The sequence below is a fragment of the Streptomyces sp. NPDC058470 genome, assembly GCF_042721055.1.
In the GTDB taxonomy this organism is placed as follows: Bacteria; Actinomycetota; Actinomycetes; order Streptomycetales; family Streptomycetaceae; genus Streptomyces.
Window position 1 is genome coordinate 1 of record NZ_JBHXMF010000030.1, and the last position, 55,309, is coordinate 55,309.

65 protein-coding genes (1 of these 65 cut by a window edge) are annotated in these 55,309 nt (G+C 71.5%); 56 read left to right on the forward strand and 9 right to left on the reverse strand.

The window, feature by feature from the left end; genetic code table 11:
* Positions 1–92: 92 nt before the first annotated feature.
* Genes ACFWP7_RS22175 through ACFWP7_RS22185 form a run of 3 tightly spaced genes read right to left on the reverse strand, consistent with a single transcriptional unit; the run spans position 93 to position 1,647 of the window.
* On the reverse strand, positions 93–407 hold the full coding sequence (locus ACFWP7_RS22175) for a hypothetical protein (protein ID WP_384383409.1): 315 nt from the start codon (positions 405–407) through the stop codon (positions 93–95).
* Positions 408–464: 57 nt separating this feature from the next.
* Positions 465–1,193, reverse strand: a complete 729-nt coding sequence (locus ACFWP7_RS22180; RefSeq protein ID WP_384383412.1) for a hypothetical protein — start codon at positions 1,191–1,193, stop codon at positions 465–467.
* 52 nt (positions 1,194–1,245) lie between these two features.
* Positions 1,246–1,647, reverse strand: coding sequence for a hypothetical protein (locus ACFWP7_RS22185; RefSeq protein WP_384383415.1), 402 nt, complete (start codon positions 1,645–1,647; stop codon positions 1,246–1,248).
* 455 nt (positions 1,648–2,102) lie between these two features.
* On the opposite strand from ACFWP7_RS22185, the gene ACFWP7_RS22190 reads away from it, so the two are divergent.
* From ACFWP7_RS22190 to ACFWP7_RS22340, 31 genes are all read left to right on the forward strand, one after another.
* Positions 2,103–2,534 carry a hypothetical protein gene (locus ACFWP7_RS22190; protein ID WP_384383418.1) on the forward strand — a complete coding sequence of 144 codons (432 nt, stop codon included), beginning with the start codon at positions 2,103–2,105 and terminating at the stop codon, positions 2,532–2,534.
* Between the two features lie 876 nt (positions 2,535–3,410).
* The gene (locus ACFWP7_RS22195) at positions 3,411–3,716 is read left to right on the forward strand and encodes a hypothetical protein (RefSeq protein WP_384383420.1); all 306 of its coding nucleotides are present in this window, start codon (positions 3,411–3,413) and stop codon (positions 3,714–3,716) included.
* 476 nt (positions 3,717–4,192) lie between these two features.
* Entirely contained in the window at positions 4,193–4,426 is a 234-nt protein-coding gene (locus tag ACFWP7_RS22200; RefSeq protein WP_384383423.1) for a hypothetical protein, read from the forward strand.
* 262 nt (positions 4,427–4,688) lie between these two features.
* Entirely contained in the window at positions 4,689–4,949 is a 261-nt protein-coding gene (locus tag ACFWP7_RS22205) for a hypothetical protein (RefSeq protein ID WP_384383426.1), read from the forward strand.
* Positions 4,950–5,093: 144 nt separating this feature from the next.
* Entirely contained in the window at positions 5,094–5,369 is a 276-nt protein-coding gene (locus tag ACFWP7_RS22210) for a hypothetical protein (RefSeq protein ID WP_384383429.1), read from the forward strand.
* A 67-nt stretch (positions 5,370–5,436) separates the two neighbouring features.
* Positions 5,437–5,700 carry a hypothetical protein gene (locus tag ACFWP7_RS22215; RefSeq protein WP_384383432.1) on the forward strand — a complete coding sequence of 88 codons (264 nt, stop codon included), beginning with the start codon at positions 5,437–5,439 and terminating at the stop codon, positions 5,698–5,700.
* Between the two features lie 50 nt (positions 5,701–5,750).
* Entirely contained in the window at positions 5,751–6,320 is a 570-nt protein-coding gene (locus ACFWP7_RS22220) for an LPD29 domain-containing protein (protein ID WP_384383434.1), read from the forward strand.
* A 128-nt stretch (positions 6,321–6,448) separates the two neighbouring features.
* Positions 6,449–6,643 carry a hypothetical protein gene (locus ACFWP7_RS22225; protein ID WP_384383438.1) on the forward strand — a complete coding sequence of 65 codons (195 nt, stop codon included), beginning with the start codon at positions 6,449–6,451 and terminating at the stop codon, positions 6,641–6,643.
* Between the two features lie 73 nt (positions 6,644–6,716).
* Positions 6,717–6,926, forward strand: coding sequence for a hypothetical protein (locus ACFWP7_RS22230; RefSeq protein ID WP_384383441.1), 210 nt, complete (start codon positions 6,717–6,719; stop codon positions 6,924–6,926).
* A gap of 142 nt (positions 6,927–7,068) precedes the next feature.
* Positions 7,069–7,494, forward strand: coding sequence for a hypothetical protein (locus tag ACFWP7_RS22235; RefSeq protein WP_384383444.1), 426 nt, complete (start codon positions 7,069–7,071; stop codon positions 7,492–7,494).
* An 86-nt stretch (positions 7,495–7,580) separates the two neighbouring features.
* Positions 7,581–8,114, forward strand: coding sequence for a hypothetical protein (locus ACFWP7_RS22240; protein ID WP_384383447.1), 534 nt, complete (start codon positions 7,581–7,583; stop codon positions 8,112–8,114).
* A 364-nt stretch (positions 8,115–8,478) separates the two neighbouring features.
* Positions 8,479–8,775 carry a hypothetical protein gene (locus ACFWP7_RS22245; RefSeq protein ID WP_384383450.1) on the forward strand — a complete coding sequence of 99 codons (297 nt, stop codon included), beginning with the start codon at positions 8,479–8,481 and terminating at the stop codon, positions 8,773–8,775.
* A 53-nt stretch (positions 8,776–8,828) separates the two neighbouring features.
* A complete protein-coding gene (locus ACFWP7_RS22250; RefSeq protein ID WP_384383453.1) occupies positions 8,829–9,230 on the forward strand; it encodes a hypothetical protein in 402 nt (133 codons plus the stop codon).
* A 300-nt stretch (positions 9,231–9,530) separates the two neighbouring features.
* A complete protein-coding gene (locus ACFWP7_RS22255) occupies positions 9,531–10,058 on the forward strand; it encodes a hypothetical protein (RefSeq protein WP_384383455.1) in 528 nt (175 codons plus the stop codon).
* A 192-nt stretch (positions 10,059–10,250) separates the two neighbouring features.
* Complete coding sequence (locus tag ACFWP7_RS22260; RefSeq protein WP_384383458.1) at positions 10,251–10,664, forward strand: hypothetical protein; 414 nt, start codon at positions 10,251–10,253, stop codon at positions 10,662–10,664.
* Positions 10,665–10,844: 180 nt separating this feature from the next.
* Positions 10,845–11,438 (forward strand): LPD29 domain-containing protein, encoded by a 594-nt coding sequence (locus ACFWP7_RS22265; RefSeq protein ID WP_384383460.1) that lies wholly within the window; start codon positions 10,845–10,847, stop codon positions 11,436–11,438.
* Between the two features lie 55 nt (positions 11,439–11,493).
* The gene (locus ACFWP7_RS22270) at positions 11,494–11,847 is read left to right on the forward strand and encodes a hypothetical protein (RefSeq protein WP_384383463.1); all 354 of its coding nucleotides are present in this window, start codon (positions 11,494–11,496) and stop codon (positions 11,845–11,847) included.
* A gap of 866 nt (positions 11,848–12,713) precedes the next feature.
* The gene (locus ACFWP7_RS22275; protein WP_384383466.1) at positions 12,714–12,920 is read left to right on the forward strand and encodes a hypothetical protein; all 207 of its coding nucleotides are present in this window, start codon (positions 12,714–12,716) and stop codon (positions 12,918–12,920) included.
* Positions 12,921–13,011: 91 nt separating this feature from the next.
* The gene (locus ACFWP7_RS22280) at positions 13,012–13,932 is read left to right on the forward strand and encodes a hypothetical protein (RefSeq protein WP_384383469.1); all 921 of its coding nucleotides are present in this window, start codon (positions 13,012–13,014) and stop codon (positions 13,930–13,932) included.
* A gap of 476 nt (positions 13,933–14,408) precedes the next feature.
* The gene (locus tag ACFWP7_RS22285) at positions 14,409–14,795 is read left to right on the forward strand and encodes a hypothetical protein (RefSeq protein ID WP_384383472.1); all 387 of its coding nucleotides are present in this window, start codon (positions 14,409–14,411) and stop codon (positions 14,793–14,795) included.
* An 89-nt stretch (positions 14,796–14,884) separates the two neighbouring features.
* Positions 14,885–15,205, forward strand: a complete 321-nt coding sequence (locus ACFWP7_RS22290; RefSeq protein WP_384383475.1) for a hypothetical protein — start codon at positions 14,885–14,887, stop codon at positions 15,203–15,205.
* A 58-nt stretch (positions 15,206–15,263) separates the two neighbouring features.
* The gene (locus ACFWP7_RS22295; RefSeq protein WP_384383478.1) at positions 15,264–15,929 is read left to right on the forward strand and encodes a hypothetical protein; all 666 of its coding nucleotides are present in this window, start codon (positions 15,264–15,266) and stop codon (positions 15,927–15,929) included.
* A 67-nt stretch (positions 15,930–15,996) separates the two neighbouring features.
* On the forward strand, positions 15,997–17,193 hold the full coding sequence (locus tag ACFWP7_RS22300) for a hypothetical protein (protein ID WP_384383481.1): 1,197 nt from the start codon (positions 15,997–15,999) through the stop codon (positions 17,191–17,193).
* A gap of 141 nt (positions 17,194–17,334) precedes the next feature.
* The gene (locus tag ACFWP7_RS22305; RefSeq protein WP_384383483.1) at positions 17,335–17,886 is read left to right on the forward strand and encodes a hypothetical protein; all 552 of its coding nucleotides are present in this window, start codon (positions 17,335–17,337) and stop codon (positions 17,884–17,886) included.
* An 84-nt stretch (positions 17,887–17,970) separates the two neighbouring features.
* Positions 17,971–18,786, forward strand: coding sequence for a hypothetical protein (locus tag ACFWP7_RS22310; protein WP_384383486.1), 816 nt, complete (start codon positions 17,971–17,973; stop codon positions 18,784–18,786).
* Positions 18,787–19,050: 264 nt separating this feature from the next.
* Positions 19,051–19,557 carry a hypothetical protein gene (locus ACFWP7_RS22315; protein ID WP_384383489.1) on the forward strand — a complete coding sequence of 169 codons (507 nt, stop codon included), beginning with the start codon at positions 19,051–19,053 and terminating at the stop codon, positions 19,555–19,557.
* 84 nt (positions 19,558–19,641) lie between these two features.
* The gene (locus ACFWP7_RS22320; RefSeq protein ID WP_384383491.1) at positions 19,642–20,232 is read left to right on the forward strand and encodes a hypothetical protein; all 591 of its coding nucleotides are present in this window, start codon (positions 19,642–19,644) and stop codon (positions 20,230–20,232) included.
* Between the two features lie 5 nt (positions 20,233–20,237).
* Positions 20,238–20,552, forward strand: coding sequence for a hypothetical protein (locus ACFWP7_RS22325; RefSeq protein ID WP_384383494.1), 315 nt, complete (start codon positions 20,238–20,240; stop codon positions 20,550–20,552).
* Between the two features lie 101 nt (positions 20,553–20,653).
* The gene (locus ACFWP7_RS22330) at positions 20,654–21,640 is read left to right on the forward strand and encodes a hypothetical protein (protein ID WP_384383496.1); all 987 of its coding nucleotides are present in this window, start codon (positions 20,654–20,656) and stop codon (positions 21,638–21,640) included.
* A gap of 64 nt (positions 21,641–21,704) precedes the next feature.
* Complete coding sequence (locus tag ACFWP7_RS22335; RefSeq protein WP_384383499.1) at positions 21,705–22,013, forward strand: hypothetical protein; 309 nt, start codon at positions 21,705–21,707, stop codon at positions 22,011–22,013.
* Between the two features lie 194 nt (positions 22,014–22,207).
* Positions 22,208–22,507, forward strand: coding sequence for a hypothetical protein (locus ACFWP7_RS22340; protein ID WP_384383501.1), 300 nt, complete (start codon positions 22,208–22,210; stop codon positions 22,505–22,507).
* Positions 22,508–22,833: 326 nt separating this feature from the next.
* On the opposite strand, the gene ACFWP7_RS22345 is transcribed toward ACFWP7_RS22340, so the two are convergent.
* On the reverse strand, positions 22,834–23,061 hold the full coding sequence (locus ACFWP7_RS22345; protein WP_384383504.1) for a hypothetical protein: 228 nt from the start codon (positions 23,059–23,061) through the stop codon (positions 22,834–22,836).
* Positions 23,062–23,291: 230 nt separating this feature from the next.
* Between ACFWP7_RS22345 and ACFWP7_RS22350 the strand changes: the two genes are divergently transcribed.
* The 12 genes from ACFWP7_RS22350 to ACFWP7_RS22405 all read left to right on the forward strand — a co-directional run bounded on the left by ACFWP7_RS22350 (position 23,292) and on the right by ACFWP7_RS22405 (position 36,014).
* Positions 23,292–24,311: a DUF932 domain-containing protein gene (locus ACFWP7_RS22350; protein WP_384383506.1), complete on the forward strand. Its 1,020-nt coding sequence runs from the start codon at positions 23,292–23,294 to the stop codon at positions 24,309–24,311.
* 92 nt (positions 24,312–24,403) lie between these two features.
* A complete protein-coding gene (locus ACFWP7_RS22355) occupies positions 24,404–24,700 on the forward strand; it encodes a hypothetical protein (RefSeq protein ID WP_384383509.1) in 297 nt (98 codons plus the stop codon).
* Between the two features lie 26 nt (positions 24,701–24,726).
* Positions 24,727–25,413, forward strand: a complete 687-nt coding sequence (locus tag ACFWP7_RS22360; protein WP_384383512.1) for a hypothetical protein — start codon at positions 24,727–24,729, stop codon at positions 25,411–25,413.
* A gap of 100 nt (positions 25,414–25,513) precedes the next feature.
* Positions 25,514–25,966, forward strand: coding sequence for a hypothetical protein (locus ACFWP7_RS22365; protein ID WP_384383514.1), 453 nt, complete (start codon positions 25,514–25,516; stop codon positions 25,964–25,966).
* A 95-nt stretch (positions 25,967–26,061) separates the two neighbouring features.
* Entirely contained in the window at positions 26,062–26,433 is a 372-nt protein-coding gene (locus tag ACFWP7_RS22370; protein WP_384383517.1) for a hypothetical protein, read from the forward strand.
* 139 nt (positions 26,434–26,572) lie between these two features.
* Positions 26,573–28,624 carry an NAD-dependent DNA ligase LigA gene (ligA, locus tag ACFWP7_RS22375; RefSeq protein WP_384383520.1) on the forward strand — a complete coding sequence of 684 codons (2,052 nt, stop codon included), beginning with the start codon at positions 26,573–26,575 and terminating at the stop codon, positions 28,622–28,624.
* 247 nt (positions 28,625–28,871) lie between these two features.
* Positions 28,872–30,167 (forward strand): ADP-ribosyltransferase, encoded by a 1,296-nt coding sequence (locus ACFWP7_RS22380; RefSeq protein ID WP_384383523.1) that lies wholly within the window; start codon positions 28,872–28,874, stop codon positions 30,165–30,167.
* A gap of 286 nt (positions 30,168–30,453) precedes the next feature.
* Entirely contained in the window at positions 30,454–31,749 is a 1,296-nt protein-coding gene (locus tag ACFWP7_RS22385) for a hypothetical protein (RefSeq protein WP_384383525.1), read from the forward strand.
* Positions 31,750–31,848: 99 nt separating this feature from the next.
* Positions 31,849–32,166, forward strand: a complete 318-nt coding sequence (locus tag ACFWP7_RS22390; RefSeq protein ID WP_384383528.1) for a hypothetical protein — start codon at positions 31,849–31,851, stop codon at positions 32,164–32,166.
* 57 nt (positions 32,167–32,223) lie between these two features.
* Positions 32,224–32,454: a hypothetical protein gene (locus tag ACFWP7_RS22395; RefSeq protein WP_384383531.1), complete on the forward strand. Its 231-nt coding sequence runs from the start codon at positions 32,224–32,226 to the stop codon at positions 32,452–32,454.
* Between the two features lie 466 nt (positions 32,455–32,920).
* Complete coding sequence (locus tag ACFWP7_RS22400) at positions 32,921–35,458, forward strand: hypothetical protein (RefSeq protein WP_384383534.1); 2,538 nt, start codon at positions 32,921–32,923, stop codon at positions 35,456–35,458.
* A 127-nt stretch (positions 35,459–35,585) separates the two neighbouring features.
* Positions 35,586–36,014, forward strand: a complete 429-nt coding sequence (locus ACFWP7_RS22405; RefSeq protein ID WP_384383537.1) for a DUF3592 domain-containing protein — start codon at positions 35,586–35,588, stop codon at positions 36,012–36,014.
* A gap of 51 nt (positions 36,015–36,065) precedes the next feature.
* Here ACFWP7_RS22405 and ACFWP7_RS22410 read toward each other — a convergent pair whose 3' ends face one another.
* A complete protein-coding gene (locus ACFWP7_RS22410; RefSeq protein WP_384383540.1) occupies positions 36,066–38,069 on the reverse strand; it encodes a hypothetical protein in 2,004 nt (667 codons plus the stop codon).
* 452 nt (positions 38,070–38,521) lie between these two features.
* On the opposite strand from ACFWP7_RS22410, the gene ACFWP7_RS22415 reads away from it, so the two are divergent.
* The 13 genes from ACFWP7_RS22415 (at position 38,522) to ACFWP7_RS22475 (ending at position 47,909) form a co-directional block, all read left to right on the forward strand.
* Positions 38,522–38,794 carry a hypothetical protein gene (locus tag ACFWP7_RS22415; protein ID WP_384383543.1) on the forward strand — a complete coding sequence of 91 codons (273 nt, stop codon included), beginning with the start codon at positions 38,522–38,524 and terminating at the stop codon, positions 38,792–38,794.
* A 78-nt stretch (positions 38,795–38,872) separates the two neighbouring features.
* Positions 38,873–39,730, forward strand: coding sequence for a hypothetical protein (locus ACFWP7_RS22420; protein WP_384383546.1), 858 nt, complete (start codon positions 38,873–38,875; stop codon positions 39,728–39,730).
* Positions 39,727–40,566 carry a hypothetical protein gene (locus tag ACFWP7_RS22425; protein WP_384383549.1) on the forward strand — a complete coding sequence of 280 codons (840 nt, stop codon included), beginning with the start codon at positions 39,727–39,729 and terminating at the stop codon, positions 40,564–40,566. Before ACFWP7_RS22420 ends, ACFWP7_RS22425 begins: the two co-directional genes overlap by 4 nt.
* Before the next feature lie 41 nt (positions 40,567–40,607).
* Positions 40,608–41,471, forward strand: a complete 864-nt coding sequence (locus ACFWP7_RS22430) for a hypothetical protein (RefSeq protein WP_384383551.1) — start codon at positions 40,608–40,610, stop codon at positions 41,469–41,471.
* Positions 41,472–41,551: 80 nt separating this feature from the next.
* On the forward strand, positions 41,552–41,944 hold the full coding sequence (locus ACFWP7_RS22435) for a hypothetical protein (RefSeq protein ID WP_384383554.1): 393 nt from the start codon (positions 41,552–41,554) through the stop codon (positions 41,942–41,944).
* Entirely contained in the window at positions 41,941–42,381 is a 441-nt protein-coding gene (locus ACFWP7_RS22440) for a hypothetical protein (RefSeq protein ID WP_384383557.1), read from the forward strand. Before ACFWP7_RS22435 ends, ACFWP7_RS22440 begins: the two co-directional genes overlap by 4 nt.
* Positions 42,382–42,417: 36 nt before the next feature.
* Complete coding sequence (locus tag ACFWP7_RS22445) at positions 42,418–43,380, forward strand: hypothetical protein (protein WP_384383559.1); 963 nt, start codon at positions 42,418–42,420, stop codon at positions 43,378–43,380.
* A 92-nt stretch (positions 43,381–43,472) separates the two neighbouring features.
* Positions 43,473–43,703, forward strand: coding sequence for a hypothetical protein (locus ACFWP7_RS22450; protein ID WP_384383562.1), 231 nt, complete (start codon positions 43,473–43,475; stop codon positions 43,701–43,703).
* Between the two features lie 220 nt (positions 43,704–43,923).
* A complete protein-coding gene (locus ACFWP7_RS22455) occupies positions 43,924–44,319 on the forward strand; it encodes a DUF3307 domain-containing protein (protein WP_384383565.1) in 396 nt (131 codons plus the stop codon).
* A gap of 121 nt (positions 44,320–44,440) precedes the next feature.
* Entirely contained in the window at positions 44,441–44,980 is a 540-nt protein-coding gene (locus ACFWP7_RS22460) for an HD domain-containing protein (RefSeq protein ID WP_384383568.1), read from the forward strand.
* A complete protein-coding gene (locus ACFWP7_RS22465; RefSeq protein ID WP_384383570.1) occupies positions 44,977–46,035 on the forward strand; it encodes a hypothetical protein in 1,059 nt (352 codons plus the stop codon). The genes ACFWP7_RS22460 and ACFWP7_RS22465 overlap by 4 nt, the downstream gene beginning before the upstream one ends.
* 99 nt (positions 46,036–46,134) lie before the next feature.
* Entirely contained in the window at positions 46,135–47,379 is a 1,245-nt protein-coding gene (gene fxlM / locus ACFWP7_RS22470; protein WP_384383573.1) for a methyltransferase, FxLD system, read from the forward strand.
* Positions 47,380–47,405: 26 nt separating this feature from the next.
* Complete coding sequence (locus ACFWP7_RS22475; RefSeq protein WP_384383576.1) at positions 47,406–47,909, forward strand: hypothetical protein; 504 nt, start codon at positions 47,406–47,408, stop codon at positions 47,907–47,909.
* Between the two features lie 88 nt (positions 47,910–47,997).
* Here ACFWP7_RS22475 and ACFWP7_RS22480 read toward each other — a convergent pair whose 3' ends face one another.
* From ACFWP7_RS22480 to ACFWP7_RS22495, 4 genes are all read right to left on the reverse strand, one after another.
* Positions 47,998–50,766 carry a protein kinase gene (locus tag ACFWP7_RS22480; protein ID WP_384383579.1) on the reverse strand — a complete coding sequence of 923 codons (2,769 nt, stop codon included), beginning with the start codon at positions 50,764–50,766 and terminating at the stop codon, positions 47,998–48,000.
* Positions 50,767–50,967: 201 nt separating this feature from the next.
* Positions 50,968–51,645, reverse strand: a complete 678-nt coding sequence (locus ACFWP7_RS22485) for a hypothetical protein (protein WP_384383581.1) — start codon at positions 51,643–51,645, stop codon at positions 50,968–50,970.
* Positions 51,646–53,028: 1,383 nt separating this feature from the next.
* A complete protein-coding gene (locus tag ACFWP7_RS22490) occupies positions 53,029–54,345 on the reverse strand; it encodes a hypothetical protein (protein ID WP_384383583.1) in 1,317 nt (438 codons plus the stop codon).
* 133 nt (positions 54,346–54,478) lie between these two features.
* Positions 54,479–55,309 carry the 3' end of a hypothetical protein gene (locus ACFWP7_RS22495; protein WP_384383586.1) on the reverse strand. 1,701 nt of this gene lie beyond the right edge of the window, so 831 of the gene's 2,532 nt are visible here — the last part of the coding sequence; the start codon falls outside the window, past its right edge; it ends in the stop codon at positions 54,479–54,481.

Sequence of the window (55,309 nt, forward strand, 5' to 3'; positions counted from 1 at the left end):
GACGGGGCCGACGGGCGGCGGACGGCGGCGGGCGCCGGGCGGCGGGGCGGCGCGGCCGGAGGGCCGGGGCGACGGCGCGGCGACGGGCGGCGTCAGGCGGTGGTGTCCGGCACGGCGGAGAACACGGCCATTTCGAGGGCGTACAGGCGCTCACACTTCGGGCACTGCACTTCTTCGCCCCACTCCGGCATGGCGAACCAGATGCCGCAGGCCTCGCAGTGCACCGAGTACTTCTTGAGTTCTGCCGTCGCGATGTTGGTCTTCAGGGGGAGGCGGACGACAGCCTTGGTCGCGCCGCGGAGCCGGTGCACGAGGAGGCTACGGAGGTTCTCGTCGTCGCGGCCTTCAACAGGCTTCCGCCCGATCCGCATGGACAGGCGGAAGTCGTTCGTGGACAGCAGCGGCATGGTCAACTCCAGGAAGAGGCGTTGGGGGTGGAGGGCGGCTCGAGGACGGTTTCGTCGTCAGGGCGTGGGGAGCGGGGCGACGCGCTCGATGTGGGTGAAGACCCGAGTGGTGTCGAAGTCGAACTTGTCGAAGCCCCGCTCGCCGATGTGCAGGGTGAACTTGTAGGTGCCGGGGGCGACATCGACGACGGTGTACTCGCCGAGCAGCTTCGATCCCGGGGTGCCGCCCTTGGCCTTCCAGTCCTCGAAGTCGGCGATGGAGTACGCCCACAGTTCGGTGGAGATCTCCGCCAGGCATTCCGCTTCCGCCAGGGCTTCCGGCAGATGGGGGACGTCGTTGTCGTCGTACAGCGGAGAGGCGATGACGTAGCTGTTCGCCCCGTCGCGGTACAGGTTGGGGCTGGAGTCGCCCACGGGGGCGAAGGCGCAGCCGATTGCTGCCATCGCCTCGACGACCTGGGCCTGGCCGAGGGCGGAGTTGTAGGAGGCGCCTGCGTCGAAGTCGACGTCGTAGACGTCGCGCAGGTCGTCGGTGACGATCAGCTTCCCTGACGGGACGTTGAGGGTGATCTCCGTGGTGATGCCCATCGGGTAGGCGCACGGGTCCTGTACGTGGACGGTGCCGTCGCGCAGGACGAACCTGGGGCTTTCGTCGCAGGTGGCGCAGCGACGGTGGAGGCCGGTTACGAAGGGGTCCTCGTCGGGCTCGACGAAGACCATCACGTCGGGGCGCTTGGGGAGGAGGGCGTGGCCGTTGAGGTTCAGGGGCGGTTGGTTGGTCGACATGGTGCGGGGCTCCTGGGTGTTGTAGTTCGGGGTGTGGTCGGGAGCGGGCCGGTCAGAGAGCGGCTGCGGTCCCGTGCCAGGAGCTCGGGGTGCGCTCGTCCTGCGAGGTGAGGTGCCAGCGCCGGGCGTCGTACCTGCACCGGTAGACGCGCTTCTCCTCCTCGGCGCCGCGGGTGCTCAGGCGCTCCAGCTGAATGCCGGCCAGCAGGTGCAGGGCGCGCCACTGGGTCGGCTGTGAGCGCTTGCGGCAGCGGCACTTGGTGTCGCGCACGGTCCAGCGGCGAGCGTCGATGGGGAGGCGGTCGGTGGAGATGAACGTCAGGAGTGCGTTGCGCCGGATGCGCAGCCAGTGGGTGCCTCCGTTGTCGACGGACTCGATCGCGTAGAAGCGGGTGACCCACCCCTTCTCCAGCGTGTAGCGCGCGGTAGCCATGGCGGCCGCCCCGCCTCGCATGCTTCCTTCGACGCGTGCTTCGCCGTGATTGCGCTGCCAGGAGACATCCCAACCGCGTCGAGTCATCTCGATTGCGAGGTCTTCGAGTGAGGTGGGGAGCGGGACGTTCACAGAGGTCTCCGGGGTGGTCGTGGTGGTGCGAGGCGCTTGCATCACCTCGCATTCACTAATGTACCTCACAACCCACTCTGAGACAAGTTTTAAGGGTCGTTCAAGGTTTCCGCCGTCGCGCTTCATTGACCCTATTAACTTGCCTTCACCCCACGTATTGAGTACCTTCACACACGTACCGCGGGGCTCATGCCCCGCTCCCACTCGGCAAGGGGTTTGCTCTGACCGCGCTCATTTCGCTCGACGCCCACGGCCACCTGGCCATCCCGAATCTCGCCGCGCGCTACTCCTTCCAGCGCAAGGAGAGCGGCGACACCGAGTGGCGGACCCTGGACCGCTACACGATGCCCGACGGCACCCTCGCGGGCGCGACCGCGGAACTGGCCGGTGCCGTGCTGCTCCACACCGCGGACAGCATCGCCACCGTGCGGGACGACGGCACCCTGACTCTGTACGCCAGCCACGTCCGCTACCGCTTCTCACCGGTCCCCGGCTGGGAACGGATGACCTCTGCCCATGCTCTGGCCAACTGCTACGGCGTCGAGGCGACGCATGCCGGGCGCGGCACCTGGAGCGCGAAGGACGCCCTCAAGAACGTCGCCACGGCGCACGAAGTCTCGATCCTCGCCGCGGATGCCCAGGCGATCGGCAGTGACGTGTCCGTCCACACCACCGGCGTCCTCATCGTCGAGACCCGGGCCGCAGGAATCGCACTCCGGTTGACCCCCCTCCGCGTAGCGAATGAAGCCGCCGCGAAGAGCGTCAGCCGCCGCTGATCTGGCAGGCCGCCCGCCCAGGTGTCACGCTGCCCGCCCACCCTCTGAAGAAGCCCCGAAAACGGCACGCCAGGGCGCATTTTCGCAGGTCAAGGGTGTCACGCTCAGGAGCGTGACACCCACCGTGACAGGGTGCGTGACACCCACCGTGACAGGGCCGGCGGGCGCCTGACGGCCGGGCCTTCCGTGCCGCATGGACCGGCAGGACCAAGCCGATCGAGACGGGGCCAAATGCTCGGGCACGGACCAGACGCGGCTGTGCCTCAGCCCAACGGCAGAGGCACAGCCGCTCGGGGAAGGCTTTGGCTGTCACTATCCGCGGCGGACTCGAACCGCCTCCCTGGCGCGGCCCAGGAGGCCACCATGCCCGCTTCCAGACGGGCGCGCCCCAAGTCAGGTCGCAGCCGCGCGAGCTTCGCCCTGCACCCGGGTCGTCACGTGCTCCGGACCCTGGGGCGAGCAATGGCGTGCCGCGTCCTGCGTACCAAGCTCTACGGGCGCGGCCGCGCCCGACCCCTTGCGCGTGCGACCGCACCCCGGGGGGCGAATGCGACGTACTGGCCCGGGGGCGTCAGGGCGCAGCGGGAGCGGCAGTTGTGCCCCTGCGTCCAGGATTCCTCTCCTCGGGGCCCGGAGCGCCTGGGGCAGGCGAAGCGTCCGTCGGTGGTCCGGCGGCGGGTCATCGCGCCCGTCTTGAGTCGCGGGCAGAGGACGGGGACACCAATCGCCACCCTCCACGCACGACCCTATTAACTTGTCTCATGCCACCCTTGCGCGTACGCTCGCATTCGCTGCATCCAGGCGTTAATGCCGTCTCCGCGGCGACGCACGACGCCTCCGAGCACTTACATCCAGCCCCCTCTTCAAGGAGTGCGCATGCCTGCCGAGACCCCTGCCGCAGCACCTCGGGGAGGACACGGACCCTCCGCCGACGACACCGCTGAGCAGTGCAGCGACCTCATCGCTGGGTACGACGAGGACGGCCCCACCGCCTACGAATGCGGCGCCGTCGTGCGCCGCACCGAGACCGGCTACCGCTGCGAGCGCGGCCACGCATACACCTATGCGGCATACCGCGAGGCCGAAGGATGGGACTACGCCAGCGACCCCGTCGAGGCCGAGCTCCTGTCCCGCGCCGGAGTACTCGGTGCACCTCCCGGCGACGACCGGCCCCGCCCGTAGTCACCCCGCCGCGGCCCCTCGGCCCCGTCTCGCGGGAGCCTCGCCCACCTTCACGCTCCGAAGATCCAGGCACCCACCGGACCGCGATCGGCGCCCGCCTCCCCACCGGGTGCGGTCACCCCTGGAAGCGCCGCCGCCCCCACCGGTCCGTGGGCGATCTGCGCGGCGCCTGCGCCGACTGCGGCGAGCCCCTGCTGCCCCGCGCGAGCAGTTCGACGGGATGGCCGGCGCCACTGTGCCCGCCTGCGTCCACGCGCCGCCCTTTCATAAGCAGCCCGCCCCGGAGAGCGGTGGCGAGTGACCCGCCGACCGATGCGGCACCTTCAGCATGGGCTCACCGTTGACCGGCCGCCGCCCCCACGAGAGAGGGGCGCAACACCTTTGACCTCAACCCCCGATTCGGGTACATTAGTGAACACCGGGGCGGCAAGCAAGGCTCAACCGGCCACCACGAACAACCCCACTCGGGAGAAGTCATGACGCAGAACATCGCCACCACCAACGCCCCCAAGGCCCTCGCTTCGCTCTACGACCACTTCGGCCTCCCGCACACCGACCCGGCGGCCTGGATCGGCGACCACCTCAACGTGGCCGCAGAGGACACCGCCGACGAGCGAGTTCGCGACGGCTACCGGGCGGCGCTCCACCTGTTCACCCGGGGCTACATCGAGCACGCCGCGGCTGTGCTGCGCCTGCTCCCCACCCGCTGAGCGCGACGAGCGGCGGGGCCACACCGGCCCCGCCGGGCCCGCCCGACCCAACTTCGGCGGCACAGCTTGCCGGGGCCTCCGCTCGCGGCCACGGAACGCCGGACCCTTCGGAGCCGACGGCGCGGCGGGACGCTCGGCGCAGAGAAGAGCTGGCGTACAGCGGACACCGCTCGTACCAGACGGCGCGCGACGCCCTGACAACCCCGGACCTGCCTCGGCGGGCCCGTCCCACCGACCCGACCCGCCGCATCCAGGAGTGCCAATGCCCCTCTCGAAGACCCCGACCCAGGTCCGCACCGAGCGCCTCGCGACGATCGCGCGCGCCGTCGACCACCTGAACGCGACCGACGCCGCGACCCTCCGGGCGCAGCTCGCCACGACATCCATTCACGACCACTGGAAGCGTGACCCCGAAGGGCTCGCCACCCTCCTCAGCACCGCCGACCAACCCCGGGACACGTCCATCTTCGGACTGTGGGCCGGAGCGCAGTCCGTACTGCGCGCCGCCGGACTCCCGGCCTGACGCCCGCCCGCGTGGGTCACCCATACCCAAGGTGACCCTTTAAATTTGACTCACACCCCCTTTTCGAGTACATTAGATCTTGTTGGGGCGGGTGAGCAAGCACCCGGACCGGCCACCACGAACCACCGCCGCGAGGAGTGCTCCATGACCGCCATGCTCACTGAGACCCCGTTCCGCCTTCTCGGCACCGAGGTCCTGGAGGTCACCGACTTCGAGCGGATCGAGTGTGGTCAGTGCGGCCAGCTCTCCCCCTACTTCGATGACGACGACGAGGGCACCGACGACGCGCACGACGCCGGATGGCACGTCCTCAACCTGGACGACTGCGGCTGTCCCCACCTGATGTGCCCGGACTGCGCCGACGAATGGTGCGGCGTCCGTGACACCACGCCCCGCCTGCTCGGGATGCGGGTCGTCTGACCCCACCCGCCGGGGCGGCCGACCGGCCGCCCCGGCCCCGCACACCACCAACCTTGAGGAGGAACCCATGGACCAGCGAGCAATCCAGCGCCAGGCCGAGATCCGCACGCTCATCGACAGCGACACGCTCACCCTGGAGCGGGCCAGGGCTGCCCTCCGCGACCTCCTGGACGTGACCGCCACGGCGCAGACCGGGCCCGACGTCACCTCGTACGGCTACGGCATGGACCTTCCCCGCGAGGTGGTCGACGCCGAGTACGCGGCCCGAGAGGCGGTCGGCTACGACCTCGACGAGGCCCTGGTCCGTGCGTTGCGCCCCGCATCCGCGTAGCCGCCCGCGCAACACCCCCCCCTCTCGGACAACGAAAGAAGGACACGAGCATGACGGCGACCATGACCGCGACGGCCTACGGCCCGCACGCGGCCGGCTACCTGGCACTGCGGCTTCCCGCCGGGACCTGGGTGCGGCACGAGGACGACGAGACCCGCCGCATCTGGATCGCGCAGCCCTGCACGTGCACGCTCTGCATGTCCGCGACGCTCCTCGGCGTTCCCGCCACGCACTACGAACTGCGCACCCGTGGCGGCGACGTCGCGCCCCTCGTCCACGTCCGCTACACCTCGGTCGTCCCCCACCTTCACCCCGACGAGCTGTTCCAGACCTACCCGACCGTCCTGCCGCTGCCGCACAGCGCCGTCTGCCTGCGCAAGCTGCTCCGCGCACACTTCCCCGGCGTGCGGTTCTCGGTGCGGACCCGGCGCGGCTGGCGGCTCTCGGTGAGCTGGAGCGGCGGCCCCTCGGACACCGAGGTGGCGACCGTGGCCGCGCCGCTGCTCGCCGACTACTCCACGCCGGGCCGCCGCCGGGCGCGGCCGGTCACCGTCACCCGGTTCGGACGCACGACGTACGGGACTCCCCTCGTGGATGCGATCACCCTGACCCGCCGCTGACGCCCCACCCTTCGCACGACCCCTCAAAGTTGCCTCCGCCCCCTTTTTGGGGTACATTAGTGAATGCCGAAAGGGCGAGGCAAGCGCCCGGACGATCACCACTGATACACCGCCCCCGAGGAGTCGAGATGCAGCTCATCGCCACCACCCCCCGCGCCACCGCCGACCTGTGCGCCTGCGACGACGGAAGCGGCATCGGCGGCTTCTTCGCCCCCGACGACGCGGACGTCCCCTGCGAGGGCTGCGGCGAGCGGGTCCAGATCAACTGCGAGGCGAGCTGCGGGCGCTGCTGCCACGCCTGCCACACCGAGATGCCCTGCTGACCCACTCCTTTCCGGGCGGCCCCGCCGGGGCCGCCCCCACCCCCTCTCGACCAGTCCAGACGGAAGGCAATCCTTGCTCTACGAACGCAGCTTCAGCGCCGCCCACCTCCTCCTCTGGTTCGCCATGGGCGCAGCCTTCGACATCTCCTGGTATCTCGCGGCACACCAGCACGCACCGCTGTGGGCGCGGCTCTGCGCTGCGGGCGCGACCTCGGGCGCGGCCCGTCCGATCGAGGCAGCTCTGGCCCGGCGGCACGCCCGGCGCAGGGCCGGTCGTCCCTGAACCGGATATCCGCACACCCCTTGCGATCCTAATAACTTGCCTGGACTCCCCATTTCGGGTACATTAATGAGTGTCGAGAGCGGGTGAAGCAAGCACCCGCCCCGGACGCCGCGAACACCCCTTACGAGGAGTCGGATTCCTGATGAGCTGCACCGCACAGCACGGCATCGCCCAGTCCTTCCCGCACCGCTGGTGCACCCCGGTCAGCCGCTCGGTCCTCGTGCTGGGCCTGCTGCCCGCCCTGTTCAGCGGCAGCGCCAACATCACGGCGCTCGCCCTCGTCGCGTTCGCCATCCTCGGTCTGCTCATGGTGGTCGGGGCGATGCGTTCCGCCCACCGCGCCCCGAAGCACCACATCCGCCCCGTGCGGGCCACCGTGGCGCTCACCACGGACGTCCTGCTGCTGCTCATCGCGGCCGGACTCGTGATCGGCGCGCAGCTCGGCGGCGGTTCCGGGGCGGTGCTCTTCTCCTCCGGCGGCGTCATCACGATGACGGGCTTCCTCGCCCTGTGCACCGTCCACCACGTTGCGCACCGCCGCTCCCACCGCCGCGCCCGCCGGTACTGAGCCCCGCCCGCCGGGGGCCGGGCGTCCATGCCCGGCCCCCGGCCCCGCGCCCGCCTTCACTTCGACTCCGCCCGGGAGACTCCGCGATGAACGCCGCCCACGGCCACCTGCCCACCCGCGCCTGCCCGCACCGGCAGTGCACCCTCCTGCACCACCTCACTCTGCTCCTGCTGCTGCCGGGCCTGCTGACGGCCGTCATCTACGGCGGCGCGGCGACGGCGGTCTTTCTCGTCCTCCTGGGCGGCATCCAGCTCGGCGTGATCCTGCTGACGTACGCCCTTGACCGCGAGGGCACGCCCCGCCCCTGGGAGCACCGGCTGACCGTGCGCCCGGCGTGGTCAGCCCTCGCGTTCGCCGCCGACTTCCTGGCCCTGCTCGGGGCGCTCGCACTGATGACGGCCCTGGCCGTCGACCGCACGTACGCCGCCGTCCCGCCGCCGACCCCCGGCACGCTTGCCGCGCTCGGCGCCGTGTCGGCGCTGCTCGCCCTGCGCCACGTTGCCCACCGCCGGGCCACGGTCGCGACCGTGGCCGCCGAACCGGTCACCGACGACGAGGACGACTGGATGGGCGAGAGCTTCGTCTGGGAGCCTGGCGACTTGGCCGCGTACAGCAAGTGACCACCGGGCGGAGCGCATCGAGCGCTCCGCCCTTTGCGTTCCCTCTGCCCCTGGGCCCGCCCTGCGTGCCGCCCGTGGCAGGGGGACACCACGTTGGCGCCCGCGGCCGCCGGCTCCGTGCGACGGGGCCGGCGAAGCAGCCGTGCGCCAGCCTGGGTGTCCGGCGTCTGGACCGTGGCCGCCCCGAGAACCGCAGAGATCTCCGGTGCCGCCCGGCCCGACCTCAACGGGGCCTCCGCGATTCCACAGGCGCCCTTTAAGTTTGACGCATGAATTGGTTTTGAGGTACATTAACTAATGAAGAGAGGGGGGAGGCAAGCCCCCCTCCACCACCACGGCCCCGCCACGAAAGGGAGTGACGCCCATGCCCGAGCTCGCCACCACCGCCACTGAGCACTCCACCGACGGCCAAGGGCCGAGCGTGTGGATCCTCGAAGCCGGTGAGGACTACGAGGGCGGCTCGGTAAAGGGCGTCTACACCGACCGGGACCTGGCGGCCGACGACTTCCTCGACCTCGTGCGCGACCTGGCGCGCTACAGCAGCCTCGACGTCGACCGCTCCGGAGAGGACCCGGACACCTGCGACCTGTACGTCCACGGCGGCTGCGACTGGATCAGCCTCACCCGCTACTCCGTCACCACCCGGCGCCAGCTTCGCTGAGCACCCGCGCGCCCGCCCCGCAGCCCCGCCCCCCTTCACCGAGGAGTCCCGACATGCCCGTCACGACCGTCAGCCCCAGCGTCACGACGCCCCCCGTCACGGCCAGCACGCGCCCCGCGCAGCTCTGCCCGCGCTGCGACCGGCACGCGCTGTACGGCACCCTGTGCGCGCACTGCGGCCGCGTGATCATCACGGGACTGGTGATCACGCCGTGCCACCCTCCGGCTTGGTCAGAGGGGTGCTGCCCGGTCTGCTTCACCACCGACCCCGACGTCTGGGAGGTCCACGGCCGGCTGCTGTGCACGGTGTGCGCGGAGGGCCGCAGCCGGTGGGGTGACCGGGTGAAGGCCGCACCGGGGTGGCGTGGGAGCGCGCGCCGCGTGCTGGCCTGGGTCGACGAGCCCGGATCCCCGTCCTGCGCCACGCGGTACGCCGACGAGGCAGGCGACCGGTGAACGCGGACGGGACGCGACCCCCCTCCTCCTGGGATGCGTACAGCGCCGCCATGGCGCAGGCCCTCAAGGACTGCGACCCCGACCGGTACCGGCGCCTGTTCTCCGCCCGGTCCGCGGCGGCGCACGCCGAGGCGGAGGAGCGCCGACGCCGGGCCCTCGGGGGGAGCTGACGGCGGCTGTTGGTGCATCCGCGACCGCTCACACGTTTGACGTACACCCCCCTTTGAGGTACATTAGTAAATGTCAGGGCGATGCAAGCGCCCCGGCGCCACCACGATCCGACCACCCCGGGAGCCGAGAGTGCCGCGCGTCCGCCACACCACCACCGACCTCCACAACGCCCTGCACCAGCTGCTCGACGAGAACCCGCTGCGCGCGGACGAGGGCCACCCCGAGCACCGGCTGTTCGTCTACCACGGCAAGCCCGTCGAGCTGAACGCCACGCTCCTGCACCACTTCGGCGCGAGCATCAACCAGCTCAAGTCCCTGGACGCTGCGCTCTGGTCGGCCGAGAACGACTGGGACAAGGTCAAGCACCCGCTGCGCCGCCGGTACACCGAACTCGCCTGGACCTGCCTGAGCCGCCTCGGAGGCGGCGAAACCGAGGGCGCGTGGGCCAACTCGCACGACTACGCCTTCGGCCCCCGCGAGGCGCACCTCAGCTGGATCGCCCGCGACTACGACCGCACGCTGGACGGCCGCCGCCGCCCGTGGCTCTACGACGCGACCGAGTTCGAGCAGCCCCAGGCCGACCGCGAGCTCCACCCCGGCTGCTCCACGTACCCTGTGCCGCCCGCCGCGCTGCGGCCCTTCGCGCGCCAGGTCTGAGCGGCCTGTGTCACGCTCCCGCCGGAAGGCCGAAAATCCGGCCTTCCGGAGGAGTTTTCCCAGGTCAGAGCTGTCACGCTCAACACCGTGACACCCGGCGTGACACCCCACGTGACAGGGGGCGTGACACCCTCCGCCCCGCCCCTGCGCAACCGCCACGGGCCCCGGCCCGAGTCAACAGGAAAGCAGCCGATGCGCACCGAGCTCACCGACGCCGCCATCGCGGACGGCACCGCCGGCACCGTCCTCCAGGTGCGCCTGGAGGACTGGTTCGAGGTCCAGATCATCACCGGCCACACCAGCCAGTGCAGCCCCCGGCCCGCCTCGCCTCACCCCTCGCGGTGGGACCTTCCCGCGAGCGCGCCCGCCGGCTTCGCGGGACCCTACGACACGCTCCAGGTGGGTCTGGTCCCACCGCTCGGCGCCCCCGAGGGGTGGCCCCAGCCGCTCCCCGCCCACCCGCGCCAAGACCCGTACGACACCACGGCCGCCATCTGGTTCGGGCAGGTCCCGGCCGTCCAGCTCCGCGAGTTGGTCCGCGCTCACGGCGGCGAGAACGCGCACCAGTACCCGAGCGCCGAGGACTGGCCGCAGCCGTACGAGTAGGACGACCCCCTCCCTGCGCGAGGAGCACCGCGCCAGGTGCGCCAGCCGTGCGGGGCCCCGGGATCACTTTCACTTAGGACTTGATCAACGCCCCCCTTTCGGGTACATTAGTGATTGCAGGGACGGCGACGCAAGCGCCCGACCGGCCACCACGAACACCCCGACCGAAGGACGCGCACCATGACCTCCGCCACCGCCCGCCGCCTCAGTGCCGCCTACCTCGCCCTGCGACTGTCCCCGGGCGCGGCGGTCCGCTACATCGGCACCGCGACCCGCCTCCACGGCCGGGCGACGGTCCAGCCCTGCTCCTGCGGCATCTGCGCCGCCGACGTCGTACGCGGCATCCCCGCGACCCGCTACGAACTGCGCACCACCGACGGGAAGCGCACCGGCGTCTCCCACGTGCGCCACACCTCCGTCGTCCCCGAGCCCACCGAGGACGAGCGGATGAACGCGGCGATGCACCTGTCGACCAAGGCCACCGCGGTCTACCTGCGCCAGCTGCTGCGTGCCGCCTTCCCCGGCGTGAAGTTCTCCGTGCGCTGCGGCCCCAAGCGGGCGAAGGAGCGTTACCTGGAGCGCTTCGAGATCACCGTCACCTGGAGCGGCGGCCCGAGCCGCACCGCCGTGGCCACCGTCGCCGCGCCGCTGCTGGCCCAGTACGGCAACCCCGAGGAGTGCCGCCCGGCCTGGGTGTCCGTCACCGTCGACGGCCGCCGCCACCACGGCGAGCCCAGCGCCCTCGCCATCCACCTGAACCACACGACGGCCTGACCGTGCCCGGCCCCGGCCACCCGGCCGGGGCCCTCCTCTGAACGAATGGACCGCCTTGCCCCTCAAGACCACGTCCAAGACCTACCGCGCAGTCGACTACAAGGCCCTCGAGGAATTCATCACCGCGCACTACGGCCGGCCGTACAGCGTCATCCGTGGCCTCGGAGCGCACAACGGCGCACTCCACGCGGTGGAGGTGTCCACGAGTTACGAGCACTGCGACCCGGATGCCGAAGAGGGACGCCGCATCAGCAGCCGCGAGGGCCTGGACCCCGAGGTCGCCGAGGTGCTGGACAGGTGGCGGGCCGGCACTCTCGACTACGACCCGTACGTCGGGAAGCTGCTGCACGACCTCGCGTGCAGCGGACACCTGAAGCCGGGCGAGTACCTGATCAACGTCGCCTGGTAGCCGGACCGCTGTTGCTGCACACCACCGTGCTGCACCAGCTGCGGCGCACAGCACTCCCCGCACTCCGTCCGTGAGCGCGCAGCGGGTCGGGCAGCGCCTCCCGTGCTGCACGGCCCTGCGCGGTTGCTGCCGAGCAGCGCTGCACAGAGTTTCCGCAGATCAGAGCGGCAGCGGTTTGAAGCAGCGGCGGCAGCACGACCTCCCCGTCGCCGGCGCAGCAGACCGCGCACCCCTCCGCTGCACCCCGCCCCGCGCTGCCGCGAGGAACGGGGTGCAGCACGACCACGACGGTCTGGGCAGCGGGCGGATCCGGCGGCCCGCTGCAGAGCAGCGTGCTGCACCCGGCCGCCTATGCAGCATTACCGGCCCGGCGCACCGGCGCGGGGTTGCAGCGCTGCACCGGCTCTCGCGCCTTCATCGCTCTCGCACAGTGCCTTCGGCCGACTCCCGGCGTCGGATCGGTGGCGGACTCGGCCACGGGAGGCGGTCGGACCCGGCGCCGTGTGCTCGACGGCTTCGCGGCTCCGCCGACGCCCGCGCCCGTGCGTGCCCCTTCTCCGCGGCCGGCACGCATGCGCTGCGGTGCCCCTGTCCCCCCGATCCCCGCCGTGCCCGCCGCCCTCTCGGCCCTGGGGCGCAGCTCCGGCCTGACTCCCCTGCGGACATCGGCTTCTCGGCGTCGACAGGCTGTTCCTCACCCTTTCATTGTTGACCCTATTAATTTGACTTAAAGGCGATGGGGAGTAAATTAGTAACCCGTGAGAGGGGGTGCTTTCGCCCTCGATCCGCTCTGCGCCCAGGGGGACACCACCCCCTTCCGGGTTCCGCGCCGGCCCCGCCCACCTGCCCCGAAGGAGTTCCACTTCGTGCCCGTCTCCACCGTCACCGTCCATGCCGACCGCCGCCGCTACACCGCCGAGTTCTCCGCCCTGCCCGGCCGCGTCTTCGGCCCCTGGGACATGACCGAGATGATCCAGGACCTCCGCGTCTCGGCACTCCTCGAACCCCGCGAAGCGCGGGATCTCGTCTTCGACGCGACCGTCGCGGGCTCGGCCACGACCAACACGGGCTGACCAGCGACCCCCCGGCAGCTCGTCCCCCAGCCGGTCCCCGGCCGCAGGGCCGCCGAGCCGGACCGCACCCCGCCACAGCCCGAAGGAGCACATGCACAGCACCGCAGCCAAGGACCTGTACGTCGGGGCCGTCGTCATGAACGACCTTCGCCCGGAGACCGTCGCCGCGCTGGACGGGCAGGGCTCCGATCTGAGCGACGCGGTCCACATCCTCTTCGCGCCGGACGAGCCGCGCCTGCCCGCCCCGCGTATGACAGTCGATCCCAGCCACGTCTTTCGTCTGGCCCGGCTTCACCACGTCGCGTGGATCATCCACTCCCGGCACTGCCGCTCCCGCACCACCACGGACCGGGCGCACATCAGCGTCCCCTACGCGGTGCGCGGTCACTGGGCGTTCACCGAGACGTGGAGCGTCGTGGACCGCCTGGCCGAGGAGCACACGATCACCACGTCGCGGCCGATCGGGCTGGACGCGCTGCCCGGCCCGGGTGAGCCGACTCCGGCGCCGCCCAACCCGGACAGCTCCCGCTTCTACCGGTTCCACGGCCAGGGGCCCACCGTGCTGGCGACCGGCGACGCCGTGCGCGCCGAGCTGTCCCGGCTCGCCGAGATTCACCGGCGTGACCACGGCCGCACCGACTGGGAGATGCTCCAGCGCCTCCCTGGCGAGGGAGACATGCGGGAGTGCCGTCGGTGCACCCGGGCGCCGGATGACCTGACGCCGATGGAGGTGGTCATCGAGCGCACCTACCAGGACGTCACACTCGGCGATCTGCCGCGCGTCTGGGACTACGAACTGGGGCCGGCCATGGCCTATGAGCGGCACCTGTCGATGGGAACCATCTCCCCTTCTCGGCCGCCGCAGGACACCCTCGCGCTCGGCGCCGCCGACCTCGCCGGGTCCGCCGCGGGCGTTGGCGCAGCGCCCAGGTGCCGTGGTGGGGGGTCGCTCGTCGGCCGGACCGTCGGCGCCTCGACGGCGCGGGGAGCACACCCGGTACGGCGCATCTGAAGGCGTCCGCGTCGCAGCGGCGAGGCGCAAAGTGGCCCCGACGCTGCTCGGGTGCAGCAGATCGTGCTGCACCCGGGCAGCGCGCAGCAGACGGTGGCTGGCTCCGGTCGTCCCCGGGCAGCGGGCGCCCGCGCTGCCCGGCGCTGCATCCCGCGTCCGGCCGCGCCGGTGCGTGCAGCGGTATGTGATTACGCAGGTCACAGGCGCAGCAGGGCGCAGCGGCGGGGGCTGCCCGGAGTCGCTGCGGAGGGTGCGGGCTGGTGTGCCGGCCAGGGCGCGGGAGGTCCGGGCGCTGCCCCGCTGCCTCATCTGCAGCGCAGGCGAGGGGCTCTGAACGGTCTGCAGCAACCCCTGAAAGGCGACCCCGTTAGCTTGCGAAGAACCCCCTTTACGAGTACATTGAAGATATCGGGTTCGGTGAAGCAAGCACCGGGCCGGAGACCACGCACACCACCGCTCAGCCGAGGAGCCTGCCCATGGCCGTCATCGACGCCGCGTTCATCCCGGTCATCGTGACCGCTCGCCCGCTCGCCGACTCCCTGGGCTACGCCTACCAGCAGCCGCCGGCCGGGATCGACTCTGCCGGCCTGCGCGTGATCCTCGCCCGGGACGTGCAGCCGGGCGACTGGTACCTCGGCGACTGCGAGCAGCCGACCGCCGCCCGGCACGGGATCTTCTGGGGTGTGCACACCTACGCCGCCTTCGAGGCCATGCCCGTGATGGATGCCGCGGGCGAGTCGCTGGCGCTGGACGGTGAGTCCTTCGTGTGGCGTCCGGACGAGTTCGTCATGGTCATCGCTGCCGCGGCTTTCCCCGCGCCGAGCCCCGCACCGGGTGGCACCGCAGTCGCCCTGGCCCTCTGAGTCATCGGTAGTCGCGGGGGACACCACTTCCCGCCCAGGTCAGTCCAGCCGACCGCCCCTCGGCTCCACCCCCGCATGCAAGGAGCTTCGTGCCCATCCCCCATCTGTCCCCCGGCGACCGCGTCCGCGTCACCGTCTCCGCGACCCTCGTGCGGTCCGGGCCGGGATGCCTCGAGCTCTCGCCCCGCACGTACATCGAGTTCGAATCCGAGGACGACCTGGAGGTCGAGGTCCTCGACGGCCGCTTCCGCCGCGGCGACGTCGCCACCGACGGCACCCGCACCCTCATGCGCACCGTCGTCGTCCGGGACTCCGGCACCGAGGCGTACTGGACGGCCCCGGACGGCTCCGTCGTGCGGGATGCCGAGGTCCCTCCCGGCGCGCTGCGGCTGCTGCTGCGCATCGCCTGACGAAGAAACGCGCGCCCACCGACGGGCCGCCCATACCCACACGAGACGAGGGATCCCCATGACCGCCATGACCGCGCCGGTCGGCGCCTTCAGGATTCCGGCCGCGCTGTACGCGCACGACATCGCCCAGCACTGCCCGTCCGGGGACTACCCGGTCGTCCGGGCTGTCCTGGAGGATGCCAAGCCGGTGGACGGCGGGAGCGCCTACCTCCTGTGCCACCGGCCCGCGCGGGAGACCGGGGCCGGCTACGGCGACGGCTTCAACCTGGGCTTCGAGCTGACCTGTGTGGCAGTCGCCCTGTCCAACCTGGTCTACGAGGTCACCGACGGCCGCAAGACCTGGGACGACTTCGCCGCGGACGGAATCACCGAGGCGGTGGTGCAGGACGCGCGGACCGCTCTCTACGCCGCCCGCGACGCCTGGGACGCGCAGCGCGCCGAGCAGTGCGCCGCGGGGTTCGTGTGCGTCGAGCTGAGCCGCTACTGCACCGACGGCACGATCGCCGTGCGGCTGGTGTGCGCATGCGGCTGCTCCCACGAGCCCCGCCGCATGTTCTACGAGGTGACCCGTTTCCAGGACGCCGAGTCCGACCGGCGCCTTGCCGCCAACCTTGAGCGCTGGGGCATGCGGTTGACCGGCCCCTTCACCGACTTCCAGTACAAGACCAACTGGTTCGGCACCACCCGTCGCGCGCCCGTCGCCCCCGTCGGCAACCCCGTCTGATCACCGGTCGCCGCCGGAGCGGCAGCAGGCACTCCCCTCCCATCTTCCTCATCAGGAGTCACACCTCATGGACACCGAACCTCTCGACGCTTTCCCCTCGTTCCGGCTGCGTCTGGCCGATGGGGGCACGCATGACGTCCTTGGCACCGACGGACGTCCTGTGGGACAGGTCATGGCGGTCGGCGGCGGTCACTTCGCCCGGGTCGGTCCTGACAGGGGGCCGACCCGTCAGAGCCTGCAGGGCGCGGGCGGAGACGCCGTCATGTTCCACATCGCCCACCACGGCCTGCCGGACGAGCCGGCCACCGCGTACTCGGGCGCCCCCGAGGCCCGGGTCGCCGTCAGCCTCGTCCCGCTGCAGCGCCAGGAGCTCATCGACACCACGGCGCGGGCCTTCACCTTCTACGCCCTGCGCCAGCCGCACGTCGCCGCGATCCTCAGCGGACTCGAGATCGTAGGAGCTGAGCGGGACGCCGTGCGCAGCCGCGCCGGATGCCGGCGCGTCGCGCGGCTTCTCCGCCTGGTCCAGGACCCCGCGCAGGCTCTGCTGGACGAGTCGACGGGCGAAACCCGGGAGTGGCTCGCGCTTCCGCTGGCCCGGCTGCTGACGTTCTGCCACCAGGGCCGGGTACGCCTGGAGGTGACCGCCGAGCATCCGCCCGCCGATCTGCAGGGGCGGTACACCGCGCGGCACGGCGCCGATGCGGATCTGGCCACGCTTCACCGCATCTGGCAGGACCTGCGGTCGACAACGCCTTCGCGCGGGGTCGACCGGTCCGGGCTCGACGCGGCCATGGACGCACTTCCCACCGACAAGTTCGCCGGGTCGGCGGGCAGCTGCCGGGCGACGGCCGCGCGGTTGGAGGTGGTCCGGGCCGCTGCCGAGGAGGCCGCCGCGCCGATCGCGGAGCACGGCCAGGGCGAAGCGGTCCTCCTGCTGCGGGAGTTGTCTGCCCTGAGCGCCGAGACCGGGGAGCGGCTGGAGGCCACCGCGCTGGTGCTCGACGACACCGGCCGCCTGGGGACCGTCCGCGAGATCAACGACGCGCTCGGCCACGCCCGCCTCGGCGTGCCGGCCGGGAGCGGCGAGCAGTCCGTCCGCATGGGCTCCACGGAGCTCGGACCGGTGCGCCGCGGCGCCGACGGGCGGTGGACGGGGCCGGGCATCGCGGAGCCGTTCCACTCCCCCGAGGGCGCGGCCGCGGCGCTGATCCTCGCGCACCTCGCACGGGAGGAATCGTTGCGTCAGAACCGCACTCTCTAGCCGCTCTGCCCCGTCTGACGCAGGACCGCTCGGGCCCGCCCAACCCTGTCGACCCTAATAATTTGTCATTATTAACCTTTACGGGTACATTAATGGTCTCGGGGGTCCCGGTCCCCCACCCATCTCCAGGAGGCACAGCGCATGAGCGCCAGCGAGTCGCAGAACCCGCAGACCCAGGCCCGTCTCGACCGCGTCCGCACGGCGTGCCGGAAGCTCATCGAGGAGAAGGCGTCCGCTCTGGAGATCACTCACGACCAGTACACCGACCGCTTCGGCCTCATGCCGGACATGCTCCTGCGGGCATTGTGGAGCGGCCTCGGCGAGGGCAGTCACCTCGTGACCATGCATCTCCAGCACGAGGGCGAGCTGGGCGAGGAGCCGCTGTTCGCCCGGGTGATGGTGACGGACGGAACGAAGGTCACCGCCGAGGACGACCTGATGCGCTACGTGGCCACCGCCTCGCGCACGCTGGAACTCGGCGCAGCCGTCACCGTGCACACCAGGAACGACGACGGGTCTTTCCTGCTCAGGGCCTGGGTGGTGGACGGCGGGAGGCTCGAACCGCTGACCTGGCAGGAGGCGTCCGAGATGTCGTCCATCTACGACGGGCCGGCGGAGGACTACGCGGACGCGTTCGAGCCGGAGCTCCATCTGCACCGCGTCGCCTCAGTGAGGCTCGTCGCCGGCAAGTGAACCCCTGCGGGCCCGCACCCACTTCACCGGCCCCGCCGCCCCACGGGGCCGACCATCCCGCACCCCGAACCGCTGAGGAGCACCGTGACCCCGCCCGTCCTGCCGCTGGTCCTGACCGCTTCCGGCATCGCCGCATCCATCACCCCTGCCGAAGCGTGGGACCAGTTGAAGCGCATCTGGCACCCTGAGCCGTTCACCTTCGAAGCGGCCGCCCTGGGCGATGACATCGTCTCGGCCTCCTGGGTGCGCCGATTCCCCGAATGCGGCTGCACGGCCCAGGTCTTGGCCGACAACGGGCTCATCCTCGACCCGTACAGCCTCACGACGACCGCCTACACCCCCGAGGGGCAGTGGTCGTACAACGGCCAGTTCGAGCAGGACTACTACGTCAACGCCCAGTACTACGACTGGGACGAGCCCGACGCCTTCCGCACCCTTCGCGAGGCGGAGGACGCGGCCCGCGCCCAGCACCTTGACGTGTGCAGCGAGTACCAGCTCCACGCCGGCCCCTGCGAGGGCTGCGGCGTCCCCGCTGTCGAGCACGTGTCGGATCACTCGGGCATCGCCGACCGCTCCGAGCAGGCGTGCGAGACGTACCGCCGCGACTACACGTTCGGGATCCCGCCCACGCCTGGCCTGCACACCCACAACCGTCCGGACTTCCCGTTCGTCGGCATGAGCGTGCCGGAGCTGTGCGCCCACATCGACGTCGCCGTCGCGAAGGGGTACCCGATCACCGCCGAGGAGCAGCGGACGCTCCAGGCGGCCCACGGCCTGCGGCTCGGGGACGGCGTGGACTACAAGACCCTCGACGCCCACGTGCGCACGCTCGCGCAGGGCTGCGAGAGCCACCTCCGCGTACTCGGCGGCATGACCTCACAGAGCGCAGCCGCCCGGTAGAACAGTCCAGGTGACAGGGGACCGTCGCCCGGAGCAGCCGCCGTCGTGACGGAGCCGATCCGCGGTCCTGGCGATGGTCCTGACGGTTGGCGCGAAAGCGCGTACCGCCCGGGACTGGCCGTTCACCACCTCACCTCGACGCCGTCGACCCTCTCATCTTGACTCATCCCCCCTTATGGAGTACATTAGTGAATAGCTGTTCGGGCGATGCAAGCGCCGGGGCAGCGCGCCACGACCCCGCGCCGACACAAGGAGCTCTGCCCCATGGGACACGCCAACTACTTCGCTTACACGCCCCAGGCGGAGAACTTCCGGTCCATCTGGCTGCAGCTGCGCCTGGACGCGGCGGCCATCCTGGACCTGGTCGAGCAGACCCAGAACATCGCGCTCGCGGGCGGCGCGGGCACCGGGGTGCCGCGGATCGACGAGGACGCCATCGTCTTCAACGGCCTGGTGGCGGCGGACGAGGACTACGAGACCTTCGCCATCGAGCTGGACCCGCAGTTCCAGGACGAGCGGGGCTTCACCTACTCGTTCTGCAAGACCGGCAACGTGCGGCCCAAGCCGTACGACATGGCGGTCACCGCAGTCATGCTGCGGGCCCACACGCTCGCCCCGGACTGCTTCGCGATCGACAGCGACGGCGACTGGGACGAGCAGTGGGTCCACGCCCGCGCGATCCACCGGATGCTGTTCAGCGCCGACCCCGGCATGGAGAGCCCGTTCACCTCGTCCGTCCACACGATCGGCCCGGCCGCAGCGCGCTTGTGACGGTCCGGGCGGGTGTTGCGGGTCCTGCAACACCCGCCCCGCCGCCGGACTCAGCCGTTGAACTGCGACCACAGAGGTGTGACCGTGTCCGTTACCTTTACCGCTGACTACCGGCCGGCCAGCCGCTTCGCCGCCAGCTGCGGCTGCCTGCGGGCCACTGAGCTCGCCACGCCCCACCGTACGTACGAGGCGGCCCTGGCCGAGGTCCTCGCCGCACCCCAGGAGCGGGACGCGCTGCCCGGCTGCGAGATGCCCGACATCTGCCCGCAGTACCCGTTGAGGGTGCACGACGTCGACCCCGACGGGGACATTCCGGAGGTGAACGTCAGCGCGCACAACGCGGTACGCCTGGCGGACCTGCTCGGCTTCGCGGCCGTGGAGCCCGCCGGCGCCGCTGCGGCGCTTGGCACCACCCGGCGCGAGGGGGACACCACCTCGGCCACCGGCACCGATTCGGCGGCGGGTGATGCGGGCCAGATCCCCGCCGCGGCCTTCCTCGGCCGGGTCCTGCTCGCCCTCGCCCTGACCCCCGAGGACGCGGGCGTCGACGGCTACTGGAGCGGCCGCGTGCACCAGGGCGGCCGGAGTGCCGGCTACCTGCAGCGGCGTCTGCTCGAGCTGCACGACCTCGCCCAGTGGTGCGCCTCGCGCGGCCGCGACGTGGTCTGGGGCTGACCGGCATGCCACCGCGGCTGACTCCCGGCCGGCTCATCGCGCTGCGTGATGCCGCCGTGCGCTCCTCGGGCAGCCTTCACCCCATGCTGGTGGGCGAGGCAGACGTCCGCGCCCTGGAATCGCTCGGCCTCGTGGGCTTCCTCGACGGCTGCGGACACGGCCTGGGCGAGGCGGACCCCGACGGTGAGCATCGCAGCCACCCTCACCTTCTCCGGCTGACTGCCGCGGGGCGCGAGAGCGTCCGCGCTGCCGGCGGCCCTCTGCGCGCGCAACGAGCCGGCCACCCCCTACCGCCACTCGCTGGCGACCATCAAAATTGACACACGCCCCCTCTCATGAGAACATTAACGAATAGAGGAAGGGTGGAGTCTCTCACCAAGTACCGCCACTGCCTGCCGATACGCCCATCCGGAGTCCCCTCATGAAGAACATTGCCGAAGCCCGCAAGGCATTCGAGAAGCTGCCCCCGCACATCACCATCGCGCAGATCACCGAGGCCACTGGCTATCCCTACGTGCACAACTGGGTGAGGACCGACCCCAGCTTCCCCGGCGAGGTCGACCGCAAGGACGGCACCGTCTACCGCGACCGTGACGCCGTCCTGGACTGGTACGCCGCCCGGCACACCCAGGAACCGAGCAAGCGGCGCGGCCCGCGCAGGATGGAGGCGCAGGTTCTCGCTGCCCGCCCCACGCAGGTGCTGATGGACTCCGCGGAACTGGCCGAGCTCCTGGACCTGACCCGGCGCGCGGTGAACAAGTACGCCGAGCGCTACCCGTCCGGGACGGCCGATGACCCCTTTCCTCTCGCCGACGCCGACGGCAAGCGCTCCTGGAGCCAGCTGAGGGCCTGGTTCCTGCGCAGGAGCGATCCGATGCCCACGGCGGGCGAGAGCGGTGCTCCCGACTGGGCGGACCTGCGTGCATGGCTGCTGCGGCACGCCGAGGACGGCACCGAGGTCGTCGACGGCCGTGTCTACCTTGACGAGTTGGGTCTCACCACCGGCCAGCGCGACGTCGTCGAACGCGCCCGGCGCACCCGTGCCCACCAGGTCCGCGTGCCGATCGAGTGGCTGGCGGAGGTGCTCCACCTGGAGGAGCCGGGGCAGGCGGAGTGGCTCGACAGGCTCCTCAGCGAGCCGGACACCGCGCCCGTTGCGCCGAGCATCGAGGCCAGCGCAAACCTCGCACAGGAGCAGCGCCGGCTGAAGCCCACCGCGCTGGCCCGCGAACTGGGGCTGAACATCGAGTCGGTGAAGCACTTCGCACGCGTGTACACGGCGGAGAAGTCCGAGGACCCCTTCCCGGCCAAGGACTCCTCCAGCGCCCGCGACGTCGCGGAAGTCAGGGAGTGGCTGATCCGCAATCGCAAGATCCGGCCTGCCGAGGCCCCGGCGGCCGGCGCGTAGCCGCCGGCCCGATTCGTTGTACTCCCCCGCCCCCGCCCGTCACTGGGCGCCGAGAGGAACCCAGGTGATCACCCTGCTCGACATCGAAGCCGACGCGCCGCTCAGCCCCGACGACGCCGGCCACGCCGTCCGGCTCCTCGCTCTCGCCGAATCCCTCGGCATCGGCCCGATCGACCTGGACGTGGCCGTGCACGACGCGGCCGCGGGCTACGCCAGCGCCGCATCCGGTACCGAGGACGACGACGAGCCCTACGACGAGGCCGGCCGCCAGGCCGCCGACGTCAACAACGCCGGCCTGGACAAGCAGGTGACCTACCTCGTCGCCCAGAACGGACATGAGCAGACCGAGCGGATCCTCCGCGAGGCCGTCTGACAGCCCCGAACTCCCGCGTGCCGACGCCGATCGGCACGCGGGCGCCCCGCGAGGGACGCGGGAGCGGGCCACGCCTCCCGCCTGCGACGGTGCAGCCGCGTGCCCATCTCGCTCATAAACTGCTGGCCGGTGTGCCTGCCTGTGATGTCAACGTGCACACTGACGGGTTTCCCGTTCGACCGAAGGACTGAGTCGTGCCCGACCGACCTGAGATTGTCTGCATCTGCGGCTCTGCCCGGTTCGCGGACGAGATGCGTGCAGCGAACCGTGATCTGGCCTTCGAGGGGATCATTGTTGTCGCGCCGGTCGAAGCAGACGGGTTGATCACCGACGAGCAGAAGAAGGCGCTGGGCGCCCTTCACCTGCGCAGGATCGACCTTGCTGACCGGGTCCTGGTCGTCAACCCCGGCGGGTATATCGGCAAGTCCACGGGGCGGGAGATCGCATATGCCCAGGCCACCGGCAAGCCGATCTCGTACACCGATCCCGTCTGACCGGTAGACGCTTCGTGGTGCGCGCCGGCAACGAGCCGCGGTCAGCCTCTCGAGATCATCGCTGGTCGCCGTGGGGACACCACGCTCCGCGCCGCGGAGAGCGCCTGTCGGCACCGAGGCCCCGTCGCGGTTCGCGGCGGGGCTTGGAGGGCGGCTCGCGGCCGCTAAAGTAGGAGCGCGTTCACCTCGTCCCAGCGCTTCGGCGCGTGGGCGGTGTGTCGTGGTGAGGGGCCGGACGGCCTTGCAAACCCCCTTCTTCACCGAAGGGGGAGACTTCGGTCTGTCGTCCGGCCCCGACTCTGCTGTCCGCCTCCTGGCGGATCCCCTCACTGCTGGACCGGGCCTCCCGGCCGGTCTGCCCGCTCGCTCTGCCGACGGCGCCAGCCGTCCCAGGCCAGCCACGCCGTGCACGCGGCAACGACCGCGATCCCCGCCCAGGTCACTGCGGCCTGGTGCGCCGCGTTGGCGACCATCGCGGTCGCGAAGGCCACGACTCCGATGACCACGACCGCGCTCGCCCAGATCCTGGCCGGCCTGTCCGTACGCCCCACCATGTCAATTCCTCCGAAGACTGTCCTGCGCCACGGGTGAGTGTGCCGCACCCCTTGTCCCCTTGCCCGCCGGTCGACGACTTGTCCGTGTCGGGCATGTGTCGTTGCCGCGGGCGTGTGGGGTGCCTCAATCATCGTGACCCTTTTAACTTGACGCAACCCCCCGTCATGCGTAATATTAAAAGGGTCAGGGGGTCGGACGGGACTCCCCGCCAATTGAGGAGCTATTGCCTGTGACCGTGCTTGAGATCCCCACCAACGGAACCGCCCTTCGCGCCCCGGGCCGCAAGGACGCCTGGACCATCCTGGGCACCGATGTCAGCGAGGCGAACACCGCCCGCGAGGCCCTGGAAATGGCCGACATGCGCGACTGGGACGTGCGCCTGCTGGGCGATGTCACCGCCAAGTACACCGAGATCCACGAGGACGGCGTCACGACCCACGAGGTCAAGATGCCCGACACCCGCGCCACTGTCCGCACCAACCCGCGCACCGGCGGCACCGAGTACCTCGGCACCGTCGGCCGCAAGTACACCCCGGTCCAGATCGAGGCGTACGAGAAGGTTCTGGACCTGGCCCGCACCGAGTCCGGCGCCGTCTTCCACAAGGCGGGCGCCTACGCGGGCGGCACGAAGTTCTTCATCTCGATGAGCCTGCCCGGCAGCACGCGTATCGGCGGGGTCGACCTGCACCACGCGCACCTGACCCTGTTCGGCAGCCATGACGGCTCCTCGTCCAACTCCCTGCACATCGGCCAGACCCGCGCGGACTGCGGCAACATGCAGCGGCTGATCATCGCGGGCGCCAAGCACAAGGTTTCGGTCCCGCACACCGCCTCGGCCCTCAAGAAGCTCGTCACCCTGGAGCACGAGCTGGCCGTCCTCTTCGACTGGCAGGACGCCTTCGAGCGCGAGGCCGAGCGGATGATCAACACCCCGCTGAGCCTGGGCCAGTTCGAGAAGCTCGTCACCAGCCGCGACCTGTGGCCCATTCCCACCAGCCCCACCACCCGCACCCGCAAGAACTACGAGACGCGCATGGACACCCTGCGCAGCCTCTTCGAGAACGCGGCCACCCAGGAGAGCATCCGGGGCACCGCGTGGGCGGGCTGGAACGCGATCGGCGAGTACCTCGACCACTACGCCAAGGCCAAGGACCTCTCGGCGCGCGCGGCGCGGTCGCTGGCCGACATCGGCGACGTCACCAAGAAGAAGACCGCCGCCCACCGCCAGCTCCTCACCCTGGCCGCCTGACCGGCCCCTCGACCGGCCGCCGGGAGCACCCCCACCCGCTCCCGGCGGCCCCCCTCCCCGCCACCGCAGCGACTGAAGCGACGGAGATTTCCGTGTCCCCCGACGCCGAGCTGGACGCCGCCCTGTACGGGTACGGCGTCAGCGACCACGAGGACGGCCACTACGTCCACATCGCGGCCGGCCCCTGGTCGACCCGCCACTGGGCGGGCAACCCCCAGAGCCTGTGGGCCGAGGAGCGCGCCAGCTACTGGATCTCGTCGGTCTGGTCGCGGTGCGGGCGCGGCCTGACCTGGAAGACCGGTCCGCCGACCGCCACCACACCCCGACCCTGCCCGGCCTGCCCGCTGAGCAACACCGACATCGCCGCCCGCCACACCCGCATCCGCTGAGCCGACCGAACAGGACCTCTACCGCTGTGACCGCCGCCCTCACGCTCATCAACGACCACGCGACCCGCATCGTGGAGTACACGATCACCCCGTCCGCCGACGTCTCGGTGCCGCATCTGCCCTCCCGGATCGTGCCGCTGGCCGTCACCGGGTTCCGGCTGACGTACACCGGTCGCCGGGGTACCGCGTGGGATCTGGAGATCGTGACGTGCAAGGGCAATCACGCGCCCAACGGCGAGGTGGGACGCGCGTTCCGCAGCCAGCAGGATCACTACCCCCATCACGCCAGCACGGGCCGCCCCGCGTGGCTCAACGCACTGATGGACACCGCGGCCGACCCGGACGCACCGCTCCCCCGCCATCTGGCCGGGTTCACGCGCACCCACGACAGTGCGCGCCGCTCTATCGCCTTCGAGATCAGCGGCGACAGCGAGATCCCGCAGTGGCACCCGCTGAACATGCCGACACCTAACCCGCTGCGGCCCGACCGCGTCCGGTTCAACTACGTCGCCGAGGACAACGTGTGGCGGCTCGACGCCGCCGATTTCGAGGGGCCGTGGGTGGCGACCGGGCAGCAGCCTGGCCCGAACCAGAACCGGGGCCAGAAGCCGTACTACCCCACCTCCGGAGGCAGCTCCCTGCGCGGTGCGCCGCCGTGGGTTCTTCGCCTCGTCGGCCGCCACAGCCTGCCGCCCGAGCTGGCGGCCGTGTAGCGGCTCACCGACCGGCCACGGGGCGCCGGTCCCGTCCCCGCCGCCCCGTGGCCTTCTTCCCCAACTTCCCTTCACTCTGCCCACGTTAGGAACTGCACCTGTGGCAACCGCCAACGGAATTCTCAACGGTCTTGAGGTCATCGAGTTCGAGTTCGCCGAGACCCCGCGCAGCACTCCCGAGAACCCCCGCTACTACAAGGAGGTCCTCAAGGTCCTGCTGGCGGACGGGACCGTCGTCTACAACTGCGTCTGGCAGAACTGTGAGTTCACCCGGCCCAAGGCGAGCGGCGTGTGGCCGCACGTCAAGGCGCACAAGAACCAGACCAAGGCAACGAAGTCCCCTGCGGAGCCGTCGGAGATCGACGTGGACGGGCTGCCGCTCGCCGAGGTCATCGAGCGGGCCCGGAAGGCCACCTGGTACAGCGTCCAGCTCGATGCCGCACTGAAGAAGCTCGACCGGGCCACCCATGAGGTCGAGAAGTGGAAGCCGCGCGCCACGGCAGCCGAGAAGCAGCTCGCGACCATCCGCAACGCCTTCGCGGCGGTCGCGTAACCCGGGAGCCGTGCGGGGCGGACCGGTCGCCGGCCCGCCCCGCTCGGCCCCCGGTCCCGCTCCCCGCCACCGCCTTGAAAGGACCCCGCTTCTCCATGCTTCTCACCGACCTTCCGTCGGGCATGTGGGTGCTGACCGGCTCCGTCGTCACCGCCGTCGAGGCCCGCGAACTGCGCGAGGGCGACCTCCTGCGCGTGAGCGGCACCCAGGTCACCGTGACCGGCACCGACGGCCACGTCCTGTCGGACATGACCCGCGTCTTCGTCAGCTACCGGCCCTACGACAACGACACCATCCGCACCGAGGGATGGACCCTTCCCACGACCGCCCGCTTCCCCGCCGTGCAGCTGCTGCGCCCCGAGACGGTGGAGTGCTCGCTGTGTGATCCCGGCACCAACACCCACGACGTCCTCGTCGACCGCGTCGAGCACGGCTGGGTGCAGCACTGGGTGTGCGACCGGCACTAGCCCGCACCGCGTCCTGCTCTCCCCGGTCGGGGGCCAGGCCGCGGCACCCAGGTGACAGCCCGCCGATCCCGGGCCGCTGTCCCAGGGCGCTCCCTACGCGGAGCGTCCCGTCCCTATCCCTTTCCGAGAGGAACCCTGCGTGACCACTGCTTTCGCTGCTCCCCTGGCCGATCCCGCCGCCTACAACGCCGCGGTCGACTCCGCTCTCGCCGCCTGCCGGGCGTACTACGGGCCGGGGGACACCACCTTCTCCGACGCCGACTATGACCAGCTGGCCCGCCAGATCCGGGAGTACGAACTCCTCCACCCCGAGCACCTCCGCCAGGACTCCCCCATCGGGAAGGTCGGCGGCGGCGTGGCGACCGGCGACATCGCCCACACCGTGCCGATGCTGTCGCTCGGCAACGTGTACTCGGCCGAGGAACTCCTGAAGTGGGAGGCGTCGCTGGTACGCCGCATCGGCGGGCCGGTGCGCGGCGGGTACGCGGTCGAGGGGAAGTTCGACGGGCTGGCCGTGACGGCCCTCTACCGTGACGGCCGCCTGGTCCAGCTCATCAAGCGCGGCGACCACACCAAGGGCGAGGACGTCACCCACGCGGCCGGCCTCATCTCCGGTCTGCCCACGCAGCTGTCCGCACCGCTGACTATCGAGATCCGCGGCGAGGTCCTGCTGACGCGCGCCCAGCTTGCAGCGGCCAACGAGATCCGCCGCGCGCACAAGGCGAAGCCGTTCAAGAACGCGCGGGCCGGAGCGGCGGGCACCCTGGCCGCCAAGAACCGCCCCTACCGCATCGAGCTGACGTTCTTCGCGTACAGCGCTATCCAGCTCGACGGCGTGCCGCTCACCCCGGCCGCCCCCACGCACCAGGCGCTGCTGGCGCTGGTGGCCGAAGCGGGCGTGCAGACCAGCGCCGACTCCGCGACCGAGCTGCGGGAGGTAGCCACGCTGGCCGAGGCGCAGCAGCGTGTCGAGGAGATCGCCGAGATGCGGCCGAACCTCCCGTTCGGGATCGACGGCGTGGTGGTCAAGGCCAACGCGGTCGCCGAGCAGGAGGAGGCCGGGAACGCCAGTGACCGCCCGCACTGGGCCACCGCCTTCAAGCTGCCCCCGGAGACGGCGGAAACCAAGGTCACCGACATCGAGTGGAACGTCGGCAAGACCCGCATCATCGCGCCCCGCGCGGTGCTGGAGCCGGTCGAACTGGACGGCAGCACGGTGAAGTTCGCGACGCTGAACAACCCGCAGTTCATCCGCGATCTGGGCTTGATGATCGGGGACACCGTGGTCATCGCCAAGGCCGGGGACGTGATTCCCCAGGTCCTGTCCGTGGCGGCGGACAAGCGCACCGGCAGTGAGACGCCTGTCGCCTTCCCCGCGTCCTGCCCGCAGTGCGGCGGCGACGTCGACACCTCCGGTGAGCGGTGGGAGTGCGCTGAGGGCATCAACGGCAGCTGCGGTGCGCTCGCCGGCCTCATCTACGCGGTCGGCCGCGAGCAGCTGCACATCGAGGGACTCGGCGACACCTACATCGAGGCCCTGTTCGACATGGGCGTCCTCAGCGACGTCGCGGACTATTTCACCCTGACCGAGGAGCAGTTGGCCGAGGCCACGGGGTCCGCGAAGCGTGCGAAGACGGTGCTCGGCGAGATCGCCAAGGCAAAGGAGCAGCCGCTGGACCGGGTGCTGTGCAGCCTCGGGATCGTGCGCACCGGCCGGTCCGTGTCCAAGGCGCTCGCCCGTCAGTTCGGCACCATGGACGAGGTCCTGGCCGCCGACGCCGCGGCCCTGGCGCAGGTGACGGTACGGGTGAACAAGGTCGGCTCCGCCAACGCGGCGAAGATCGCCGCGCACCTTCAGGTGCTGCGCCCGGTCATCGCCAAGCTGGAGGCCGCGGGCGTGAACATGAAGCAGCCGGACGGTCCCGTGAAGAACACCTCCGGCCCCCTCGCAGGCCAGGCGGTGGTCGTCACGGGCGGCATGACCGGTCCGCTCGCCGAGCGCAACCGCACCGCGATGAACGAGCTGATCGAGGCCGCGGGCGGCGAACCCGCGGGCAGCGTCAGCAAGAAGACGACGCTGCTGGTCGCGGGCGAGAACGCCGGGTCCAAGCTCGCCAAGGCTCAGCAGCTGGGCATCACGGTCCTGGACGAGGAGAAGTTCGCGGCGCTCGTCGCCGACTACCTCTCCTGACCCTTCTCTTCTCCGGTGAGGCGGGGCAGCCGTACGCGGCTGCCCCGCCTCACCGCGTCCTGCCTTCCTCCCCTTACGCCCTCGCCCTGCAACGGCCCCGCTTTCTCCGGTCTCTGTCCACAGGCCCTTCTCCGCAAGATCGCCGAACCGCCCGGCCGGGTGGTCGCGCGGCAAGCGGCAGAAGGGAGCGGGCGTGTGCAGGTCCATCTCGAAGGGGGGCCGGCGGTGTACGTCGTCGCAGCCGGCCATGCGATCGGCACGGCGGGCCTCCTCCGCCCAGCTCGGCAAGACCGTCGCCGAGACCGGCGACCCCGACGCCCTGGCGGCGTACGCGAACGCGCAGGCGTGGACGGCGCGCACCAAGGAGGCCCTGGAGGAGGGTGACGACGACCGGGCGCGTATGTACGCGGACAACGCGAAGAAGTGCGCCGCCGCGGCCCGCGCGTACGCCTCCGGCAAGCAGCCCAAGCAGCCCTATCCGGACGCCGACGATCCGGCAGCCCTGAGCGCGGCGCCGCCCCCGCCTCCGCCCGAGCAGACCCGCGCGGCGCGGGCGCTGGCCGGCGCGGCGGGCATCGGCGGGCGGGCCCGTGTGCTGCCGCCTCGGGATGACGGCGGGCAGACGACCGCCTGGAACGACCAGGGCTTCGGTGGCGCCGCCACCGTCTACCCGGGTGAGGGCGACGAGCCCCCGCACGCGCGGGTCGTGTTCAGCCGGCTCGACCGCGACCGCTACCAGGCGCTCGCTGACTCGCCCTGGCCCTACCGGACCGAGGACGGGCAGGTCATCTACGACCGCGTTCCGGTCGACCACGCCGAGCAGATCATCCACGCGGCCGCCTCTCGCCGTCCGGCCAAGCCGTGGGAGCGGCACGGCCTGAGCGACGCACGGCACCGGGATCGTCTCGACGAGGTGACGGCCGATCGCCTGGTGCCGGAGTCAGAGCAGTGGGCGTCCAATCTCGACGACGGCCAGCGTCAGTGGGTCACGACGTACACCGGCCACTCGTACAGCGAGATCAACGAGCACCTCTACAAGGGCCGGGACCTCGACCAGCCGGCTGACGGCATGCACACGCCGATGCGGGTCGTGACGGGGAACATCGACTCCGCGATCGCGGCCGCTGGGCAGTCCCAGGAGCCGCAGCGGTGCTTCCGCGGGTACACCCCGCCCCTCGAAGCCCGTAAGGAGAACCGGGTCGCGGACTGGGCCCGGGAGAACTTCGTCGTCGGCAGCCGCTACCGGGACGACTCATACATGTCGGTCTCCCACTGCCCGGCGGTGGCCGCCGGGTTCACCAACCGTGGCTGGTCGTCCGACGGCGAGTGGGGCATGGCCGATCACGGCGTGGTCTTCGAGACGGTCTCCCGGCGCGGCGCCGCGGTCGCGCACATCTCGGAGTTCGACAACGCCGAGAGGGAGCGGCTGATGCCGCGGGGGTCGGAGTTCGTGGTGGTCGGCGTGCACGAGAACGTGAACGTGGCCGGCCAGCCCTGCGTGGTCGTGCAGCTGGCCGATGTGAACGAGTCCAAGCGGTACTGAACCCCGATGCGATGCGTGCGGATGAGCAGGAGGCGCCGGCCCTGCCGGGCCTCCTGCTCATCCGCTGCTGTGCACTGCGCCGGTCGCCGGCCTCTGTCCACAGGCCATCCCTTCCAAGATCGCGTTGCTGCCTGCCGGGGCAGCCCCGCGGATCGCGGGCGAGGAAGGGAGGGCACCTCCGGTGTGCAGGTCGCAATCGAAAGGCGGGCGCAGGTGCGGCTCGTCCCACCCGGCCGTTCGGGCGGCGCGTCGAGCTGCCTCGACCGCGCTGCGCAAGGACGTCGCCGTGGCCGGCGCGGGGCATCCCGCGCTCGGCGCGTACGCCACGGCCCAGATGTGGGAGGCCAAGACCCGTCAGGCCGTCGAGAACGGTGAGGACGAGCAGGCCAAGTTGTACGCGGACAACGCGAAGCTGTCCGCGGCCGCGACGCGCACCATGCTGGGCGACCGCAGGCAGACGCCCCGCTACCCCAATGCCGCCGATCCCCGCGTCGCGTGGGCGATGCCCGCGCGGGAGCCCGAGCCGGCCGAGGACGACTGGGGCGCGGCGCAGATGCCGGAGTACCCCGAGCATGTCCGCGCCGCCGACGCGTTCGCACGGGCCAGCGGGGCGGGCGGGGCCGCGACGTTCGTGCCGCGGGCCGACGGCGGGCAGACCGTGGCCTGGCGCGGCGACGACTTCGCCGGCTCCGCGACCGTGTATCCGGCCGACGGAGATGAACCGCCGCACGCCCGGGTCGTGTTCAACCGGCTCGACCAGGGCCGCTACCAGGCGCTCGCCAACTCGCCCTGGCCCTACCGGGTCGAGAACGGGCAGGTCATCTACGACCGCGTCCCCGCCGACCACGCCGAGCAGATCATCGCCGCGGCCCGCAGCCGGCAGGCGGCCCGGCCCTGGGAGCGGCACGGCTTGGGCCGAGACCCGTACCGGGACCAGCTGGAGGAGCACCGGGCCGGCGATCTGGAGCCCGAGTCGAACGCGTGGGGCGCCGGCCTCAGTTCCGAGCAGAACCACTGGGTCCGCACCTACACCGGCTCGAGGTACCGGCAGATCAACGCCCATCTCTACAACGGGCGCAGCCTCGATGAGCCGGCGGAGAAGATGGACGTGCCGATGCGGGTGGTCACCGAGAACATCAACTCGGCGATCCGCTCGGCAGGCACGGCCGAGGTCCCACACCACACCTTCCGCGGGTTCACTCCCCCGCTGGAGGTCCGCAAGGGCAACCGGGTCGCGCAGTGGGCGAGAGAGAACTTCCCGGCCGGCAGCCGGTATCACAGCCCGTCGTTCCTCTCCTCGTCGCACTGCCCGAACGTGGCGGCCGACCCGTACTTCGCGCGGACCGACTGGGAGGAGGACGGCCGCTACGGCGAGGCCGACCATGCCGTGGTGTTCGAGATGGTCTCGCGCCGTGGGGCCGCGGTGGCCCACGTGTCGCAGTACGGGAATCTGGAGCGGGAGCGGCTGCAGGAGAGCGGCTCGAACTGGGTTTCCGTGGGCATCCAGGAGAACGTGACGATCCGTGGCCGCAAGTGCGTCGTGGTCCAGCTCGTCGATATGAACGAGGTTCCCCGCCACTGACACTACTTTTCCATATCGCTTGACAAAGTTTAATAATGTGGGTAGGATGTATTTCAGGGTGAGGAGCACCCGAAACCCCACCGGACTCTGGAGGACGACATGACAGACCAGCAGCAGCCCACCCCCCGCGACTCCCGACTGGCGGACCAGCCGGCACTACGGCCGGTCGGACCGCTCCCGAAGGTCGGACCGCGCCCCAGCTTCGACGAGCTGACAGCTCAGGCCGACGGGCGGAACTACCAGCCGCTCGCCGCGCACCTGGACGGCGCCGCACGCGACGCGCTCGGACTGCCAGCGGCTCCGCAGCAGGTGACCGTGGACGCCGCGCTCGCCGACCGTATCCGCGACTACTACTTCGACCGCCCCGACCAGATCGCCCAGCTGCCCGACGCGATCCGCGACCTGATCAACCTCTGAGCGGCCGGCCGCACCGATCAGTCTCAAGCGCCTGCGCATCCGGAAGGAACCCGCGTCATGCGGCACATGAAGCCGAACTTCGACTACTTCACGACCAACCGGGACAAGGCCCAGGCGTACGCCGCCCAGGCATCGTGGGAGAACATCAGCTCCCGGCGGCGCGCCGAGTACCTCGCACTGGCGCGCCTGTACCTGGACCTGTCGATTCAGGACGCCGCCGGTAATTCCGCCCCGACCGAAGACGCCGCGAAGGCAAAGAAGGCGGAACGCGACACCGCCCGTTCATGACCCCTGCGCAGCCCGCGGCCCACTGCGGCTCCCGACTCCCTCGGACTCGCAGTGGCAGCAGCGCAGTTCGCCGCCGAGCTCGACCGGCCCGGCAGCGTCTGGCCGTGCTGACCAAGGGCGGGTCCACCGTCGCGTCTGCTCACCGCCGTGGCCGACGTCCGGTGTGCGAGCACGAGGTGTGACCGGTGCCGAGCGATGGGGATCAGGCGGCGTCCGGCCCTGATCGGTGCGCCGTGAGCTCATCCCCCTCGTCTCCCCCGTTCCCGAGCCGTACGGTCTGCCAGTGCGCGCGGTCTGCGGCCGTTACGATGACGGGCAGGCAGACCTGCTGCCGCCCGCCTTGCACTGCGGCCCGGACCCGCGTGCATCCAAGGCGCTAAGGGGGAGATCCTCACAGCGAGCTGACTTTCTGCTGCGCCCACCGTCGGCGTGCCGGTCCGGGAGCCACGTCGAGGATCGGGACATCATGGCAAAAGCCGACCGCAATGCCGTCACCCGCGCCGCCGTCACCGGCGAGAACCACGCCCAGGCGACCTCTTGGATCAAGACCCACGGCCTCCTGGACGGCCTGGCCCCCGACGCCGCCTCCAGCGAGCAGCAGCTTCTCGAAGCCTCCCTGCTGTTCGCCCTCACCCGGACCAGCGGCCCCTTCAGCCCCATCGCCGCGGCCGGCACGCTGTTCGGCATCGCCAAGGCGAGCCCCGGGCCCGGCGACGAGCTGAGGCTGTGGCCGGCGTCCGGGTACGAGGCCGAGGTCCTAGCCCGTCTGCTGCCCAGCGTCACGAGCGAGACCAGGTCGACCGTCACCGGCGTCGCCGGACTGCGCTGGGTCCGCGACGGCAAGTACCTCGCCCTGGCCCGGGTGCGCGCCGCGGGTCAGGTCCTGCTCGCCGCGCAGCCCCGCGATGTACGGGAGGCCGGCCGCCTGTGCGCGGCGGCGGATCTGCTGCCGTTGTGGGACCAGGCCGGCACTGCGCTCGAGGACACCCCCCGCCGCGTCATCGACATCTCCCTCGCCGAGTCGGCGCCCGCCTGGAGCCGCGCGCTGCGCCGCCCTCTCCTCGCTCGCGAGGTCGCCTCCGGCTGGGCCTCGCGGGAGCCCACGCTCACCGAGCTGGCCGGTGACGGGTCCGCGCTGGTGCCGCGCCCGCACGGGCCGGTCTCCCGGCGCCCGCAGATCGTGCACGTCCGCTCGGCGCGCGGCGGGACCGGCTGCAGCACCCTGAGCGTCCAGATCGCCTACGGGCTGACCCGCGCCGGGCGCACCGTTGCCCTGGTGACCGACGACGCGATGCTGCGGCATGTGGCCAAGGACGCGGCCGACGATGCGGCGGTGTGGCACGAGCCGTTCGCCCCGGCAGGCGGCGGCCGGCTGCTGGCCGCCTCGCACGGCTACTACGGGGAACACCTGGATGTGCGCGCCCCGGAGGCGACGAGCCGCGGTGAGATCGTGGTACTCGATGTGGGGGCACGCCCGCCCGCCGAGCTCGCCGGTCTCCCGGCCGCCGACCTGACCGTGCTGACCGACCACTACCGCGCCCGGGACTGGGTCCAGGTCGACGTCATCGACCGCAGGCCCGAGCAGATTCGCGTCTTCGCCGCGCTCGACGAGCGCTTCGCCCAGTGGCGGCGCCCCTCTGCGGAACAGGCCGACGCCGACCGGCTGCGTACGGCGCTGGACCGGGAGTTCTTCTACTGCGCCATGACCCGGCTGTCGGCCCCTGACGAGGTCGACGTGTACGACGTCGACGATGCCGAGGACGTCGAGGAGTGGTGGGACTTCGGGGCCGACTGGTTGCCCGGACACCCGGACGACGTCCTGCCGCCGGAAGACGGGGCACCTTTGGACCTGTGGCGCCGCCACTTCCTGGACTTCATCACCGCCGAGGGGCAGCGCCGGCACCCGGACAGCTGGGACGCGGTGCGCGACACCTGGATCACGCACAACCGGCTGCGCAACCTGCAGCGCCTTAGTGCCGACGGGGATCCCATCGAGGACCTGGCCGTGCGGGCCTCCGAGTTCCTCGCCACCGCGGCGACGGCGCACGACGTACAGCCGCGCGCGGCCACCGTGGAAGAGCAGGAGACCTGGCGCACCGCGAAGCTGATGCGGTGGCTCGACGCCCGGTTCAACGCACACCTGCGCCACGATGCGGCGTACCTGCCCCGGTCGGCGGCGGAGACGGTGATGGCGGTCCTGGACGCCCGCTTCCTCGCGTACGGACCGCACCACGCTGAGGGATTCGCGGCGCTGGCTGACGAGGTGACGGGCGACGACTGGTGGGATGCGGCTGCGGCCGCCCGGTCCCTGGACGGCGCCGTCTTCCCGCTCCCGCCCGGTCCTGACGAGGACGCGGACGTCCGGGAGCAGGGGTGGGCCGCCTTCCTGGCGGCGGTCGAGGACGAGGGGGCCCGGCGCCATGGCGCAGTGTGGTCCGAGGTCCGCGGGCACTGGGTGGAGCACCATCGGCGCCTGGAGCAGGGCGGGCGTGAACCGTTCGCGCCCGCCGAGGACGAACTTCCCGAACTTCGGCAGCAGTTCGCCGCTGCCCTCGCCCCGGTCACGGGCGCGGGGGTGGACTGGGACTCGGTCACCGGCCGGTGGGTGGCCGGGGCGCGCAGCGACGCCGCGCGGGTCCGTGACTTCGACGACCTCATCGAGCGACACCAGCGGCCCGGCACCGGCGAGGAGACCGCCGCCGCCCTCCTGCGCGGCGTTCGTGCCCTGGGCGTTGACCCGCAGATGCCCGTGGTCCTGATCACCAACATGTACCGGCCCATGGGCGGCCCTGAAGCGGTCACCGAGACGGCTGACGCACTGCGCGGCCACGGCGTGGTCGCCCTGTGCACGGTGCTCCAGCGCCAGGCATTCGAGGAACTCCTCTTCGCGCCCTCGACCTGGAACGACGATCGGGTCAAGCCGGTCCAGGAGGAACTCGGCGCCGTGGTGAACACCGCCTTGAAGGCCAGCCGGAAGGCAACGGCTTCGCCCGGCCGGGAATGACACCGGCCTCAGCGCTACGGGCCTCCCGGGGCTCTCCCCCGGGAGGTCCGCCCGCTGTCCTGGTGGCGTGAGCCGTGCCCGACATTCCTGCTGGCAGCGGCGGCCAGCCGCCGCCTAGCCTGCGCCGATGGAGATGGCAGCTGCGGGTGTGTTCCTTCTGGCGACGTTCGGTGTGCTGTGCGGCTTCCTGGTGCGGCAGTTGGTGGGACGGCTGCGGTCGCTATTCGGCGGGCTGGTCGCCGAGGGCGTATGCGTGCGCCGCTACTCCTCGGAGGGCAGCGAGGGCAACACCTACTGGCACCACGTGTACGGGTTCACCACGGCGGACGGGCGGTACGTGGAGTTCGAGGAGGACGCGCTGCTGATGGCCCAGGGCCAGGCGGTGACGGTCCGCTACCGACTCGGGAAGAACCCGGCGCGCACCGCCACTGTCATGGGGCGCGGCGGTGCGTGGTCGCCGCTGTTCGGGCAGCTCTTCGGGATCTTCATCAGCGGCTGCTTCGCCATGTTGGGCGTGTTGTTCCTGTGGCTGGGCGTGGACGAGCTCACCCGGTGAGACGGGCCCCGGACACCGTCCGGGGCCCGTGCGGCGGGACGCGGAGCTCGGTCAGGGGTGTGTCCGGGTCGCGAGCAGGTCGGCTGCCACCAGGGCCAGCCGGTTGGCGGCGGCGGTTTCCCGGTTCGAGGGCCGTACCAGGAACTGGAGGCCGCCGCGACGTTCCTCGTGACCGGGCAGGTCCGGCATGACGGTGAGGGCGGGGATGCCCTCGGCGCGCAGGGCGTCGCGGATGGCCGCGAGGTGGTGTTGCTCGGCCTCGATGGCGTCGTCGACGTGCGCGATCGCCAGCGCGATGGGGATGTCGTCCGGTGCGTTCAGGTGGGCGAGCAGGAACCGCGCGGTGGCGGCCGGGTCGGCGGGCTGGATCGTCTCCTCGATCAGGTGCTGCCAGGGGGTGAGGCTGTCCTTGCGGGTGTGGGCGCCGGCGGCTGCCCACCGGGGGTGGTGCTCCTGCCAGGTCTGCTCGCCCCAGCGGGCGATGGCGGCCGGGGCTGCCTCGCGCAGGACCTCCTCGACGAGGGCTTCGTCGCCCGTGCTGCCCGGGAGGTCGAGGCTGCGGTTGTGGTCGATCCACACAGCGGCGACGGCGGCCCAGGTGCCCGGGTGGCGGATGGCCCCTTCGCGGGCGAGGAAGGTCAGGAAGTCCTGACGCCAGATGTCCAGGAGCTCGGTGTCGACGTCCTCCGGCAACGCCAGCGGCTCGTCCTCTTCGCCTTCGGGGCCGGGCTGGAAGTCCGCCCACCAGGCTGCGGGGTCCGCGGGGTCGTAGACGTCGGGGTTGTCGTCCGAGACCCGGTCCCAGACGTACATCTCGAACGTCTCGTCGAGGAAGTGGAGGAGCCGGGAGTGTGGGTCGCTGGCTCGGGCTCGGGCGGTGAGATAGCGGGTGTTGAGCCAGTCCCACATCTGCACCCAGTCGGGGCGCCGGTCGAGGATCTCGGTACTTCCCCACACCTCGGGGTCGAGGCCGGTCAGGACGACGGCCACGTCCGCGTGCCCGGCCAGGTGCCGCAGTTGGAAGGTGGCTCCGGCGTCGAGGACCACGGTGTCGTGTTCGCGGGCCGCCTCGGCAAGCAGCGATGGGGCGTTCGGCGCGCTCGGGGAAAGGATCATGCCGCGCAGGGTGCCCGGCCCCGGCAGGTCGGGCAGCAGGTCCTGCCACTGTCCCGGCGGCATCGTCGCCGAACCCAGGAAGCGGTGGAAGCCGTTGGGGTCGTCGGCGCCGAGCAGGGCGACCGTGGCGCCGGTGCGTGCCAGGGCCCCGGCGAGAGTGAGCGCGGTGGTGGTGCAGCCGAGTCCAGCCTGACCGAGGGAGCTGGTGACCGCGATGATGCCGCGGGCCGGGCCTCCGGCCGGGCCGACGGGGCGGGCGGCGATGCGCTGGGGCTTGGGACCCTCAAGCTGTCCGGGCTCGGGCGCGGACCGGGTCCAGTCCGGCACCTGGCCGGTGTGCAGGCCGGCGCGCCGCAGAGCTCGGCTCCACAGCGCCGCCTCCTCGGGCGGCAGCGTCCTGGCCAGGCTGTCCCACGCCTGCCGCTCGCCGGGCTGCGAGGTGCCCGCGGACCACAGCGGCTCGAGGCCGACGGCCAGGATGTGGTCCTCGGCCCGCTGCAGGGCGGCCGGTCGGGCGCGCAGGGTGAGGTGGGCGCGGTGGCCGGGGCGGGCCAGGAGCAGCGTGTCGGTGCGGCTGGGGTGCGGGCGGGCCCGCAGTCCCGGGATGCCGGCGATCCCGCTGTCGGTGCGGACCGGCAGGATTCGGCCGAGCAGTTGGGGCTGGTGGTCGGGGTGGGGCCACAGTACGAGCGTGTCGAGGTCCGGGGAGGCGCCGCGCAGGCCGAAGAAGGTGCCCGCGGCGGAGGGCGCGGGGATCTGCGGATGGGGTCGGGCGAGGGTGCGGACGAGAGCGGCTTCGAGGAGCTGCTGGGCGGGGTCGGTGGCGTCGGGCACGAGGCCGAAGTACAGGCCGCGGGCCTGGTAGAAGGCGTGAGCGGCCTGGCGGGGCTCGCCGGTGTACTGCTGGCGCAGCAGGACGGTGTTGCTGTCCCTGGACATGGAGGGATCCGTTTCCGCGGCACGACTCCCCGGACCGGCGCGCCGGCAGACGCAAGGGGGTGGTGGTGCAACTGGCGTGACGATTCGTCTCTTCCCGCCGCTGGCGCACCTGTGGGTCCGGGCCACCGGGTGCGGACGGAGGCAGCAGTCTCTGCCCGGGGGACACCATAACGCTCGCCGCGGAGCGGCTGTGCCCGTTTCCGGTCACCGCAGCTGGTGTGTGTGGGCGTGGCCGCCGCTCTTGACGCTCCCTGTATCCCCTGGCCCGGTGTGCTCACCCGCGCTGCGCCCTACCGGATCGGGGCGGTGTCCGAGGCCGCGTCACAGCCGTATGGACGGTGCGCCGGGGGTGCGGTCCACACCATCACCGCGCTAGATTTTCGTAATGCTTGACGTTGTTTAGTGATGTGTGAGATCATATTTCTTGACGGCGTTAAGCGTTAGGGGAGAACATGGCCACCAAGAAGGACCTGAATCAGCTGAAGAAGAAGGCGGCAAAGCAGGGATTTCGGTTCATAGAGACCAAGAACAGCCACTACAAGGTGTACCTCGTCGTAGCCGAGGCCACCGACGCGAAGGACGAGGAGCTGACCTTCGTCACCACGATGCCCAGCACCCCGAGCGAGTACCGCGGTCTGAAGAACGCAAAGGCGGATCTCAAGCGCTTCGGGTTCGTCGAAGAAACCGAGCGCAAGGGCAAGCCCAAGCCCCAGCGCACTCGCTGATCGGCCGGGGGCGCCGGGGTCACACCCGGCGCCCGGCCGACCGCGCCGTCACCGCCCTGCCCCCCAGATGAGGAAGCCATGACCCAGACCAGTTACAACGTGCGCGTTGAATACGACGTGAGCGAGATGCCGCCCGACGTGATCATCAGCGCGCTCCACGAGGACCTCTCCCGCTACGACGCCTCCATCGGCTCCTCCCCCGCCGGCGGACTGACCGTGCGCCTGTTCCTCGACGCGGACAGTCCCGTGGACGCCGGCACCCGCGGCGTCGAGTACGTCCAGGGCGCCCTGCTCAAGCACGAGATCCTGCCGGACAAGCTGAGCGGCTTCGAAGTGCTGACGGAGGAAGAGTTCGACCGCCAGCAGGCCCTGCCGCTCGTGCCGGAACTGGCCGGCATGGCCGAGGTCGCGCAGATCGCCGGCACGACCAAGCAGCGGGCCAGCCAGCTGCGTCCCGCGCTGGAGCCCTACCTCGTCCAGGAGCTGGCCTCCGGACCGGTCTACCTCGCCGCCGGCGTGCGCAGGTTCGCGGACAAGGAGTACAACCGCACGCCCGGGGTGCGCCGCACCGAGATCCCGCTGAGCCCGCTCGAGCGCGCCCTGCTGGAGACCCTCGCCGCGACGTCCTTCGGCACCGAGGTGCCCGCCCCCGCCGCCGGCCACCAGGTCGCCGCCGGCGCGATCGAAGGCGTCATCGGCAACGGCCACCAGCTGCACCTGCACGCCCAGGCCGACGACTCCGACATCGCCGTGGCGCTCGGCGCCCTGGAGGAGCACGGCCTGGTCCGCACCCGTCAGATCTTCAAGAAGGAGACGAAGGACCTGGACGCCGGCCACGAGGAGGACCTGGTCGTCTCCCTCACCGGCAAGGGAGAGCGCCACTCCGGCATCACCGCCCCGTCCGCCGGCGCCGCCGGCCCGGAGGAGTCCAAGTGAGCGCGGCCGCGGCCGGCGAGGTAGCCGCAGCGCGTCCGGACACGGATCTCCACATCGCCGTCCTCAACGGCCACCGCGAGGCGTTCTTCGACGCTGGCCACGCGCAGCAGCTCGTCGAGCAGTGGAACATCGTCTACGCCGGCACGATCGACCGCGACCGGGCCGAGGGATACCCCGACGCCGCGGATCGGCTCACGGGACACGTCGAGTCCTGCACGCAGGAGCACTGGCGCCGGCGCGGACCGGGCGGGATGGCCGCGGTATGGACCCGGGTGCCGGCATTCCACACGCAGCATGCGCGCAGCGCGAGCTTCACCGGCTTCGCCCGCCGGCGCGAGCTCCAGGCCAGCGGTCCGTACGTCCGCAGCGTCTGGGAGTTCCAGAGCTGGTACACCACCCAGGCGGTGCGCCGGGGCATCGAGTTCCGCCCCCGCGGCGTAATCGAGGTCAAGGCCTACGGAGTTGACCAGCAGGCGGTGGAGACGGCGTTCGCGGACGCGGTCACCCACGTGCTCGCCAGCCCGAACACCGACGACCACCTCGATCCGGCCGGCGTCCTCCACGTTCTTCGCGGCCTGGCCGAGGACGACGTCCGGCGCTACACGACCTTTGAGGCGTCCCTGCACACCGATGTGCGCGCGGCGATCGCCTGCGGACTCGCCGAAGAGCAGGACCAGCTGCAGCTCACCGCCGAGGGCCTGGCCTTCGTCAAGCGGCACGACCTGGCCGGCCTGCCCGACCCGCGGCGCGACACCTGGGAGGACCTGCCGGAGCTCACCGAGGCGGTCGCCGAGCTCGGTGACCGGCACGCGGCCGCGGCCCCTCTCCCGCGATGACCCTCACCGCTCTGAGCCCGCCCCATGAAGGAGATCTCGACTTGGCGCACCCCCAGACACCCGAATCCGCACTCGACCAGGCCCTCACGGCCCTCGTCTCCCCCGGCGAGCACTTCCTGCAGGATGCCCGCCGCGACGCCCGCCTGGCCCAGACCCTGACCCACTTCGACGCTCTCGGGCGCGGCGTGGCGGCGTCCCTCAACGCCCGTGGCGTCGAAGGCGGCGGCTGGAGCCACACCATCACGCCCGCCTACTGGGGCAACGTGACGGTGGGCCACCGCGACGGGATGCACTTCGCCTTCCTGCACCACGGTCGTACCCGCAAGGGCGCCGCCGGCCGCCGCCTGCGCGTGGAGACCGGATACCCGCACGGCTACAGCGGATGGCGCGCCGAGCCGATCACCGTGTCGATGGACCGGGACCCGGACGCCATCGCCGCGGACGTCCTGCGGCGGCTGATGCCGGCCTACCAGGACACCCTCCGCGACGCGCTGGAAGCCGCCGGCCGTCGGCAGGCCGAGCGGCGGGCGCGCGCCGAGCTGAACGAACTCATCGAGCAGCTCGTGCCGGGCATCCACGGCATCGGCGGTCTGGACCCGCGCTCCGCTCCCGACCGGGACACCTCGTTCTGGTCCGGCCCTGATCACGTGCCCGAGGGCCAGGTCGCACTGCCCGTCGCCGGGCGGGTGACGCTGAAGCACGACGCCAGCGAGGTGGAGGTCAAACTCACCAACGTGCCGCCCGCACTCGCCCTGGACCTCCTCGACTACCTGCGCCGACACGGCGTCGTCGCCTGCAGGCCCCACGCGCTCAGCAGCCCGGCGCGCGTGATCGCCGGGGAGCTGGCGCCTCGGGGACCCGTCGACGCGCAGCCGGACACTCGCCTGCTGCCCACCGCCGCATGATGTCCGAGCTCGCAGCCGCCGCCGCGGCTGCCCCGTCCACGCCGCCCACCCCGTTATCCCGCACTGAAGAAAGGACTCACATGTACTCGGACCTCACCTCCGCCGAGCTCGCCGACGCCCTGGATCGCGTCAGGGGCCTGTCGCCCGACCTGACCGGCCCGCTGTCGATGCTTGACGAGGCGAGCCTGGGCTGGACCGGGCGCTACCCGCAGCTGACCGAGCTCCAGCAGGCGTTCAGCCAGGCGCGGCACAAGCAGTGGCCCCACACCCGCACCAAGCAGACCTGGCAGGAGGTCGTGACCACCGCGGGCGCGCTCGCCACGGCACTGCGCGAGCTCGGCGACATCCGGCTGGAGCGGTGTACCGCGCGGACCGGGTGGGGCACGTGCGGTCTGGCCTTGCCTGAGAAGGGTTCATGCCGCGCCGAGCGGGAGCACCTCGCCCCGGCGGCCGGCTCGGAGACGGACCAGTGAGGCCCGGCGCAGGGCAGGTCTGGGCGGGGGACGGCGACGTCCTGGAGGTCGAGTCCTTCGACGGCGCCTACGCGGTCGTCTTCAGCCGCCAGTTCCGCCAGCAGCAGCTCGTCAACGGCAGCCACTTCGGCCGGCTGTTCCAGCTGGTGTACGGGCCGGAGGCCTCCACGCAGTGGCATCAGATCTGGGTCGAGCCCGCCGCCGAAGTGGCGGACGAGCAGACGTGGATCGCCGAGATCGACGCCGCGCTGCTGCGCGGCGGCAAGGGATTCGTCGTGCCGCAGAACCCGCGCCACGAGGTCAGGTTCGCGCGCGGTGTCCAGGGATTCGAGCTGAAGGTCTTCGGCGAGCAGGTCGTCTACGACGAGGTGTTGCGCGCCCTGGCCTCGTTCGCTCCGCCCGCCGTCGCCGTGGCCAACGCTCACCACGAGGGCTGAGAGCCGAGCGCACCTACGAGGAGGGGAGTCACCGAGGTGACGGAATGGTGGAAGCCCGCGGGCGTGCAGCCGGCGGACGGAGAGAAGGCCGGCATGGTGGTGCCGCGGCTGACGCTGGACCCGGAACTGCCGGCGCCTGTCCAAGAGCTCCTGCGGCAGGCCGAACCCGCGCAGCTGCGCGCAGCGCTGAGCTCTGACTTCACCAGCGCGTGGTGGGGGTTGGCCGACCCGCTCGGCGGGCGTCGCGCCTCCTGGTGGTTCGGATGGATGTTGCTCAGTGCGTTCGCCCGCAGCGTGCCCATGGCCGAAGCGGGAATCTGCGCCTACGGGCTGGCCGCCGCGATCGCGGTGACGAAGCGCCGACGGCGCCTGTCGGTACTGCGCCAGATAGCCGCTGTGCACGACCAGTTCGTCCTCAACCTGGAACTCAACTCCGACGCGGGCGAGCTGCTGGCCCGTGCCTCACGGGCCGCCGCGCGGGTCCAGAACTCCTCGGTGCAGCGGTTGGATCCGGTGGAGAAGCGGCACACCGACAATCGGCTGGATGCCCAGGTGTGGGAGATCGCCGACGCGCTACGCGCCTACAGCCGGGTGGCCGGACAAGGACCGACGGAGGCGGTGAGCGAGGCGGTGGCGCAGGCCCTGGAGCCCCGCCACAAGGCGCTCCGGATCAGCCTCTCCAGCATCGGGCGCCGCGTCGAGGCTCTGGAGAACTACGCCACGCAGATCGCGGAGGCCGAACTGCGGAGTCGCGAGCTCAGGCAGCTGAGACAGCTGACGACGGGGGACGAGGACCTGCTCGACCTCCTGGCGGCCACCGCCCGCGATGAACTCGCAGTCGCCGAGATCGCGGAGATGAGCGACGAGGTCGCCAACGCCCTTGAGCTGTTCAACGAAGCTCTGCGGTCGGCGCAGGACGCCGCGACTGCGGCTCTGCCCGCCATGCCGGAGACGAGCACGCGTCCGGCCGGGCCGCTGGGGGACGCGAACACGGCGTGAGGTCTGCCCGGCCCGACACCGCCGGACGTCCCGCCCCTCCCCCAGACCTCCACGTCGTCATCCCCGGGCCCAGGAATTTAGGAGATCGCTCGATGAGTCATCAGGACTTCACACCAGCAGAGGTCGACCGTCGGATGGCCGACGCGGCGCAGGCCGAGGAGCAGGGCAAGTTCCGTGCTGCTGCGCGCCTCTACGACCAGCTCGGCAAGGACATCCAGGCCCATTACGGACGCTTCGACGCACGCGCGCTCGACGCCTTCGAGGGAGTGGCCCGCACGATCCACAAAGGCGCCGAAGATGCCAAAGACCAGGCGCCAGGATGACCGCCTGCCCCGAGCCCGATGCCCCACGTCCCCGGCTCCCCACTTCCGCAGGCCCGCCTCGTGATCAGCCATCAGTGTGCGTCGTCCGCTCGCTGCGGCACCGTGAGGGACGTCACGCCCTGTCTGGTCTTCGGGAGCAGAGCGAGGGGGCCCCGCGCCAGCACAGTGAGTCAGCGCACCCCAAGGCGCACAACTCACCATGGTGTGGAGGCACTTGCCCATGTTCGCCACCGTGTTCGTTCTGCTGTACGCCGCCCATCTGCTCTCCGACTACGCCCTGCAGAGCGATCACCAGGCCAAGCACAAAGCCAAGCGCGGCGTCACCGGGTGGTGCGCCAACCTGTCCCACGCTGCGACGCACGTACTGATCTCGGCGGTGCTGCTGTCCCTGGGGAAGGTGGTGCTGGACCTGCCGTTGAGCGGTCCGCTCACGGCCGCCTCCCTGGCGTGGGTCGGCGCCTCGCACGCATTTCTGGATCGCCGGTGGCCGGTCCTGTGGTGGATGGAGCACGTCGGCCGTGCACCGAAGTACGCGGCCGAGGGCGGTGCCGCCTTCGTGGACCAGGCCGGCCACGTCACCGCGCTCGTCCTGGCCGCCCTCGCGGCCTCCGCCTGACCCGCATAACCACCGGGCACCGCGGCTGGCGCCATCCGGCGTGCGGCAGGGTGTTCCCCAACCAACCAGGCCGTGTTCCGGTCGCTATCGAGGCCGGGCGCCGCCCGGTGAAGGAGGAAGCGTGAAGTCCGTCAGCGAGGTCAATTCCCTGGCCGAGGGCGCGCATGCCGGGCAGGTCGACAAGATCGGCGTCCCCTATATCGAGCATGTCCGCGCGGTGGCCGTCGGGCTCGCCCCGTTCGGCGACGAGCTCGTCATGGCAGGCCTGCTGCACGACGTCGTCGAGGACACCGACTGGACCACCGAGAAGCTGCTGGCCACCGGCGTCCCCGCGCGCGTCGTCGAGATCGTCGAGGCGGTGACCAACCAGGCGGGCATGCCGTACGAGGAGAAGATCCGGCGGATCACCGCCGACCCGTCGGCGACGCTCGTGAAGATCTCCGACAACGCCCACAACAGCCTCCCCGACCGGGCGGCCCAGCTCCCGGCGGAGAAGCGGGAGCGCCTGGCGGCGAAGTACCGCACGGCGCGCGCCGCGCTGTGGCCGGCGGCAGACCGGTCCGACGTCGAGGCGATCGTGCGGATCGTCAATCCGGCGCTGCTCGCCGAGCTGGATGAAGTCTTCGCCTCGTCCTCGGCACCTGCGGGAGGGCCCGCATGACCCAGCCCGGCGACCGCAACGATCCGGTCGAGGAGGCCATCCGGCTGCTGGAGTCGGCCACCGGCGCCATGAACCCCATGGCACTGTTGGTCGGTCCTCCCTTGTCGGGCGTCACGCGGGCGATGTACGAGGCGCTCCAGAGCTGCCTCCCGCACGGACGGTTGTGCCGGCTCACCGCTGCCGACCTCGCGGCCCGGACCGACCTTCCGAGCCTGTTCAGCGGGGACGGTCCGCACGTGCTGTGGCTCGACGGCCTGACGCCGGCCGACCTCGTCCTGCTCGGCCACGGAATCCTCGACCAGGTCCTCCCCCACGCCCTGGTGCTGGCCAGCATCGACACCTTCTGGGCCGACCGCGTGCTGCGGGACAGCTCGGCAGCCACCGCCCCTGCGCGGACGGTCCTCCTGGAATACGCGGAACGCATCTCGGTGCCGTTCGCCCTGACTCAGCGCGAACGGTCCTGGCTCCGGGAGATGGGCTACCCCGTCAGCAAAGGGATCGCCGAGTCGCTCGTCGGCGGCGAGAACCTGATCAAGCACTATCGACGCGGAGCGCGGAGTAACCCCGAAGGGCATCGGCTGGTCCAGGCAGTCGTCGACGTGCGTCGCTGCGGCATCCATCGCCCTCTCCACGAGGACGAGTTGCAGCGCCTGTGGCTCGCGCATGGCGGCTGCGACGACTCCTCGCTCGCGTTCCGGCGCGCGTTGGACTGGGCCAGCTCCACCCCCGAGGGCGCCACGACGGGCCTTCTCTTCCGTGCACGTGGCGGCGAGTCGGACGCCTGGCGGGTGCTCGGCTACGCGGCCGGCGCCGACAACGGAGATCACGGGCACAAGGCCCGCCCTCTGAGCGATGGCGCCTGGAAGAAGGTGCGGGAGGTGTTCTCGGACGCCGGCGATCAGTACGCGCTGGGCATTGCCGCGCATCTGCACGGCCGTGACGACACCGCACGCCTCGTCCTCGCGCACACCGTTCAGGTTTCGGCCCCGGAGCATCCCCTCGCAGCTGCGGCGGCCGGCGCGCTGAGGTCTCTGGAGGCCGAGGGCTCGGTGTAGAAGCAGGCCGAACGCGCCGCGCGGATCCTGGGCAGGTTGACCGAAACGCGGTGCGCCCGCTCCCTCCGCTGACGCACACGGTGCTGGCAGACTCCGCGGATGGATACCGGTACGGCTCCCAACCTGAGCGCCCTGGAGCGGCACGAGGCGATGGTCACGCTGCTGCGACAGCACCAGATTCTGCACTCGCCGCCGGTGGAGGCCGCGCTGCGGGCCGTTCACCGGCACCGGTTCGTTCCCGAAGCCACGCTGGAGGACGCCTACGGCGTCTACACCTCGGTGACGATCAAGCAGGATGCCGCCGGCACGGTGCTCAGCTCGGCGTCCGCGCCGCAGGTGGTGACCGCGATGCTCGAGCAGGCCCAGGTGCAGCGAGGTCACCGGGTCCTCGAGGTCGGGGCCGGCACCGGATACAACGCGGCCCTGCTGTCCCACTTAGTCGGCCCCACCGGGCTGGTCGTCACCATCGAGTACGACCGCGACGTCACCGCGCGGGCCCAAGCTGCCCTCCGCTCCGGCGGGTACCGGCGCGTGGTGGTCCGGCACGGCGACGGCCGGGCCGGAGCGGCGGACCTCGGCCCCTTCGACCGGATCCTGGTGACCGCCGGCGCGTTCGACATCGAAGAGGCGTGGCTGGACCAGCTCGCCCCCGGCGGCCGGCTCGTCGTCCCCCTGCGCCTGCCCTGGCCGCTGGCGGCAGCATTCGAGCGCCCCGCCGACCACTGGGTGTCGGTGTCCACCGAGACCTGCGGGTTCATCCCGGTCACCGGGCCCGGCGCCCGGATGCCGCGGGCCGTCGACGTCGCTGGCGGCGCGCTCGTGCTGCGCCTGGAAGACGACCGGCCACTCGACGAGGCCGGGCTCGGCGACTGCTTGAAGGGGCCGCGCGCGGTGGAGTGGACGGGTGTGCGGGTGGATGACGGGCCCGGCTGGGAGGCCCTGCACCTGTGGCTGATGGCCGACCCGCACACCCCGGGCTTCACCAAGATCAGCGCCGGGCGGGACTCGGTCACCTCCGGCCTGGTCCAGCCGCTGATGCCGTGGGGCGGCCCCGGCTTCCACCGCGGCGCCACGGTGGCGTACCTGACCAACCGCCGCGCTCTGGGCGGGGAGGGCGAGCGGTTCGAGCTCGCCGTCGTCGCCCACGGACCCGACGCCCCCGCGCTCGCCACCGACGTCGCCGGCCGACTGCGGCACTGGAACACGGCATGGCGTGGCCGCGGCGCCCACCACCTGGAAGTCCACCCCGCACGATCCGGGGACACCACCTCCGGCACCGTCATCGCCGCGCGCGCCCACCACACGATCAGAGCGGTCTGGACACCCACCTCGTCGACGGTCTGACCCGGTGAGCAGGCATGATGCTCTGCATGAAGGACGAGGAATCACCCGCGCCGGCCCTGACCCCGGCCGCGGTGCGACGGCGGTTCGCCGCCGCGGCGTGGGGGTCGGCCATCGCCTGGCCTCTCCTCACCGCCGCCGCCACACCCGTGCTCATGTGGTGGATGGACATCGGCTGGGACGAGATGCTGACCGCCGACTTCGCCGCGTCGACCCTCCTCCCGCTCGTGCCGGTGACCCTCTACTTCGCCGTCGACGCGGCGCGCACCGTACGCAAGGAGCAGCAGGAGGTCGCCGAGAACGCGCTCGCTCTGGTCGCCGCTGCCCGATCCGGCGACCCGTCGGATCTGCGGAGCAACGCACGCCATTTCGGCAACTCCCTGCTGCAGGCCAGGAGCGCGTTTAACACGCGTGTTCTTCCGCGGCAGGCCACTTTGCGTTTCGCTCGGGGAGTCCTGGGTGAGGCAGAAGCCGCTCAGCTCAGTACGGCGTCCCTGGAGGCCGTCCGGGAGTTGGCCCGGATGAAGGCGTAGCCGGCAGCGGCCTGCCCGGTCACTGCGCGATGTCCCAGGTCGTGGCGCCGGAAGCCTGAATCGAGCAGCAGCCGTCAGCGCCGTACGGTCAGTTGCCGGTCGCGGGGTTGACGGCGTTGCGGATGGCCATGTCCACGGCACGTTCGCCCGCGAGTTCGTAGTAGTAGCGGGCGCTGGCGGGATGCTCGTGCAGTACGCCGGCGAGGATCCGGGCGGCCTGGCCGTGCAGGCGGCGCAGCCAGTCCCGCGTCGCGATCTGCTGGTCGAACTCGTTGGACGCCTCGTCCCAGGTGCACATGCCGCGGGCGGCCTCCTCCAGGAGGTCCCACTGCTCCTCCTCGGCAGCCTGCCGGGCGACGCCGCGCAGCCAGGCGATGGCCCGCTTGGACTCGTTCCAGTGCGGCCAGCCGGTGCCGTCGCCCCGGACGTGCCCGGTCATCGCCTCCACCAAGGTGCGGGTCTGCTCGGGGTGGTCCAGCAGGAGCGGCGCGGCCGTGTCCATGTCCAGGCCGGTCAGGACGTCCAGGTAGAGCTCGTAGTCGTCTCCGTGGTCGGCGGCCAGAGCCAGCAGCCGGCGGGCGGCGTCGGTGTCTCCCTCCTGGGCTGCCGCCAGGACCTGGTGGGCCCGCGCAACGGGCAGGTCGATCTGCGGTGCAGTCTCCAGCTCGACCAGGTCGAGGAAGTCGGCGATCGTCTGCGGGCGCTGGAGCGGATCGCGGTAGGTGCACCGCCGTACGACGCCGCGCCAGGGCCCGGTCGGCAGCAGCGGCACGTTCACCTCCGGGGGAAGGCCGGTGAGCAGCCAGCCGATGACCTTGCCCAGGCTGTAGATGTCGCTGGCGGGCGTGGCGTTGTGCGGATCGACGGACAGTTCCGGGGCGCCGAACTCGACGGTCCCGATCGTGGTGCCGGTGCGCTTGGGGTTGGTCGTCTGCCCGAGGGGACGGCGCACGATGCCCCAGTCCCCGAGGACCCATCGGCCGTCGAGGAGGAGGATGTTGGCGGGCTTGATGTCGCGGTGCAGGTAGTCCAGGCGGTGGGCGTCGGCCAGGGCGGAGGCGACCGCGTCGGCCAGGGACCGCAGTTGCACCTCGTCGCGCTGCAGCTCGGGCTGGAGGCCTTCGGCGGTGTTCTGGGCCATCGGCATGACGAACCACTCGGCCCGGGGGCTGGAGTCGAGGACGGGCATCACGTGGCGGTTGGCGCCGAGCTTCTGCGCCACCTCGATCTCGCGCAGCATCCTCGCGGTCAGGTTTTCGCGCAGGGAGCGCGGCTTCTTGAACGCGACGACGGTGCCCGTCTCCTTGTGCACGGCCTCGTGGACGATGCCCATGCCTCCCTGGCCGTCCGGCAGCGGGAACTTCTGCAGGGCGTAGTCCTTCTTCACCCCGCGGGCCTGGCGGCGCACCGCGTCGTACGGGTCGGCGGCCGGCGGTGGCGCGAGGCCCTCGGCCGCTGGTGCGTCGGCGGGGACGTGGCCGGCGATCTTCATCAGGACGGGGTGGACGGCGCTGACGTCGTTGGTCGGCAGGGATCCCAGCAGGTACGCGGGCCCGCCCGCCGGGCTCTGGAGGAGCCCGAGTACGTCGCCGAGCTGCACCTCAGCGACCGCGTCGCTGGTGCGGGCGGCCGCGTCGAAGGCGTGCAGCTCCACGCCGACCCCCGAGCCGGAGCGTCCGGCCACCAGGACGGTGTCGCCGCCGCTGTACGCCAGATGTCCCGGGTAGGACACCGGAGTCAGCATCCAGTCCTCGCGTCCCCGGGCGCTGGTGCTGACGGCGAGGTCGACGACGGCGCTGTGTCCGCCGGCGGCGAGGAGGAAGCGACGCTCGCCGAGCCAGGCGGCCGAGCGGACCGCCGCGTCGAAGTCGATGGAGAACCGCTGCTGGTCGCCCACCTGCTCGGCGAGCCGCGTGAGGGCCAGGGTCGAGCCGGTGCCGGCCCCGAGGGTTGCGCCGGAGCCGGACAGGACCCACACGCTCGCGTCGGGGCCGAGCAGCAGGTTGGCGTTCGCCTCGAACCCGCCGCCGGCCGCCTGCAGTACGCCCTCGCGCCACCTCACGACCGCCGGCCCGCACAGCACCCACACCGTGCCGTCGGGCAGCACCGCCGCATCACCGTGGACGCCGGGAAGCGGCAGCCGCCACCTGGTCCCTCCCCGCTGCAGGTCCACCTCGGCCAGACCGGCTTCGGTGGTGATCAGCGCATGCTTCGGGGACTCCCAGGCCAGCCCGGTCGGCGGCAGCGGCCAGGACTCGCCCGCCATAACGACAGAGAGGTCGATGCCCGCCGCCGGCCGGGACGGCACGCTCGCCGCCCCGGCCGGGCGGGCCGCCAGGGCCAGTACTGGGGCCTGTTCTGGAGGCTGTTCCAGCAGGAGCTCGTGCAGCAGGGTGTGCGGCGGCCGCGGCGGGCGGAAGGCCGCGCGGATCAGGGACGCTAGGGATAGGAGGTCGCACACGGCGGCCTCGAGATGGTCCCGGTCCAGGAGAACGGCTTGCGCCGACAGGACGCTGCTCACGGCGTCGTCCATCTCCTGGCCCGTGACCCTCGCGCAGAGCAGGATCCATCGCACCCCCGGTCCGAGGTCGCGTTCGCGGGCGCGCACTGCGGCGCGGGCCGCTTCGGGCGCGTCGTCGCCGGCCGCGGCCGACACGGTGATCGCGTAGTCGCGTCCGGCGAGTTCGAAGAACACGGCCGGCTCGTCGGGCGATCGGTGGGCGAGCGTCGCGTCGGGGTCGGTGCGCCGGATCAGCGCCGCAACCACCTCGACCAGGAGCCGGTAGCGGTCCTGCGCCGGTAGTTCGTCGCTGTGGACCTGGCCGTACTCGGCCAGCAGCTCCCGTACGTCCTCCATCGCCCCGCCCGTGTATCGTGCCGGCCCCGGGCTTCGTGCCCGCCGCGGTGATTGTCCCGCACGGCAGGGCGCGATGTGCGCGATCACCGGGATCATCCAGCCGCCTGGCGGACGATGCCGCGGACCGCTCCGGGCCTTGCTCGCCGTCGGCATCCCGCTCCCCTGGCGCTGGTGCCGGCGGAGACGGTGAGCGTGACGGCATCAGGGCGCCGGGGGTGCGCTGCGTCTGCTGGGATATCCCGGCGGTTCGGGGTCGATGATGCCGAGTGCGCACCCCTGCGCGACGGCCTCGTAGAGGGTGCGCGCGTGGAGATGGATCTGCGCGCGATGCAGCAGCCGGCCCGCGGTCTCGGGCCGCACCCTGAGCTCCTCGGCGACCTCCAGATGGTGCTGGCCGCGCGCGAGGAGTCGGAGCGCGGCAAGTTCGTGCTCGGTGAGCTGCGGATGCCACGGCAGGATCGGCCGGGTGATGTGCGGGTGTTCGGTCTCCACGCCGTAGCCGGCGGCGCGCAGGCGCTCGGCCACCTCTTCGGCGACCGCGACCGACCGGTGCCGGCCGCCACCGCACACCACGTGCAGGTCGACGCGCCGGTCGGCCCTCGCCTGCCCAAGGAGCGCGAGCGCGCGCCGGGTGCTGCGGTCGATGAGGCGCTCTGCTCCGGGCGAGCTGAGGACGTAGGCGCGCACCTCGGGATCCAGGCCGGTGGAGTGGAGCATCCGGTCGCGCATGGCCGGGTCCTCGGGCGGGTTGCGCAGCGGGCGGGTATCCACGCGGAGCGCATCACCTCGGGGTGCGTCGTGGTGGCCGTCGCCGTAGCTGATGATCACGGTCTGAATGAGGGCATGCGGGGACTGGGAGCCCAAAAGGTCGCTGGTCATGCGGTCAGTCTCGGATCAACTCCGGTGGTCGTGAAGGGCGTTGGGCATGTTGCCTGTTGCCTCTTTCTGCGGCGCAGCGACTTCGGCTCATGCCGCCTGCGCGGGTGGAACGGCCGGGCCTTGCGGGGCGGGTGGGCTCGACGGTGTCCCCGCCGCGCCTTCGAACTTCGAGGAGTTCGTGTCACGTTGCCCCCTGGGGTGGTGGGAGGCTTGTGCGAAACGGTGCACGGAATTGAGTGAGGTAGAGCTCGGCGCAACCCGCCTCTGAGAGCGCCCTACGGCGGCCGTGCGCACCATGATGTAGTGGGCCCATGAAGCATGACCCGTCGCAGACCTGGTCGGACGTCCTCGCTCTACTCGGACGCGAAGAGCCATATCTCCAGATCGGCGCCATCGCATCCCTGGAGATGCTGACCACGGACAACCAACAACTCCGCCGTCCCACGATCCAGGTTCTTGAGAGTGCGCTCAATCAGTGGGAGAGCCAGGAGCCAGGCCCACCCGCAGACGTGAAGGCTGCGGCCCAGCGCCTGGTTACTTCCCTCGTAGTAGAGAAGCGGGAAGCTGGTCCACGCCACTGGCTGAGGCGCCTGAGCGGCCTGCGCCTTAGCGGCAAGACCACCTGAGACCCAGGCGGTTCAGGCATGACGGCCGGGGGAACGTGGGGTTCCCGAATTGAGGAAGCGGCGTTTCGGAGGCCCAGTCGGCGCGGCCCTGAACTGCTGAAACAGACTTCCGTCCAAGCCCCGGTGGTGGCCGGGCCGTCGGGCAGAGGGCCGCCCCATGCGCGTTCGCTGAGGCGGCCGGGTTCCGGCCGGACCGCTCGCGGGTCGCCGGCTTCCAGGGGCGCGCCGACGGGGTACGGCGAGTCCTTGTCTTCGCTGCGGTCGATCGGCAGAAGCCGGACGATGTCGGTCTCGGCGGAGATCTGTCCGGGCTGCAGACGGCAGGTGGGGACTGTCACACCGGGATCCGGGGTCGGTCCCTCAACAGTCCCTGCTTCAGTCCCTCGGGCATCGTTGCAGCTCAGCGCGCATGTGGCGCGATTCTCAGGGACAGACAGGGACTGAGTTCCGCAATTGTGGGGCGCTGGAGTCAGTACGGCGTACGGGTCGGACCACCAGCGGGAGGTGAGGGCGGGGTCGAGGGTGCTGGCGTAGAAGCCGTGGCACCAGCCTCCGTTGGCCAGGCACGAGCAGCCTCTGGCGGGGTGCGGCTCGTAGGCGGGGCTGTTGTGGCGGCAGCACCGGCAGCCTGGCCTCATCTTGCGGCCCGGCGCGAGCGGGAAGACCGGCCGCTGCTGGGCCGCGCGCCAGCGTGCCACCCGCTCCGGATCGGGAGACCGTGTGCGCTGGTCGCCGAGCGGAGAGCCGAATGTGCTGGTCATGCGACTCGCCCCGCTCCCTGGCCGTCGGCAGAATCCGGACCGTGCCAGACCGGCCGGTAGCGGTCCCGTACATCCCAGCCGCGCCATCGTTCGTCGAGGAGTTCGCCGGTGTCGGGGTCGATGACGCCTTCGGGAACCAGGACGGGACGTGGCCGCTGGGGCCGGGCCCGGGTGTTCCGTTCGGCGATGTACCGCTGGTAGTTGGCGCGTTCGCGGGCGTGCCGCGCTCTGCGGCGCTCGCCGAAGCCCGCGGTGCCCTGCTGTTCGGCGGCCTCGGCGAGGACCTGGTCGTCGGGGTGGAGACGGGCGGGGCCGGCCAGATTGGGGGCCAGGTAGTACAGGCCCTCGCATTCGTGGGCGAGGCCGTCGGCGACGAGTTTGTCCAGGCGGCGGGCGACGGTAGTGCGGTGCAGGCTGGTCGCCCGCTGCAGTTGGGCGGGCTCAAGTCCTTCCGTGACGTCGAGGCAGGCCAGGATGCGGGCGCCGCTGGTGCCGTGGGCGAAGTGGTGGAAGGCGTCGTGTGCCATCACCGAGGCGAGTGCGGCGGTGTCGGTGAAGGTGTGCGGATCCGGGACAGTTGCCAGCTCCCCGGGAGTGGGGGGCAGAAAGTGTCCCGGAGCTGCACGAGCGAGGAGCTCGGTGACGTGGTCGGGGATCTTCAGCCGCCACCGTGAGCCGTGATTCTTGCCGGTGCCGGCTTCCAGCAGCTGAAGCCACCCGGCTTCGACGAGCCGCTTGTCGCTGGCCTCGGCGGTCGACCTCGCGCAGCCCATCCGTTCCGCGTGCGGGCGCAGCGCGGTGGTGTGCTCCAGGCCGCCGGCCCGCTCGCACAGCGTCAGCCGTGCGGCGAGGTTCTTCTGGTCGACCGCTCCGCCGCCGCGGGACGGCCAGGCGAGGTGTTCGACGGCATGGCGGACCTCATTGATCTTTTCCAGGGCGTCCGGGCGGCCGGTGATGGTGCCGTTGCGGCCGGCGAACTCGCGGGCCTTGTCCAGCATCGCGGTGAGCTTGTTCTCCGCGTACTGGGCGCCCTTGCGCTCGCGGAGCCTGCGCGCCCACCAGCCGCCCCGGGTCGGCGTGTAGATGAGGGCCTGGTGGAAGTCGGCGGGCGTCCATTCGCGGCCGGGCTGCGAACAGGCGAGCGCGATCGCCATGGTGAGCCGGTAGCCGGAGTCTGGATCGTCGCGGCCGGCGTAATGACCCTCGACGTCGCCCTCCAGCAGCAGCCGACGGGACCGCCGGCTGAGGGGGCGCCGCTCCCAGACCGGCACCGCCGGAGTGCGGCCGGCCCGGGGAAGAGTCCTGGTGTTCATGGCATCTCCCCTGCTGGCAGGGGGGACACCACATCCCGGAGCACCCGCACCTGCCGGCGGAACCCCGGTGGCACGGACGAGGACGGCCGCGGGCCGTTGTACGGCGCCGAGACGGTGGTGACGGCGAGGGCGTTCATGCCGCGCTCACCGCCTCCAGTGCCCGTGCCCCGGCATGCTGGTCCCGGTCTTCGGGAAGCTCCTGGTCGGCGAGTTCGGCACAGCGGCTCGCCCAGTCCGTCACCGTAGGCCTGGCCGGCTGCTTGCCCCGGGCGGTCCGCAGGTGCCGGGCCCGGTCGGCGAACAAGACCTCCACCGTCCGCTCCAGGGCCTCGTCCGCTGCCCGCTCGGCGGCCGCCTGGGCCATCGCCCGGGTCGGGTACCGGTGCGCCGAGCGCATCTTGGCGTCGTACGCCTTGTCCGCCTCCCGCTCGGCCTCGGCCGACCGCATCAGCCGACCGTCCAGGCTCTCGCGTCGCTGGTCGCGGAGCTTCTCGGCGATCCCCCGGGCAGCGAACAACAGGCCGACGTCCTCGATGCCGTCACCGCGCAGCCGCTCCAACTGCTGCTCCAGCAGCACCCGGGTGTCCGCCGCGCACCTCACGGTGGCCTCCGCGACCGCCGACGGGTCGGTGAGGTCGGCGCGGGCCATCACCGCAAGGTCCACGGCCTCGGCCAACAACCGCTCCACAGCGCGGCGTTCGCTGCACAGCAGGCACCGGCCGGCCGCGTCCGGGATCCCGCAGTCGTCGCAGGGACGGGCCAGGCGCTCCTGCTCGGCCGCCGCGTTCTGCGCGCGGCGCTGCTCGACGACCTTCGCGCGGGCCTGCCGCTCTGCCAGCGCCCGCTCCCGCCGTACGGCCTGGGCCGCTGCCTCGGACGTCACCGCGGCGTTCAACCGCTTCTCGGTCTCGGCCTGCAGCACCGCCGGCGCCGCCCCGACCAGCTCCCGGGCGGTCTCCGCTGC

Bases quoted from the DNA above. Each gene is read 5' to 3' on its own strand.
- ACFWP7_RS22295 (WP_384383478.1), top strand. From the start codon at position 15,264: ATGACCGCCATGACCGCGCCGGTCGGCGCCTTCAGGATTCCGGCCGCG.
- ACFWP7_RS22195 (WP_384383420.1), top strand. From the start codon at position 3,411: ATGCCTGCCGAGACCCCTGCCGCAGCACCTCGGGGAGGACACGGACCC.
- ACFWP7_RS22305 (WP_384383483.1), top strand. From the start codon at position 17,335: ATGAGCGCCAGCGAGTCGCAGAACCCGCAGACCCAGGCCCGTCTCGAC.
- ACFWP7_RS22330 (WP_384383496.1), top strand. From the start codon at position 20,654: ATGAAGAACATTGCCGAAGCCCGCAAGGCATTCGAGAAGCTGCCCCCG.
- ACFWP7_RS22345 (WP_384383504.1), bottom strand. From the start codon at position 23,061: ATGGTGGGGCGTACGGACAGGCCGGCCAGGATCTGGGCGAGCGCGGTC.
- ACFWP7_RS22480 (WP_384383579.1), bottom strand. From the start codon at position 50,766: ATGGAGGACGTACGGGAGCTGCTGGCCGAGTACGGCCAGGTCCACAGC.
- ACFWP7_RS22315 (WP_384383489.1), top strand. From the start codon at position 19,051: ATGGGACACGCCAACTACTTCGCTTACACGCCCCAGGCGGAGAACTTC.
- ACFWP7_RS22465 (WP_384383570.1), top strand. From the start codon at position 44,977: ATGACCCAGCCCGGCGACCGCAACGATCCGGTCGAGGAGGCCATCCGG.
- ACFWP7_RS22210 (WP_384383429.1), top strand. From the start codon at position 5,094: ATGACCGCCATGCTCACTGAGACCCCGTTCCGCCTTCTCGGCACCGAG.
- ACFWP7_RS22415 (WP_384383543.1), top strand. From the start codon at position 38,522: ATGGCCACCAAGAAGGACCTGAATCAGCTGAAGAAGAAGGCGGCAAAG.
- ACFWP7_RS22485 (WP_384383581.1), bottom strand. From the start codon at position 51,645: ATGACCAGCGACCTTTTGGGCTCCCAGTCCCCGCATGCCCTCATTCAG.
- ACFWP7_RS22400 (WP_384383534.1), top strand. From the start codon at position 32,921: ATGGCAAAAGCCGACCGCAATGCCGTCACCCGCGCCGCCGTCACCGGC.
- ACFWP7_RS22420 (WP_384383546.1), top strand. From the start codon at position 38,873: ATGACCCAGACCAGTTACAACGTGCGCGTTGAATACGACGTGAGCGAG.
- ACFWP7_RS22380 (WP_384383523.1), top strand. From the start codon at position 28,872: ATGCGATCGGCACGGCGGGCCTCCTCCGCCCAGCTCGGCAAGACCGTC.
- ACFWP7_RS22370 (WP_384383517.1), top strand. From the start codon at position 26,062: ATGCTTCTCACCGACCTTCCGTCGGGCATGTGGGTGCTGACCGGCTCC.
- ACFWP7_RS22205 (WP_384383426.1), top strand. From the start codon at position 4,689: ATGCCCCTCTCGAAGACCCCGACCCAGGTCCGCACCGAGCGCCTCGCG.
- ACFWP7_RS22325 (WP_384383494.1), top strand. From the start codon at position 20,238: ATGCCACCGCGGCTGACTCCCGGCCGGCTCATCGCGCTGCGTGATGCC.
- ACFWP7_RS22450 (WP_384383562.1), top strand. From the start codon at position 43,473: ATGAGTCATCAGGACTTCACACCAGCAGAGGTCGACCGTCGGATGGCC.
- ACFWP7_RS22250 (WP_384383453.1), top strand. From the start codon at position 8,829: ATGCCCGTCACGACCGTCAGCCCCAGCGTCACGACGCCCCCCGTCACG.
- ACFWP7_RS22200 (WP_384383423.1), top strand. From the start codon at position 4,193: ATGACGCAGAACATCGCCACCACCAACGCCCCCAAGGCCCTCGCTTCG.
- ACFWP7_RS22475 (WP_384383576.1), top strand. From the start codon at position 47,406: ATGAAGGACGAGGAATCACCCGCGCCGGCCCTGACCCCGGCCGCGGTG.
- ACFWP7_RS22240 (WP_384383447.1), top strand. From the start codon at position 7,581: ATGAACGCCGCCCACGGCCACCTGCCCACCCGCGCCTGCCCGCACCGG.
- ACFWP7_RS22280 (WP_384383469.1), top strand. From the start codon at position 13,012: ATGCACAGCACCGCAGCCAAGGACCTGTACGTCGGGGCCGTCGTCATG.
- ACFWP7_RS22215 (WP_384383432.1), top strand. From the start codon at position 5,437: ATGGACCAGCGAGCAATCCAGCGCCAGGCCGAGATCCGCACGCTCATC.
- ACFWP7_RS22175 (WP_384383409.1), bottom strand. From the start codon at position 407: ATGCCGCTGCTGTCCACGAACGACTTCCGCCTGTCCATGCGGATCGGG.
- ACFWP7_RS22395 (WP_384383531.1), top strand. From the start codon at position 32,224: ATGCGGCACATGAAGCCGAACTTCGACTACTTCACGACCAACCGGGAC.
- ACFWP7_RS22235 (WP_384383444.1), top strand. From the start codon at position 7,069: ATGAGCTGCACCGCACAGCACGGCATCGCCCAGTCCTTCCCGCACCGC.
- ACFWP7_RS22490 (WP_384383583.1), bottom strand. From the start codon at position 54,345: ATGAACACCAGGACTCTTCCCCGGGCCGGCCGCACTCCGGCGGTGCCG.
- fxlM (WP_384383573.1), top strand. From the start codon at position 46,135: ATGGATACCGGTACGGCTCCCAACCTGAGCGCCCTGGAGCGGCACGAG.
- ACFWP7_RS22410 (WP_384383540.1), bottom strand. From the start codon at position 38,069: ATGTCCAGGGACAGCAACACCGTCCTGCTGCGCCAGCAGTACACCGGC.
- ACFWP7_RS22300 (WP_384383481.1), top strand. From the start codon at position 15,997: ATGGACACCGAACCTCTCGACGCTTTCCCCTCGTTCCGGCTGCGTCTG.
- ACFWP7_RS22435 (WP_384383554.1), top strand. From the start codon at position 41,552: ATGTACTCGGACCTCACCTCCGCCGAGCTCGCCGACGCCCTGGATCGC.
- ACFWP7_RS22245 (WP_384383450.1), top strand. From the start codon at position 8,479: ATGCCCGAGCTCGCCACCACCGCCACTGAGCACTCCACCGACGGCCAA.
- ACFWP7_RS22260 (WP_384383458.1), top strand. From the start codon at position 10,251: ATGCGCACCGAGCTCACCGACGCCGCCATCGCGGACGGCACCGCCGGC.
- ACFWP7_RS22180 (WP_384383412.1), bottom strand. From the start codon at position 1,193: ATGTCGACCAACCAACCGCCCCTGAACCTCAACGGCCACGCCCTCCTC.
- ACFWP7_RS22190 (WP_384383418.1), top strand. From the start codon at position 2,103: ATGCCCGACGGCACCCTCGCGGGCGCGACCGCGGAACTGGCCGGTGCC.
- ACFWP7_RS22220 (WP_384383434.1), top strand. From the start codon at position 5,751: ATGACGGCGACCATGACCGCGACGGCCTACGGCCCGCACGCGGCCGGC.
- ACFWP7_RS22405 (WP_384383537.1), top strand. From the start codon at position 35,586: ATGGAGATGGCAGCTGCGGGTGTGTTCCTTCTGGCGACGTTCGGTGTG.
- ACFWP7_RS22390 (WP_384383528.1), top strand. From the start codon at position 31,849: ATGACAGACCAGCAGCAGCCCACCCCCCGCGACTCCCGACTGGCGGAC.
- ACFWP7_RS22225 (WP_384383438.1), top strand. From the start codon at position 6,449: ATGCAGCTCATCGCCACCACCCCCCGCGCCACCGCCGACCTGTGCGCC.
- ACFWP7_RS22455 (WP_384383565.1), top strand. From the start codon at position 43,924: ATGTTCGCCACCGTGTTCGTTCTGCTGTACGCCGCCCATCTGCTCTCC.
- ACFWP7_RS22265 (WP_384383460.1), top strand. From the start codon at position 10,845: ATGACCTCCGCCACCGCCCGCCGCCTCAGTGCCGCCTACCTCGCCCTG.
- ACFWP7_RS22185 (WP_384383415.1), bottom strand. From the start codon at position 1,647: ATGCGAGGCGGGGCGGCCGCCATGGCTACCGCGCGCTACACGCTGGAG.
- ACFWP7_RS22285 (WP_384383472.1), top strand. From the start codon at position 14,409: ATGGCCGTCATCGACGCCGCGTTCATCCCGGTCATCGTGACCGCTCGC.